55 protein-coding genes, 1 tRNA gene and 3 riboswitches (1 of these 59 running past the window's edge) are annotated in these 56444 nt (G+C 67.5%); of the genes, 38 read left to right on the top strand and 18 right to left on the bottom strand.

Translation table 11 applies throughout. The annotated features are described in order from the left end of the window. The 6 genes from gcvP to QZM67_RS23730 all read right to left on the bottom strand — a co-directional run. On the bottom strand, positions 1–314 hold the beginning of the coding sequence (gene gcvP / locus QZM67_RS23755) for an aminomethyl-transferring glycine dehydrogenase (protein WP_089449684.1). 2614 nt of this gene lie to the left of the window's left edge; the window shows 314 of its 2928 coding nt (coding positions 1–314); it begins with the start codon at positions 312–314; the stop codon falls past the left edge of the window. A gap of 143 nt (positions 315–457) precedes the next feature. Continuing rightward, positions 458–838, bottom strand: a complete 381-nt coding sequence (gcvH, locus tag QZM67_RS23750; protein ID WP_043184996.1) for a glycine cleavage system protein GcvH — start codon at positions 836–838, stop codon at positions 458–460. 117 nt (positions 839–955) lie between these two features. Further along, entirely contained in the window at positions 956–2074 is a 1119-nt protein-coding gene (gene gcvT, locus QZM67_RS23745; protein WP_301807025.1) for a glycine cleavage system aminomethyltransferase GcvT, read from the bottom strand. 84 nt (positions 2075–2158) lie between these two features. Continuing rightward, positions 2159–2292: riboswitch (glycine riboswitch) on the bottom strand. Positions 2293–2325: 33 nt separating this feature from the next. Then, a riboswitch (glycine riboswitch) is annotated at positions 2326–2428 on the bottom strand. Between the two features lie 114 nt (positions 2429–2542). Then, positions 2543–2905 (bottom strand): hypothetical protein, encoded by a 363-nt coding sequence (locus QZM67_RS23740; protein WP_011350564.1) that lies wholly within the window; start codon positions 2903–2905, stop codon positions 2543–2545. A gap of 158 nt (positions 2906–3063) precedes the next feature. Next, positions 3064–4116, bottom strand: coding sequence for an oxidoreductase (locus QZM67_RS23735; RefSeq protein ID WP_301807023.1), 1053 nt, complete (start codon positions 4114–4116; stop codon positions 3064–3066). Positions 4117–4352: 236 nt separating this feature from the next. Then, positions 4353–5060: an SGNH/GDSL hydrolase family protein gene (locus tag QZM67_RS23730; RefSeq protein ID WP_301807021.1), complete on the bottom strand. Its 708-nt coding sequence runs from the start codon at positions 5058–5060 to the stop codon at positions 4353–4355. Between the two features lie 298 nt (positions 5061–5358). Between QZM67_RS23730 and QZM67_RS23725 the strand changes: the two genes are divergently transcribed. Further along, positions 5359–7446 carry a UvrD-helicase domain-containing protein gene (locus tag QZM67_RS23725; protein WP_175023434.1) on the top strand — a complete coding sequence of 696 codons (2088 nt, stop codon included), beginning with the start codon at positions 5359–5361 and terminating at the stop codon, positions 7444–7446. Between the two features lie 111 nt (positions 7447–7557). Here the strand turns inward: QZM67_RS23725 and QZM67_RS23720 are convergent, their stop codons facing one another. Then, positions 7558–8448 (bottom strand): cytochrome c5 family protein, encoded by an 891-nt coding sequence (locus QZM67_RS23720; protein ID WP_301807018.1) that lies wholly within the window; start codon positions 8446–8448, stop codon positions 7558–7560. Positions 8449–8699: 251 nt separating this feature from the next. Here QZM67_RS23720 and QZM67_RS23715 point away from each other — a divergent pair. From QZM67_RS23715 to QZM67_RS23700, 4 genes are all read left to right on the top strand, one after another. Continuing rightward, a tRNA-Arg gene (locus QZM67_RS23715) sits at positions 8700–8775 on the top strand. A 172-nt stretch (positions 8776–8947) separates the two neighbouring features. Beyond that, positions 8948–9415 (top strand): hypothetical protein, encoded by a 468-nt coding sequence (locus QZM67_RS23710; RefSeq protein WP_301807016.1) that lies wholly within the window; start codon positions 8948–8950, stop codon positions 9413–9415. Between the two features lie 30 nt (positions 9416–9445). Next, entirely contained in the window at positions 9446–9775 is a 330-nt protein-coding gene (locus QZM67_RS23705; protein WP_043185016.1) for a helix-turn-helix domain-containing protein, read from the top strand. A 144-nt stretch (positions 9776–9919) separates the two neighbouring features. Next, a complete protein-coding gene (locus QZM67_RS23700) occupies positions 9920–11563 on the top strand; it encodes a TIGR04222 domain-containing membrane protein (protein ID WP_301807014.1) in 1644 nt (547 codons plus the stop codon). Between the two features lie 196 nt (positions 11564–11759). Here the strand turns inward: QZM67_RS23700 and QZM67_RS23695 are convergent, their stop codons facing one another. The 3 genes from QZM67_RS23695 to QZM67_RS23685 all read right to left on the bottom strand — a co-directional run bounded on the left by QZM67_RS23695 (position 11760) and on the right by QZM67_RS23685 (position 15265). Next, positions 11760–12059 (bottom strand): flagellar protein FliT, encoded by a 300-nt coding sequence (locus QZM67_RS23695; protein ID WP_175026529.1) that lies wholly within the window; start codon positions 12057–12059, stop codon positions 11760–11762. Between the two features lie 21 nt (positions 12060–12080). After that, positions 12081–13583 carry a flagellar filament capping protein FliD gene (gene fliD, locus QZM67_RS23690; protein ID WP_301807011.1) on the bottom strand — a complete coding sequence of 501 codons (1503 nt, stop codon included), beginning with the start codon at positions 13581–13583 and terminating at the stop codon, positions 12081–12083. Positions 13584–13750: 167 nt separating this feature from the next. Then, positions 13751–15265: a flagellin gene (locus QZM67_RS23685; protein WP_301807009.1), complete on the bottom strand. Its 1515-nt coding sequence runs from the start codon at positions 15263–15265 to the stop codon at positions 13751–13753. 531 nt (positions 15266–15796) lie between these two features. Between QZM67_RS23685 and rpsU the strand changes: the two genes are divergently transcribed. Then, complete coding sequence (rpsU, locus tag QZM67_RS23680) at positions 15797–16009, top strand: 30S ribosomal protein S21 (RefSeq protein WP_006401410.1); 213 nt, start codon at positions 15797–15799, stop codon at positions 16007–16009. A 121-nt stretch (positions 16010–16130) separates the two neighbouring features. Here the strand turns inward: rpsU and QZM67_RS23675 are convergent, their stop codons facing one another. Continuing rightward, on the bottom strand, positions 16131–16733 hold the full coding sequence (locus QZM67_RS23675) for a DNA-3-methyladenine glycosylase I (protein WP_301807007.1): 603 nt from the start codon (positions 16731–16733) through the stop codon (positions 16131–16133). A 142-nt stretch (positions 16734–16875) separates the two neighbouring features. Here QZM67_RS23675 and QZM67_RS23670 point away from each other — a divergent pair, with 142 nt between their 5' ends. Together QZM67_RS23670 and QZM67_RS23665 are read left to right on the top strand one after the other, a co-directional pair. Continuing rightward, positions 16876–17757: a BadF/BadG/BcrA/BcrD ATPase family protein gene (locus tag QZM67_RS23670; protein WP_175026532.1), complete on the top strand. Its 882-nt coding sequence runs from the start codon at positions 16876–16878 to the stop codon at positions 17755–17757. A 136-nt stretch (positions 17758–17893) separates the two neighbouring features. After that, positions 17894–18718 carry a Cof-type HAD-IIB family hydrolase gene (locus QZM67_RS23665; protein WP_301807004.1) on the top strand — a complete coding sequence of 275 codons (825 nt, stop codon included), beginning with the start codon at positions 17894–17896 and terminating at the stop codon, positions 18716–18718. A 118-nt stretch (positions 18719–18836) separates the two neighbouring features. Here QZM67_RS23665 and aqpZ read toward each other — a convergent pair whose 3' ends face one another. Beyond that, positions 18837–19577 (bottom strand): aquaporin Z, encoded by a 741-nt coding sequence (gene aqpZ / locus QZM67_RS23660; RefSeq protein ID WP_175026534.1) that lies wholly within the window; start codon positions 19575–19577, stop codon positions 18837–18839. A 299-nt stretch (positions 19578–19876) separates the two neighbouring features. On the opposite strand from aqpZ, the gene QZM67_RS23655 reads away from it, so the two are divergent. Beyond that, entirely contained in the window at positions 19877–20173 is a 297-nt protein-coding gene (locus QZM67_RS23655) for an H-NS histone family protein (RefSeq protein WP_021162849.1), read from the top strand. Positions 20174–20279: 106 nt separating this feature from the next. On the opposite strand, the gene QZM67_RS23650 is transcribed toward QZM67_RS23655, so the two are convergent. Beyond that, positions 20280–21344: a glycosyltransferase family 4 protein gene (locus QZM67_RS23650; RefSeq protein ID WP_175026535.1), complete on the bottom strand. Its 1065-nt coding sequence runs from the start codon at positions 21342–21344 to the stop codon at positions 20280–20282. A 663-nt stretch (positions 21345–22007) separates the two neighbouring features. On the opposite strand from QZM67_RS23650, the gene flhD reads away from it, so the two are divergent. The 16 genes from flhD to QZM67_RS23570 all read left to right on the top strand — a co-directional run bounded on the left by flhD (position 22008) and on the right by QZM67_RS23570 (position 36999). Next, positions 22008–22328, top strand: coding sequence for a flagellar transcriptional regulator FlhD (gene flhD / locus QZM67_RS23645; RefSeq protein WP_027788649.1), 321 nt, complete (start codon positions 22008–22010; stop codon positions 22326–22328). A gap of 92 nt (positions 22329–22420) precedes the next feature. Continuing rightward, positions 22421–22975, top strand: coding sequence for a flagellar transcriptional regulator FlhC (gene flhC, locus QZM67_RS23640; RefSeq protein ID WP_043185235.1), 555 nt, complete (start codon positions 22421–22423; stop codon positions 22973–22975). A 168-nt stretch (positions 22976–23143) separates the two neighbouring features. Beyond that, positions 23144–24004, top strand: a complete 861-nt coding sequence (motA, locus tag QZM67_RS23635; protein ID WP_043185037.1) for a flagellar motor stator protein MotA — start codon at positions 23144–23146, stop codon at positions 24002–24004. Between the two features lie 13 nt (positions 24005–24017). Beyond that, positions 24018–25034: a flagellar motor protein MotB gene (motB, locus tag QZM67_RS23630; protein ID WP_043185039.1), complete on the top strand. Its 1017-nt coding sequence runs from the start codon at positions 24018–24020 to the stop codon at positions 25032–25034. 24 nt (positions 25035–25058) lie between these two features. Continuing rightward, a complete protein-coding gene (locus QZM67_RS23625; protein WP_175026536.1) occupies positions 25059–25436 on the top strand; it encodes a response regulator in 378 nt (125 codons plus the stop codon). 33 nt (positions 25437–25469) lie between these two features. Then, positions 25470–27734, top strand: a complete 2265-nt coding sequence (gene cheA, locus QZM67_RS23620; protein ID WP_301806998.1) for a chemotaxis protein CheA — start codon at positions 25470–25472, stop codon at positions 27732–27734. A 51-nt stretch (positions 27735–27785) separates the two neighbouring features. Further along, positions 27786–28301 carry a chemotaxis protein CheW gene (gene cheW, locus QZM67_RS23615; RefSeq protein ID WP_043185043.1) on the top strand — a complete coding sequence of 172 codons (516 nt, stop codon included), beginning with the start codon at positions 27786–27788 and terminating at the stop codon, positions 28299–28301. Positions 28302–28338: 37 nt separating this feature from the next. Then, positions 28339–30312 (top strand): methyl-accepting chemotaxis protein, encoded by a 1974-nt coding sequence (locus tag QZM67_RS23610; protein ID WP_301806996.1) that lies wholly within the window; start codon positions 28339–28341, stop codon positions 30310–30312. A gap of 3 nt (positions 30313–30315) precedes the next feature. Then, a complete protein-coding gene (locus QZM67_RS23605) occupies positions 30316–31299 on the top strand; it encodes a CheR family methyltransferase (RefSeq protein WP_043185047.1) in 984 nt (327 codons plus the stop codon). After that, entirely contained in the window at positions 31296–32021 is a 726-nt protein-coding gene (cheD, locus tag QZM67_RS23600; RefSeq protein WP_301806992.1) for a chemoreceptor glutamine deamidase CheD, read from the top strand. The genes QZM67_RS23605 and cheD overlap by 4 nt, the downstream gene beginning before the upstream one ends. Then, the gene (locus QZM67_RS23595) at positions 32018–33109 is read left to right on the top strand and encodes a chemotaxis response regulator protein-glutamate methylesterase (protein ID WP_089449699.1); all 1092 of its coding nucleotides are present in this window, start codon (positions 32018–32020) and stop codon (positions 33107–33109) included. The genes cheD and QZM67_RS23595 overlap by 4 nt, the downstream gene beginning before the upstream one ends. A 67-nt stretch (positions 33110–33176) precedes the next feature. Further along, entirely contained in the window at positions 33177–33572 is a 396-nt protein-coding gene (gene cheY, locus QZM67_RS23590; RefSeq protein ID WP_006485893.1) for a chemotaxis response regulator CheY, read from the top strand. Between the two features lies 1 nt (position 33573). Further along, positions 33574–34305: a protein phosphatase CheZ gene (cheZ, locus tag QZM67_RS23585; protein ID WP_043185055.1), complete on the top strand. Its 732-nt coding sequence runs from the start codon at positions 33574–33576 to the stop codon at positions 34303–34305. 259 nt (positions 34306–34564) lie between these two features. Next, the gene (locus QZM67_RS23580; protein WP_043185237.1) at positions 34565–35071 is read left to right on the top strand and encodes a DUF2844 domain-containing protein; all 507 of its coding nucleotides are present in this window, start codon (positions 34565–34567) and stop codon (positions 35069–35071) included. Between the two features lie 16 nt (positions 35072–35087). Then, positions 35088–36320: a DUF3443 family protein gene (locus QZM67_RS23575; protein WP_301806990.1), complete on the top strand. Its 1233-nt coding sequence runs from the start codon at positions 35088–35090 to the stop codon at positions 36318–36320. Positions 36321–36486: 166 nt separating this feature from the next. Next, complete coding sequence (locus tag QZM67_RS23570; RefSeq protein ID WP_175024219.1) at positions 36487–36999, top strand: VOC family protein; 513 nt, start codon at positions 36487–36489, stop codon at positions 36997–36999. 16 nt (positions 37000–37015) lie between these two features. Here QZM67_RS23570 and QZM67_RS23565 read toward each other — a convergent pair whose 3' ends face one another. Next, positions 37016–37420, bottom strand: coding sequence for a hypothetical protein (locus QZM67_RS23565; RefSeq protein ID WP_301806988.1), 405 nt, complete (start codon positions 37418–37420; stop codon positions 37016–37018). 70 nt (positions 37421–37490) lie between these two features. After that, complete coding sequence (locus QZM67_RS23560; protein WP_301806987.1) at positions 37491–37739, bottom strand: hypothetical protein; 249 nt, start codon at positions 37737–37739, stop codon at positions 37491–37493. Between the two features lie 56 nt (positions 37740–37795). Here QZM67_RS23560 and QZM67_RS23555 point away from each other — a divergent pair, with 56 nt between their 5' ends. The 9 genes from QZM67_RS23555 (at position 37796) to metF (ending at position 48199) form a co-directional block, all read left to right on the top strand. Beyond that, on the top strand, positions 37796–38176 hold the full coding sequence (locus tag QZM67_RS23555) for a DUF805 domain-containing protein (protein WP_301806985.1): 381 nt from the start codon (positions 37796–37798) through the stop codon (positions 38174–38176). A 338-nt stretch (positions 38177–38514) separates the two neighbouring features. Further along, complete coding sequence (gene flhB / locus QZM67_RS23550) at positions 38515–39711, top strand: flagellar biosynthesis protein FlhB (protein WP_043185065.1); 1197 nt, start codon at positions 38515–38517, stop codon at positions 39709–39711. Next, entirely contained in the window at positions 39708–41807 is a 2100-nt protein-coding gene (gene flhA, locus QZM67_RS23545; protein ID WP_301806980.1) for a flagellar biosynthesis protein FlhA, read from the top strand. Before flhB ends, flhA begins: the two co-directional genes overlap by 4 nt. Continuing rightward, entirely contained in the window at positions 41804–43603 is a 1800-nt protein-coding gene (flhF, locus tag QZM67_RS23540; RefSeq protein ID WP_301806978.1) for a flagellar biosynthesis protein FlhF, read from the top strand. Before flhA ends, flhF begins: the two co-directional genes overlap by 4 nt. After that, on the top strand, positions 43596–44414 hold the full coding sequence (locus QZM67_RS23535; protein WP_043185072.1) for an AAA family ATPase: 819 nt from the start codon (positions 43596–43598) through the stop codon (positions 44412–44414). Before flhF ends, QZM67_RS23535 begins: the two co-directional genes overlap by 8 nt. Before the next feature lie 22 nt (positions 44415–44436). Next, positions 44437–45171: an RNA polymerase sigma factor FliA gene (locus tag QZM67_RS23530; RefSeq protein ID WP_006484033.1), complete on the top strand. Its 735-nt coding sequence runs from the start codon at positions 44437–44439 to the stop codon at positions 45169–45171. 107 nt (positions 45172–45278) lie between these two features. Next, a riboswitch (S-adenosyl-L-homocysteine riboswitch) is annotated at positions 45279–45393 on the top strand. A 32-nt stretch (positions 45394–45425) separates the two neighbouring features. Continuing rightward, positions 45426–46844, top strand: coding sequence for an adenosylhomocysteinase (gene ahcY / locus QZM67_RS23525; RefSeq protein ID WP_175024225.1), 1419 nt, complete (start codon positions 45426–45428; stop codon positions 46842–46844). A gap of 161 nt (positions 46845–47005) precedes the next feature. Continuing rightward, entirely contained in the window at positions 47006–47359 is a 354-nt protein-coding gene (locus tag QZM67_RS23520) for a phage holin family protein (protein WP_006477367.1), read from the top strand. A gap of 12 nt (positions 47360–47371) precedes the next feature. Continuing rightward, positions 47372–48199 carry a methylenetetrahydrofolate reductase [NAD(P)H] gene (gene metF / locus QZM67_RS23515; RefSeq protein ID WP_043185076.1) on the top strand — a complete coding sequence of 276 codons (828 nt, stop codon included), beginning with the start codon at positions 47372–47374 and terminating at the stop codon, positions 48197–48199. A 77-nt stretch (positions 48200–48276) separates the two neighbouring features. Here the strand turns inward: metF and QZM67_RS23510 are convergent, their stop codons facing one another. After that, the gene (locus QZM67_RS23510; protein ID WP_301807213.1) at positions 48277–49755 is read right to left on the bottom strand and encodes an amidase; all 1479 of its coding nucleotides are present in this window, start codon (positions 49753–49755) and stop codon (positions 48277–48279) included. An 81-nt stretch (positions 49756–49836) separates the two neighbouring features. Next, complete coding sequence (locus tag QZM67_RS23505) at positions 49837–50529, bottom strand: dienelactone hydrolase family protein (protein WP_301806976.1); 693 nt, start codon at positions 50527–50529, stop codon at positions 49837–49839. Positions 50530–50753: 224 nt separating this feature from the next. Here QZM67_RS23505 and QZM67_RS23500 point away from each other — a divergent pair, with 224 nt between their 5' ends. Next, positions 50754–51833 (top strand): nitronate monooxygenase family protein, encoded by a 1080-nt coding sequence (locus QZM67_RS23500; protein ID WP_301806975.1) that lies wholly within the window; start codon positions 50754–50756, stop codon positions 51831–51833. Positions 51834–52248: 415 nt separating this feature from the next. Beyond that, positions 52249–53391 carry a branched-chain amino acid ABC transporter substrate-binding protein gene (locus QZM67_RS23495; protein WP_011350617.1) on the top strand — a complete coding sequence of 381 codons (1143 nt, stop codon included), beginning with the start codon at positions 52249–52251 and terminating at the stop codon, positions 53389–53391. Between the two features lie 85 nt (positions 53392–53476). Here QZM67_RS23495 and QZM67_RS23490 read toward each other — a convergent pair whose 3' ends face one another. Continuing rightward, positions 53477–54694, bottom strand: coding sequence for an MFS transporter (locus QZM67_RS23490; protein WP_301806974.1), 1218 nt, complete (start codon positions 54692–54694; stop codon positions 53477–53479). Positions 54695–54941: 247 nt separating this feature from the next. Here QZM67_RS23490 and QZM67_RS23485 point away from each other — a divergent pair, with 247 nt between their 5' ends. Together QZM67_RS23485 and QZM67_RS23480 are read left to right on the top strand one after the other, a co-directional pair. Next, a complete protein-coding gene (locus tag QZM67_RS23485; protein ID WP_175024229.1) occupies positions 54942–55601 on the top strand; it encodes a HugZ family protein in 660 nt (219 codons plus the stop codon). 365 nt (positions 55602–55966) lie between these two features. Beyond that, entirely contained in the window at positions 55967–56260 is a 294-nt protein-coding gene (locus QZM67_RS23480; RefSeq protein ID WP_043185090.1) for an H-NS family nucleoid-associated regulatory protein, read from the top strand. Positions 56261–56444 lie beyond the last annotated feature (184 nt).

Genomic DNA, 56444 nt, shown 5'->3' with positions numbered 1-56444 from the left:
TGGTAACCCTGACCGATATACGAGCGGAACACCTGGTTCTTGTCTGCGAGCGCACGCAGTGCGGCGAGGGCTTCGGCCTCGCTCTTCGGCTGCGCGAACGGGCCGAGCGGCAGCGTTTCGGCGCGGCGGATCGAGGCCGGGATCACGGCGTCGATCAGGGCGGCGCGCGACGCGAAGCCGAGCGTGTCGAGCATGGCCTGCTGGCTGGCGGCGTCGGGGCCGATATGGCGTTCGGCGAACGCATCGTGCGTTTCGAGCGCGGCGAGCGAGAGGGGCGTGCGGTTCATCAGGCGGTCCGGGTGTTCGAGCTTCATGGCGTTCCTTGGTCGGCCCAGGCTAGCGCGTCAGCGCCGACTCGGGCCCCATGCTTTGCGGTCGACCCGAGCGGCGCCTTGACGCCGGCCCGGGTTCCGCGCGGGGCAGGGCGGCTGACCCGTCCCGCGCGATTCAGGGAGGGTTAGTCGATCAGCTTGCTGTAGGCGGCAGCGTCGAGCAGGTTGTCGGTCGATGCGCCGGCTGCGAGCTTGATCTTGAACAGCCATGCGTCATACGCGTCGCCATTCACGTCTTCCGGGGCGTCGGCCACGTCCGTGTTGATCGCGACCACTTCGCCGGTCACGGGCGAGTAGATGTCCGACGCGGCTTTCACCGATTCGACGACGCCGATCGCGTCGCCTGCCTTCACTTGCGAGCCGACTTTCGGCAGCTCGAGGAACACGATGTCGCCAAGCGTGTTCTGCGCGTGATCGGTGATGCCGATCGACAGCGTGCCGTCTGCTTCGGTGCGGATCCACTCGTGTTCGTCGGTGTACTTCAGATCGGCCGGGACGTTGCTCATCGGATGCTCCTGATAAAAGGGTTTGTTCGTTTTGCTGGCGCGCCGCCGGGGCGCGCCGGGTGTGGTGTTGCGCCGGGCGCCATCTCCCGGCTTCCCGGGAGGCGGGCCTCCCGGCCGTTACGCAGCGAGGACCTTGCCGTTGCGCACGAACGGCAGTTTTACCACGCGCGCGGGAAGATTCTTGTCTCGAATTTGCACCTGGACCAGGTCGCCGATCTGGACGGCCGCCGGCACGCGCGCGAACGCGATCGATTCCTGCATCGACGGCGAGAACGTGCCGCTCGTGATCTCGCCTTCGCCGTGCGGCGTGACGACCTTCTGGTGCGCGCGCAGCACGCCGCCCGCCTTGCCGTTTTCCTTCTGCAGGATCAGGCCGACGAACGCGGCGCGGGTGCCGTTGGCTTCCAGTGCGGCGCGGCCGACGAAGTCGCGCGGCGCGGTGAGGTCGACCGTCCACGCGAGGCCCGCGTCGAGCGGCGACACGGTGTCGTCCATGTCCTGGCCGTACAGGTTCATGCCGGCTTCGAGGCGCAGCGTGTCGCGCGCGCCGAGCCCGCACGGACGCACGCCGTTTTGCTGCAGTGCGTTCCACAGCGCTTCGACGTGCACGGCCGGGACGATCACTTCGAAACCGTCTTCACCGGTGTAGCCGGTGCGTGCGACGGTGAGATCGCCGAACGGCGTGCCGGCGACTTGCGCGGCGTTGAACGGCTTCAGCTCGCTGGTGGCGGCGCGCGCGGTGGGCACCGTCGTCCAGGCCTTTTCGCGGGCGTTCGGGCCTTGAACGGCGACGATCGCGAAATCGCGGCGCGGCGCGATCGTGACGCCGAAGCCGCCTTGCTCGTTCAGCTGGTTGAACCACGCGATGTCTTTCTCGGCCGTGCCGGCGTTGACGACGACGCGGAAGAATTCTTCGGTGAAGTAGTAGACGATCAGGTCGTCGATGACGCCGCCCTGCGGATTGAGCAGGCACGAGTAGAGTGCCTTGCCGGGCGTCTTGAGCTTGCCGACGTTGTTCGCGATCGCATGCTCGAAGAACGCGCGCACGCGGCTGCCGGTGAAATCGACGACGCACATGTGCGACACGTCGAACATGCCGGCGTCGGTGCGCACGGCTTCATGTTCTTCGATTTGCGAGCCGTAGTTGACGGGCATGTCCCAGCCGCCGAAGTCGACCATGCGGGCATTGAGCGCGCGGTGCGCGGCGTTGAGCGGGGTGTGATTCAGTGCAGTCATCGAGGCCTCAGGCAAGGCGCTTGCGCGCGGATCAGAACGGCCATGTGCCGACCACCGAGGCCGACGGCCTGCGAGCGATCCGGTACATGCCCCTCTGTCCTCGATACCTGAGAGATTGCGCTGCCGGCCTGGCCTGGCGAACGCGCGCCCCTTCGGTGGGCAGCTTGCCCGCGCAGCCGATGCGCTGCGGGCTACTGCCGCTCTCCAGAGTGCGGGGAGAGTGTCGCCCGCGCAATGCGCGGACGGGATTCCCCGACGCGGTCGGTCCTTTTGCCTGAGAGTTTGCGGGTGTGCCCCTTCGGCGGCGCAACCGGGTTGAAACAGCCCGGTTACACGCTCTCCCGACGCGTGCGGGCGACTGTACGCGAGCGGGTGGACCTTGTCAATTTGAGCAAAAGAATGTCGCTTCGCGACAAGCGGCGGCAGCCGGTGCCGCCGCTTTTTTCCGCACCGGCGGGCGCCGGCGCGTTACTCGCCGATCGCGCGCGCGGCCGTGTCGAGTTCCTGGTTCAGCACGCGCTGCTCGTCGCCGGACAGGCCGCCGCTGTGCTGCGCGGACATGTCGTTCGATTCCTGGCGGATCACGTCGAGACGATGGTGAAGCTGCGCGCCGTACGGCGGCGGGTAGTAGCCGCCGTTCACGCGCGCATCGATACGGCGGTGCAGGTTGTCGATCCGGCCCTGGATCTGCTGCATCCGCTCGTTCGCGACGACCTGCGGATTCGGCCGCGGCGGGGGCGCCGGGCGGACCGGCTGCTGCGGCTGCACGATACAGGCCGCAAGCGAGGAAACCAGGACGCAGCACGCTGCCGCGCGAATCAACCGTTGCATCAACATTCTCCTGACGGATTGGTGTCGGATCGACTTTTTTGAGAAACGCGTCAGACCGGTCGGACGCTGACTTTCGTTCCCCCGGCATTTGTAACCGAATGTTCGGGGTGATCCAAGTGCACGTGCGCCGGCCGGCCGCTGCCGGCCGGTGCGCGGCGTCAGATCGTGCGGCGCACGAACGGCAGCCGGCGGCCGTCGTGCTCGCTCTGCGCGGCGAGCTCGATGATCGTCATCACGTCGACGGCGTCCTGCGGGGTGACGGGGAACGGCGCGCCGTCGCGGATCGACGCGGCGAGCGCACGGTAGAACTCCGCATACTGGCCGTCGAGCGTCGGCACCGGGCGCTCGACCTCGACGTCGCCGTCGAGCACGCGCAGCAGGCCGGGCGGGTTGCCGCCGCCGAATTCGACGTCGTCCGCGGTGAGGCCGGCCTTGAGCTGGTCCTCCTGCGTGTCGAGCCCGAACTTCTGGTAGCTGCCGCGCGTGCCGTGCAGCGTGAAGCGCGCCGGTTCGATCGCCGACAACGCGCTCGCATGCAGCGCGACGTCCTTGTCCGGATAGCCGAGCTGCAGATGCACGAAATCGGGCGCCGTGCCGTTGTCGCGGCGCGTCTTGACGGTCGCGCCGACCGTTTCCGGCAGGCCGAACAGCGCGAGCGCCTGGTCGATCAGGTGCGGGCCGAGATCGAGCAGCAGGCCGCCGCCGCGAGCGGGCTCCTCGCGCCAGCGCGTGCGCGGCGTGGGCCGGAAGCGGTCGAAGTGCGACGCGAAATAGGTGAGCCGGCCGAGCTCGCCCGATTCGACGATGCGGCGCACGGTGAGGAAATCGCCGTCCCAGCGGCGGTTGTGGAACGGCGCGAACAGCCGGCTGCGCGCGTTCGCGAGCCGCGCGAGCGCGAGCGCCTCGTCGGCGGTGAGCGTGACGGGCTTGTCGACGACCACGTGGCGGCCGGCTTCGAGCACCTGGCGCGCGAGCGCGAAGTGCGTGTCGTTCGGCGTGGCGATCACCACGCATTCGATGTCGTCGAGGCCGAGCAGCGTGTCGAGATCGGGGACGACGCGCGCACCCGGATACGCCGCCTGCGCGCGATCGGGTTGCCCCGTCGCGATCGCGGCGACTTCCGTGCGGCCACTCGTGGCGATCACAGGCGCGTGGAACGTCGCGCCGGCGAAACCGAAACCCATCAATCCAATCCTGAGCAATGACGACATGGCAATCCCTGGCTGCGAACGAAACTAAAGGATGGCGCGCCGAGACGGCGCGAAGACGACCGGCTATTTTGGCACGGCGCCGCCGCTTGCACTGGCGCGTTTGGGCGAAACGCGCGGCGCGAGGCGGCGCTTGCGCAAGGAACGCCAGCAATTTGCGCAGGCCCCCGCCTGCCGCACGCGCGGGGTTGCCCGCCGCCTCACGCGGTGAGCGGCCGGCGCCGGGGCGCTGCGCCGCGTCATGCGGCTGCCCGCTGCCGGACGGCGGCGGCGACCTGGGCAGCCCACGCGGCGCAGGCGGTTGCACCGGGGTGGAAGCCGTCGCTGGCCATCAGGTGGCGCTCGAGCGGCAGCGCGACGCGCAGGAACGTGCAGTGCGGCTGCGTGGCGGCCCAGCCGGCGAGCGCCGTGTTGAGCCGCTTCGCGCGCAACCCGAGATACCACGCGAGCGGCTGCGGCAGCGCCGGAAAGCGCTCCATCGGCGGCACCGCCGACAGGATCGCGTGCCCGACCCGGAAGCGCGCGGCGAGCAACCGGACGAGTTCGGCCTGCTGCGCCTGCCAGCGGGCCGGCGGCACGCCGCCCGTCACGTCGTTGACGCCGAGCGACGTGACGGCCACGTCGAACGGCTCGGCCGGCTCGGCGGCGAGCCAGTCGACGAGCTCCTGCGTGGTGAGGCCCGTGCGCGCGAGCAGCTTCCAGCTCACGCGATGGGGGGCCGCGAGCACGTTCGCCAGTTGCCCGGACAGCGCGTCGCGCTGCGTCGCGACGCCGACGCCCGCGGCGGCCGAATCGCCGACCACCAGCACGCGCAGCGGCGGGCCGTCGCCCGCCACGCCGTCGCGCGGGCCAGCCGCCTCGGGCAGCCGCGGCGTGACGCGGCGCACGTAGCGCCCCTGCGCGAACAGCAGCGGGCCGAGAGCGGCGGTGGCGAACGGGTATCCCATGATGTCGATCCGGTGGCGGTTCAGGTGGTTTATTCAGGTGGTTCAAGCGGGCCGGCGCGGGGCGCCGCCGGGTGGACATATTGTGGCCGATCGGTGCGCGAACGGGGCCGGATTGGCCGAACGGACAGGGGGCGGCCGCGGGATCTGCCCGCGCGGCCCCGTCCGGCGGCGCTCCAGAAAAGCACGCCGCCGACGTGTTAACATGCCCGTCCTGCCCGCGTGTCCGCCTGCTTCGCCAGCCTGCCGCGCACGGCATCCTCCCGGCGTTCCGCCGTCAACCGCAACACCATCCGCCATCATGTCCGCAGGCCTCAATCCCGCCCAGAACGAAGCGGTGCGCTACCTCGACGGTCCCTGTCTCGTGCTCGCCGGCGCGGGCAGCGGCAAGACCCGCGTGATCACGCAGAAGATCGCGCACCTGATCGAAGCCAAAGGCTTCGAGCCGCGCCACATCGCCGCCGTCACGTTCACGAACAAGGCGGCCGCCGAAATGCGCGAGCGCGTGTCGAAGCTGCTCGAGGGCAAGACGCTCACCACGCCCGGCAAGGAAGGCCGCAAGGTGCCCGTCAACCAGCTCACCGTCTGCACGTTCCACTCGCTGGGCGTGCAGATCCTGCGCCAGGAGGCCGAGCACGTCGGCCTGAAGCCGCAGTTCTCGATCATGGATTCGGACGACTGCTTCGGGATGATCCAGGAGCAGATCGGCACGACCGACAAGGGTCTGATCCGCAAGATCCAGAGCACCATCTCGCTGTGGAAGAACGGCCTGATCATGCCCGAGGAAGCGATGACGATCGCGGCCACCGAGGACGAGCACCAGGCCGCGCTGGTCTACCGCAACTACGTCGCGACGCTGCATGCGTACCAGGCGGTCGACTTCGACGACCTGATCCGCCTGCCCGCCGAGCTGTTCGCGAAGAACGAGCAGGTGCGCGACCGCTGGCAGAACAAGCTGCGCTACCTGCTGATCGACGAGTACCAGGACACCAACGCGTGCCAGTACGAGCTGCTGAAGCTGCTCGCGGGCCCGCGCGCCGCCTTCACCGCGGTGGGCGACGACGACCAGGCGATCTACGGCTGGCGCGGCGCGACGCTCGAGAACCTCGCGCAGCTCGGCAAGGATTTCCCGAAACTGCACCTGGTCAAGCTCGAGCAGAACTACCGGTCGACGGTGCGCATCCTGACCGCCGCGAACAACGTGATCGCGAACAACCCGAAGCTGTTCGAGAAGAAGCTGTGGTCCGAGCACGGGATGGGCGATTCGATCACCGTCACGCCGTGCAACGACGAGGAGCATGAAGCCGAATCGGTCGTATTCCGGCTGTCCGCGCACAAGTTCGAGCGGCGCGCGCAGTTCCGCGACTACGCGATCCTGTATCGCGGCAACTTCCAGGCGCGGATCTTCGAGCAGGTGCTGCGGCGCGAGCGGATCCCGTACGTGCTGTCCGGCGGCCAGTCGTTCTTCGACAAGGCCGAGATCAAGGATCTGTGCGCGTACCTGCGGCTGATCGCGAACGCTGACGACGATCCCGCATTCATCCGCGCGGTCACCACGCCGCGCCGCGGGATCGGCAACACGACGCTCGAGGCGCTCGGCTCGTTCGCGGGGCAGGCGAAGGTGTCGCTGTTCGAGGCCGTGTACATGGGCGGGATCGAGGCGCGGCTGTCCGCTCGGCAGGTCGAGCCGCTGCGGATGTTCTGCGACTTCATCCAGCGCCTGACCGAGCGCGCGGACAAGGATCCCGCGACCGCCGTGCTCGACGACATGATGGAGGCGATCCACTACGAGGCGTACCTGTACGACGCGTTCGACGAGCGGCAGGCGCAGTCGAAGTGGCAGAACGTGCTCGAATTCCTCGAATGGCTGAAGCGCAAGGGCACCAAGCCCGAGACGGAGGCCGTCGACGGCGAGGCGCAAGGTTTTCACAACGCGGACGGGCTTGCCGATACGGGCAAGAACCTGCTCGGCCTGATCCAGACCGTCGCGCTGATGTCGATGCTCGAGGGCAAGGACGAGGATCCGGACGCCGTGCGGCTGTCGACCGTCCATGCGTCGAAGGGGCTCGAGTATCCGCACGTGTTCCTGGTGGGAGTCGAGGAAGGCATCATGCCGCACCGCGGCGGCTCCGAGGACGACGGCCCGATCGACAACGAGCGGATCGAGGAGGAGCGCCGGCTGATGTACGTCGCGATCACGCGCGCGCAGCGCAGCCTGCATCTGAACTGGTGCAAGAAGCGCAAGCGGGCGCGCGAGACGGTCGTGTGCGAACCGTCTCGCTTCATCCCGGAGATGGGGCTCGACGAGGCGCCGCCGCCCACGCCGGAAGAGGCGCCGATGTCGCCGAAGGACCGGCTCGCGAGCCTGAAGGCATTGCTGCAGAAGTGACGCGCCGCCGCCGGGCGCGCGGTGTTCCGGCGATCCAGTGGTCCGCCGGCAAAACAAAACCCCCGCGATGCGTGTGCGTCGCGGGGGTTTTTTACTGACGGCCGGGTGGGCTTACTTCGCCGCGTTGACCATGTAGTCGACGGCGGCCTTCACGTCGGCGTCCGACGCGCTCGACCCACCCTTCGGCGGCATCGCTCCCTTGCCGTGCAGCGCGTAGTTGTAGACCGTATCCATCGAGTCCTTCAGGCGCGGCGCCCAGTCTTCCTTGCTGCCGAACTTCGGCGCGCCGAGCACGCCCGCCGCGTGGCAGGCCTGGCAGGTCGACGTGTACAGCGCCTTGCCGGCGTCGGCGCCGGCCGGGGCAGCAGCGGCTGCGGGCGCTTCTCCGGCCTTCGGGATCGCGGCGATCGCGGCCTGCGCGGCGGCGATCTGCGCGCTCGCGGCGTCGGTCGCGCCCGATGCGGCTGCGGCGCCGCTGGCGGCCGGTGCCGCGCTGGCGGCCGGCGCGGCCGGTTCGGGGAAGTTCGCGCCGTCGTTGTTCGCCATGTAGACGATCGCACGGGCGATTTCATAATCGCTGACGTCGTCGGGGCTCGTGCCGCCGCGCGGCGGCATCGCGCCCTTGCCGGCCAGGGCCGTCTTCAGCAGCGTGTCGAAGCCTTGCGAGATGCGCGGCGCCCAGTCGTCCTTGTTGCCGAATTTCGGCGCGCCGGCGGCACCCGTGCCGTGACAGGTCACGCAGACGGCCTTGTAGACTTCTTCGCCGGTCTTGTACGTGCGGGGCGCGTTGGCGTCCTTCACGTCGACCTTCGCGAGCGGGGCGATACGCGCGGCGACCTGTTGGTCGGATAGCGCGTCCGTGCCGGCGCCGGAACGGAACGCATGGTTCGCGTAGTTGGCGAACAGGACGATCAGGATGATCGGAATCGCGAACGACGCGATGATGACGGCAATCAGCTGCCCGGGAGTTTTGACGGGAGATTCGTGGGGTGCTTCGCTCATGCTTGCCTCGTCTCCGTGATTAGGAATTGTGAGCGCGGTGCAACGGCAAATGGCAGTCCAATGAAGCCCGGTCGATTATAGACGGAACGTTTACATCACGGCGAGCGGTGCGATGGCGCGTGTTTACCCGCACGCGGCCCGGCCCGGCGGGGATTCGTCGGGCAAGGTGGACGCGCCATGGGAAACCGGGTATCCTTGCCGTCTTGCCAATCGTGGGCGGCCTGTATATTGGGGTCGCTTCATTGTCACAGGCGCCCGTAGCTCAATGGATAGAGTACTGCCCTCCGAAGGCAGGGGTTGCTGGTTCGATCCCAGCCGGGCGCGCCAAAACATGCCTGTTCAGGCACTCGTCGGTTTCGCCGTCTCGTCGTTTTCCCGTTTGCAGTAATATCCCGGCCAGTCGGCGGTTGTCCGCGTGGCGGTTTTCGATCGCGTGCGCCGGGCGACGACCGAATCTCCGGGACTCCGGTACCCCGAACCGACGAATACGCAGAACCGCATGCAACCGCTACCGATGCCGGTCAACAGCCACGACCTCGTGGCCGTTTCCGTGATCGACTCGCCGAGTCCCCACGTGTTGCGCGCAACGGTGCAGCACATCTATTCCTGCCGTCATGGCATCACGCCGGACCATCTCGGCACGGTGTTGCAGTTCTACAGCGGGCCGATGACCTGGGGCAACCTCGCGCTCGAGGTCGGTGAATGTGGACTGCTGTTTGTCCACAAGGTGTCGGGAATCTTCAATGAATACCCGTGGCGCGGGCACATGGTGCTGGAAGAGGTGGATGGCGAACGCTACGCCCGCCTGCAATATCCAGACGTGTGGCTGAGGCCCAATCTGCCCGAAGCGGTCAGGGCGGCGTCGTATGCGCATCCGACCCGGCGCAACCATTCGCTGGTCCGGTTCGACGTGCTCGAAGCCCATCTGAAGGTGCTGATTGAAAATGTCGATCGAAACGAGAAATAGCCGCGTCGCCTCGCGGGCGGCGATCACTGCATGAGCCAATCACTCCCCGTTCAATTCATCAACGGGCCGGACGGTACGCCGGCCTTCGTCGTGATTCCGTACGCCGACTATGTCGCGCAGCAACGGGTCACGCGCGACCCGGTTCCGCATGAAGTCGTGACGCGCGCCGTGTTCGACGGCAGCTCGCCCGCGCGCGCATGGCGCGAATATCTCGGGCTGACGCGGGCCGAGGTCGCGCAGCGGATCGGCATCAGTCGGTCGGACTACGCGAAACGCGAGAAGCGCGAGAAGCTGCGCAAGTCGGTGCGCAGGAAGATCGCGGCCGCGCTCGGCATCACGCTCGCGCAGCTCGATTTCTGACGCGCGGCGCGGCAAACGCGCCTGATGCCCCGGGCGCGGCCGGCGTGCCGGTGTCGTGTTGCCTCGTCGTTGTGCGAGAATCGTCCGCAACGACAACTCCAAGCGTCGATCGCGGCGGCCGTCCGCGCATCGCGCCGACTCCCGATGGCTGCCCTCCCGTCTACCTTGACCGCAGTCGATGTCCGTGCGCTGACCGATGCGCAGCAGGCGCTGCTCGCGCGTCTCGACACCTATTCCCCCGACGACCCGAACGCGCCGCTACCGTACAGCCGGCGGCTGGCCGAAGCCGAAGGCTGGTCGCAGGCGCACGCGCTGTCTGTGATCGACGAATACAAGCGCTTCGCGTTTCTCGCGCAGGCCGCCGGACACCCGGTCACGCCGTCGGTCGCGGTTGACGCCGCGTGGCATTTCCACCTGCAATACACGCTCGAATACTGGGACGTGTTCTGCGCCGGCGTGCTGCGCGCGCGGTTGCATCACATGCCCGGCACGGGCGCGCCGGACGAGGCCGCCGTGTACGCGCAGCGTTACCGCGACACGCTGGACAGCTATCGCCGGCTGTTCGGTTGCGAGCCGCCCGAGTCGATCTGGCCGCCGCCGCCCGGTCTGCGCGACGCGTCCGGAGCGCCGCAGCCGGAACCGCCAGCCGTGAGCGGGGCGCAGGAGGCGGATTCGCCGACCGCCCCGCCGGCAGGCAGGACCTGGCGCGACCGGTTGCCGAAGCTCGCGTGGCCGGCGGCCGCTGCGAGCGTCGCCGCGACCTGCGCATCGGCGCAGGACCTCAACGTGCTGAACTACGCGGGCCCGCAGTTTCTTGCGTTCTACGTGCCGGCGTGCGTCGTCGCGTTGTTGTTGATCATGGTGCTGCAGGCGATCGAGTTCCGGCGCCGCCGGTGGGGCGGGCGCGCGCGCAAGGCGTCGGCCGACCTGAGCACCGACGAAGTCGCCTATCTCACCGGCGGCGAAGCACGGGTCGCCCAAGTCGTGACGATGTCGCTCGCGCATGCGGGCGCGGTCGACCTGTGGACGGTCCCCGGACAGGGCGGCTACGTGCAGATCGCCGACCTGGACCGCGCGGGCCGGCATGACGACCACTGCGCGTGGCTCAAGGAGCGGCCGTCCGGCACCGTGCGCTACGACCTGTTTCGCGAGCGGCTCGCCGGGTACGCGCAGGAGGTCGTCGACGGGATGCGCGCGCAGGGTTGGCTCTGGGCGCCCGGCGAGATGCGCGCGTCGCGCATGGCCGCGCGTGCGATCGTGCTGATCGTGCTGGGCATCGGCGCCGCGAAACTCGCGATCGGCCTGAGCCGCGGGCGGCCCGTGCTGCTGCTTGCCGTCTGCATGGTGGTGTTCGCGGTCGCATACCGGCTCGTCGCGCGGCGGCTGACCGGCTTCGGGCGTGGCGGGGCGACGGCTGCGGGGCGAGCCGCGCTGCTCGCGCGCCGGATCGCGCACGATCCACGGGCCGCACGCAACCCGCGACCCACGCCCGATACGCAGGCCGCGCAACCGGCGCAGGATCGCGAACGCGGCGATCCGGACCCGCTGCTGTGGACTGCTGCTCTGTTCGGCACGGCCGCGTTGGCCGGCACCGCCTGGTCGGTGTATTCGCAAACCGTGCAGACGGCGTCGCGGATGTCGTCGCTGGTTGCCGCGAAAGCGGGCAGCGGCAGTTCGTTCGATGCGTCGGACAGCAGTTGCTCGTCGTCGAGCTGCAGTTCGTCGAGTTCGTGCAGTTCCAGCTCGTGCAGTTCGAGCAGCTGCGGCGGGTGTTCGTCGAGTAACTGAGCGCGGGTGGTGCGGCGGCGCGTGTCGTATTCGGCAAGGCGTACGTCGGCTGGCCGGGAGTACCGCACGCCCGATCGACCAGACAAAAAAATGCCCGCACAAGGCGGGCACGAGTCGAACGAGCACGCCCTCACTTCGGCGTGTAGTGCTTGTTGTTCGTGGGTGCGTATCGCCGCAGGCGATGCGCTGCGCGTTCTTACAGGCGTGCCATGTCGTGATACTCGCCGACGGCCTGCACGCGGCCCATCGCGACGTGATACTCGTCGGTGAGCTCGCGCTGGGCGCGATGCGCGTTGGCGACGACGCTTTCGTTGCTGGCCTGAATGCGGCGAATGGCGGCGATGCCTTCCGGCGGCTGGTTAGGGGTCAGCGCCATGACGAGCGGCGAGCGGACTTCCGCAAGGCGTGCGACTTCCGTCCAGTCGGCCATTGCGGTCGCGTGCTCGATGTCGTCGGTCAGCGCATTCAAACGCTCGATCAGTTCGTGCTGTTCCATGGTCGATTCCATTCGCGTCGGTTACTTGTTGTTCGACATCGCGCCGGCACTGTTCTGGCCGCCGAACAGCTGCGTCAGGTACTGCGAATTGTTGTTCATCGTCGCCATCAGCGTGTTGAGCGCGGTGAATTGTGCCTGGTACTGGTTCGTCAGCTGCGTCGCGTAGTTCGACAGCGTCGTCTGCTGTTGCGCGATGCTCTTCAGGTCGGCATTGAGCGCGGACGTCCGCAGGTCGATCAGGCCGCCCGTCTTCGTAAAGTTGTTGATTGCCGTCGACATCCGCGCGCCGACGCCGTTCGTCGAATTGAAGAGCGCGGCGACGCTGGCCGGGTTGCTCTGCAGCGCGGTATTGAGCTTGGTGCTGTCGGTCTGCAGCGTGCCGTCGGCTTGCAGCGTGATGCCGATCGACGACAGCGTGATCGTCGAGCTGCCGCTCTTCACGCCTTGCGTCACGAGCGATGCGAGCGTGTTCTTGACCGTGCTCAGCGTCGAGTCGCCGAGCAGCGGGCCTTGCGTCGCTGCCCCCGCCGTGAACTGGGTGAGCGTGCCCATCGTCGTGACGAGCGTGTTGTAGAGGTTCACGAAGTTGTTGATCGCCGTTGCCTGCGACTTCGTGTCGGATGCGATCGTCAGCGTCTGGGCCTGCGCGGCGCCGACCGCGGCAGACGTCAGGTTCAGCGTGACGCCGGCGATCGCGGTGGTGACCGTGTTGGTCGAGCTCGTTGCGCTGATCCCGTTGATCGAGAAGGCGGCATCCTGGGCCGGGGTGCTCTGCGTCCACGCGGCGCTGCTGTTGGCCGACGTGAAGGTCGACGGGCCGCCGTTCTGTCCGGGAACCGACTTGACGCCGAGATTCGACAGCCCGGCGTCGCCGCTCAGGTTGCTGACCGCAACGCTGATCGTGTTGGACGCGCCGGTGGCCGCCGAGCTCAACACGAGGTGGGCGCCGTCGGTGCCGGTGACGACCGTCGCCGTGATGCCCGGGTTGCCGGATGCGCCGTTGATCGCGGCCGCGATGCCCGCCACCGTGTTGTTCGAGCTGTCGATGTTGACGGAGAACGACTGATTGCCCAGCGACAGGGCCAGCGTGCCGTTGCCGAGGCCCTTGGTCGGATCGGCGAAGCCGGTGGACGACAACGCCTGCGCCGCGGCGATCTGGGTGACGTTCACGTTGTAGGTGCCGGCGACCGCGCCCTGGCCGGCCGTCGCGGTGAGGCCGTTGCCGCTGGGCGTCGCGGTGAAGGTGCTCTGCAGCGAGCCGTTGGAGAGCGTCGTCAGGCTCGCCTGCAGCGCGCTCAGCGCGGAAGACAGCGTGCCGAACGCGGAAATCTGGGTGTTGTCGGTGGTTTGCTTGGCGGTCAGCGCGGAGGTCTGGCCGGCCGTTTTCGCATTCACGAGCGCCGTCACGAGCGAGTTGACGTCCATCGTCGAGTTGCCGGTCGAGCCGCTGATGATCGACTGCGCAGCTTGCTGAAGCGCGCTGTTCGCATTGGCGCTGGACGTATTGGTGTTGACGGTGGACATGTGACGACTCCGTGCCTGGGATGAGCGATGCGTATCTGGTGATCGAATGCGTATTGCGCGAAGGCTTTGGGTTGTCGCGATTCAGGCAGCCGAATCGCGCAAGCCAAAGCGCCCGGGGCGCCGCGCGATGCGTTGCGCGGGGCCCCGGGCGAGACGCCGTGAAGCGATTACTGCAGGAGCTTCAGGACCTGCTGCGGCAGCGAGTTCGCTTGTGCGAGCACCGAGATGCCTGCTTGTTGCAGCACCTGTGCCTTGCTCAGGTTCGCGGTTTCCTGCGCGAAGTTCGCGTCCTGGATTTGCGACTGGGCTTGCGACAGGTTGGTCGCTTGCGCTTGCTGCGTCGTGCTGATCGCGGTGAAGCGGTTTTGCGCGGCGCCCAGCGTTGCCTGGATGTTGTTCACCGTGGCCAGCGCGTTGTCGATCGATTCCATTGCCTGGTTGGCGCCGGCCGTCGTGCTGATGTTGATGTCGGCGACGCGCGGCGGCACGTTGGCGAGGTTGGTCGAGTTGATTGCGCTCTGCGAAGCCAGGCCTTGGGTCGTCGCGTTGGTCGTCGCGGTGCCGATGGTGGCATTCAGCGTAAGCGAAGCGCCGGCCCCCGCCGTCGCAGCGGTGATGGAGAACACCTTGCTGGTGACGCCGGCCGCCAGTGCGTTGCCGTTCTGATCCTGGAACGTGAAGCCGCCTGCGCCGTCCGACAGCACGGAGATCGACGTGATGGTTGCGCCCGATTCGTTCGGGGCAATAAAGCCGCCGTTCGAATCCAGGCTGAGGCCGGTGATCGTGCCAATCGCGGCGCCAGCGGCCGGGCGGCCGGCTACGCCGGAGCCGTTCGGAGCGTTGGTGGCGTTGATCGCGGTAACCGAGCTGGTCGTCGCGGCGGTTGCTGCTGCCGGAACGCTGGTGATCGAACCCAGTGCGCCGGTTGCCAACGGGGTCAGCGAAAGTGCCGTACCCGCGCCGGCCGTATTGGCGCCGAACAGGCTCGTGACCGCGCCGCTTGCCAGAGCCTGGTTGTTCTGGTCGGTAAACTTGAAGCCGCCCTGGCCGTCGGACAGGATGTTGATCGTCGTGATCGACGGCGTTTGCGTGCCGGTCGTCGCTGCGCCGGCGCTCGTCAGGCTCAGGCCCGTGAGCTGGCCGAGCGTCGCGCCGTTCGTCGGCAGGCCCGTGCCCATGCTTGCTGCCGAGACGCTTTGCGTCAGGTTCAGCGTGATGGTTTGACCGACGTTCGCGCCGACCTGGAAGCTGACGTTACCGGCCGACCCGTCGAGCAGGTTCTTGCCGTTGTAGTTCGTCTGCGAAGCGATACGGTTCACTTCGGAGATCTGCTGCGAAACTTCCTGTTGCAGCGCTTGCTGGTCGCTGGTCGACAGCGAGCCGCTCGATGCCTGAACGGCCAGCTGGCGGATACGCTGCAGGCTCGACGTGATCTGCGACAGGCCGCTCGACGCGGTCTGGATCATCGACACGCCGTCGTTCGAGTTCGACACGCCCTGGTTCAGGCCGTTGATCTGCGTCTGCATCCGGGTTGCGATCGCGAGACCGGCTGCATCGTCTGCTGCGCTGTTGATGCGCTTGCCCGACGACAGGCGGGTGATTGCCTGCGACAGGGCGTTCTGCGAGCCGTTGAGGTTCTGCTGTGCAACCAGCGAGTTGATGTTGCTGTTAATTCCGAGCATGGAAATTCTCCTGTTTAAGCCGAAAGCCCTGGAAAGCCGTTTTGGCGTCGGCGGAAGCACTCGTTCATTGCTGGCCGCCTCAGAGCAGGATTTCGGCGCACCAAAACAAAACTTGAGGGGCACGTTGAGATTCGGCCCGATTTTTTATCCTTCTTTGTCATTTCGGACGGGCCCGGCGCGATGCCGAATGAAACGGGGGCAAAAACAGGATGGCGGCCGGCTCCGGCACGCAGTCGCAACGCTGTGCACACGCAAGCGACAAAAGGGTGGTTTTGTCTGTGATTCCCTGCTATGATGGCGGGCTGAATTGAGATTTCTGTCACGCCTCTGCCGTTTTCGGCATGTCTGCTGGCAGTCAAACGCGGCGCTGCACGCGGCTTGTGAAGCGTACTCGCGGTGCTTTCCGCCTCTCTTTTCCGGCCTCCGAGGCCGTATTTCCGCTCGTTTCGCCTGTTTGTGGGGACGCTCGGATGGCCGGTGCGTGGCGCTTGGCCGCTACGTTTTTGACCGTTTAAGCAATTTAGGAACGACATGACGACGATTCTTCTGAAAGAAAACGAGCCGTTCGAAGTGGCGATTCGCCGCTTTCGCCGTGCTATCGAAAAAAATGGCCTGATCGCTGAACTGCGCGAGCGCCAGTCCTACGAAAAGCCGACCGCAGTCCGCAAGCGTAAGAAGGCAGCAGCCGTCAAGCGCCTGCACAAGCGCCTGCGCAGCCAGATGCTGCCGAAGAAGCTCCACTAAGAGCGTCTGACGGTTCGCCGCGAAACGGCGGAGCGTGCTTCGAAAGAAGCCGCTCCGCCGTTTTGCTTTTGGGAGCCGGGAAAATCCCGAGGCCGTGACGGCTCCGGTGCGCCCGGCGCCGTCAGCCCGCGTTGCGCCGGCGTGCCGGCTGCTTGCCGCCGAGCGCCGCGCATTGCGCGTGGCACGGGCAGCCGATCTCGTGATCGTTGACCATGCCGGTGGCCTGCATCAGTGCATAGCAGATCGTCGAGCCGACGAACTTGCAGCCGTACGCCTTCAGCGCCTTGCTGAGCGCGTCGGACTGTTCGGTCGACGCGGGGGCGTCGCGGTACGACTGCCACGCGTTCTGGATCGGCGTATCCCCGACGAACGACCACAGGAACGCGGCGAGCGACCCGTGCTCTTCGCGAATGCGCTGCACCGCGCGCGCATTGGTGACCGCCGACTCGACCTTCGCGCGGTTGCGCACGATACCGGGATTCTCCAGCAACTTCTCGATGCGCTTCGACGTGAAGCGCGCGACGGCATCGACGTCGAAATCCGCAAAGGCCTCGCGATAACCCGCGCGCTTGTTCAGGATCGTCGACCACGACAGCCCGGCCTGCGCCCCTTCCAGGATCAGCATTTCGAAGAGGTGGCGATCGTCGTGCGACGGCACGCCCCACTCGGTATCGTGATAGTGAGCGTCCGCTTCCGTCTTCACCCAGTTGCACCGCTGCGACATCGTCTGCCTCGTTTTCAGTATCGACTCGAACGCGTCAGCATAGCGTAAGCCCTTTTCGCGGGACAATCGGCCGAACGGCAGATGGGCGCGCGGCGCCGATCCGGTTAAGCTTGGCGCCTGTTCGAATCAGCGGGATGAAGGCATGGCGGCATTACTTTTTGCGATCGGCATCGACGGCGGCGGCACGGGTACGCGCGCAGTGCTGGCCGACCGGCACGGGCGCGAACTCGCACAGGGGCGCGGCGGCCCGTCGGGGCTCGGGCTCGGCATCGAGCGCGCGTGGGCATCGATCGGTGCGGCCTGCGCGGACGCGTTCACCCAGGCCGGTCTCGCATTCAGCTGGTCGCAGTGCGCGCTCGGTTGCGGGCTCGCGGGCGTCAACAACGCGGCATGGCTGGCCGCGTTCCGCGCGCAGGCGCCGCTCGGCGCGCTGGCGGTCGAGAGCGATGCGTATACGACCGTCGTCGGCGCACACGGCGGCGCGCCGGGGCTGATCGTCGCGCTCGGCACCGGCAGTATCGCGGCGGCGCTCGACGCGGCCGGCGCGTGCCGGATCGCGGGCGGCTTCGGCTTTCCGTCCGGCGACGAGGCGAGCGGCGCATGGCTCGGCGTGCGTGCGCTCGCGTACGCGCAGCAGGCGCTCGACGGCCGCGTGCCGCGCGATGCGTTCGCCAGCGCGCTGCTCGCGGAAACGGGCGCGCAGGATCGCGACACGCTCGTCCAGTGGTCATGCGATGCGAACCAGACGATCTACGCACGGCTTGCGCCGATCGTGTTCGCGCACCGTTCGCATCCGGTCGCGGGCGCACTGATCGCGCAGGCGGGCGACGAGATCGGCAAGATGATCGACGCGCTCGATCCGCAGCAGGCGCTGCCGGTCGCGCTGTGCGGCGGATTGGCGGACGCACTGGCACCAGCCGTGCCGGCGCGTCATGCAGCCCGGCTGCGCGCGCCGCTCGACGATTCGGCGCACGGCGCGCTACGGCTCGCGCTGCAAGCGCTGCGGGAAGCGGAAGGCGGTTGAAGGCGTTCGAGGCGTGCTTGAAGGCGCCACGAGGCGGGGCCGCTGGCGGAGATCGACCGGGAACCGTCCGGCGGGCAACCGGGCACGACGTTAGAATGACCGTTCCGCAGAGCCCTGAGCGCCATTCTTCCGTCCCATGTACAAAGTCATCGCCACCGATCTCGACGGTACCCTGCTGAACAGCGACCACCAGCTCGATCCGTACACGATCGACACCGTCCGCCGGCTCGACCGTGACGGCCTGCAGTTCGTGATCGCCACCGGGCGCCATTACGCGGACGTCGCCGGCATTCGCGACGTGCTCGGCATCCGGCCGTACCTGATCACGTCGAACGGCGCGCGCGTGCATGCGCCGGACGACACGACGATCCACGCGCAGGACATCGATCCGGCGATCGTTCGCGGCCTCGTGCAGCCGGACGTCGCCGGCGCGCACGGCCGCGTGATCGTCAACCTGTTCACCGACCAGGGCTGGCTGATCGACCGCGATGCGCCGCACCTGCTCGAATTCCACCAGGATTCGGGCTTCCGCTACGACGTGATCGACATGGCCGCGCACGACGGCGCGGATATCGCGAAGGTGCTGTACATCGGCGATCCGGCCGATCTGGCGGTCGTCGCCGAGCAGATGCGCGTGCGCTTCGGCGATGCGCTGTACGTCACGTACTCGCTGCCCGACTGCCTCGAAGTGATGACCGCGAACGTGTCGAAGGGCCGTGCGCTGCGCTCGGTGCTCGCGCGGCTCGGCGTCGACACCGGCCACTGCATCGCGTTCGGCGACAACATGAACGATATCGACCTGCTCGAAACCGCCGGCCACGCGTTCATGATGAACAACGCGAACCCCGACCTGGTCGCGCGGCTGCCGCACATCCCGCGGATCGGCAACAACTTCGACGCGGGCGTCGCCCGCCACCTGCGCACGCTGTTCTCGCTCGAAGGCAACACCGCCGCATCCTGAGCGTCCTGCTCCGGCGGAAATGAAAAACGGGCGCCAGTGGCGCCCGTCGAAATTACCTGCCTCGATCTTCTTGGACAGCGTGAGGCTCGCTGCGCTGCTCGCTTGACCCCGTAGTGTTTTATTCGCTTGTGCGAGCCGATGCCGGCAGCCGGTCGACGGCGTTGTCACGCCCGGCGACCAGCGGGTAAATGATCCCGGCGAGTACCGCGCCGATGATCGGCGCCACCCAGAACAGCCAGAGCTGGCCGATCGCTTCGCCGCCCACGAACAGTGCCGGGCCGGTCGAACGGGCCGGGTTCACCGACGTGTTGGTGACCGGGATCGAGATCAGGTGAATCAGCGTCAGGCAAAGGCCAATCGCGATCGGCGCAAAGCCGGCCGGTGCGCGCTTGTCGGTGGCGCCCAGGATCACGAACAGGAAGAAGCCCGTCATCACGACTTCGCAAATGAACGCCGCACCGAGTGCGTAGTGGCCGGGCGAGCGCTCGCCGAAGCCATTCGTCGCAAAGCCGCTGCCGACGACGTCGAAGCCCGGCTTGCCGGTCGCGATCAGGTACAGCACGAATGCGCCGATCGTCGCGCCGACAACCTGCGCGACGATGTACGGCACGAGATCGCGTGCGGGGAAGCGGCCGGCGACCGTCAGGCCGACGCTCACTGCGGGATTCAGGTGGCAACCCGAAATATGGCCAATGGCGAATGCCATCGTCAGCACGGTCAGGCCGAAGGCTAGTGCGACGCCGGCAAAGCCGATGCCGAGGCCCGGAAAGGCGGCGGCCAGCACGGCGCTTCCGCACCCGCCGAGCACCAGCCAGAACGTGCCGAATACCTCTGCAGCGAGACGCTGAGAAAGATTCATGTAAGGACCTCGTTCAAGTGGATTGAAGACAACCGGATGACACGACGGAATTAAACCGTCACCGGAATTGGTCTGGATTATAGGAAATGAATCGGGTCGGGGAGGGTCAACGATTGTTAAATTTGAATGGCTGACGAATGCCTTTTATTAGAATAAGTCCGCATTCTCGATATAGCCAAATCGGTTAAAGATGACAGCATTAATATCGAAGGGCAGGGCAGCAGTGCAGATGGCGTAACGGATGTGAGTATCCTGGCCGGATTCGCCGGGGCCGCATCATCGAAAAGGGGAGTCAAAAAATGTCTCAATACGCGAAACTCAAGGCGCAGATCGCCGATCTGCAGGCCCAGGCGGACGACGTGCGCCGCCAGGAAGTGGCGGCGGTGATTGCCGAAGTCCAGCAAAAGATTGCCGAATACGGGTTGACGGCCCAGGATCTGGGCTTCGCGGAGCGAGCGAAGCGCGGGCGTCCGCCGAAGAAGGCGCCGCTGCCGCCGAAATACCGCGATCCGAAGTCGGGCGCGACATGGAGCGGGCGCGGCAAGCCGCCGAATTGGATCGTCGGTAAAAATCGCGATCGTTTCCTGATCGAATGACCGAAAACCCAACGCAAAAGAGCCGCATCGAGATGCGGCTCTTTTGTTTTGCGCGCCGATTTCGGCGCGGATTCGATTACGGAATATTTCCTCGCGGATTTCCGTGTCAGGCGCCGGCGACCCGGCGCAATGCCGGTTGGCGGGTTCGCGTGCAAAGCGATTCGTAAGTTTCGACATAACGCTGCGCCATTGCCTTCGAGCTGAAACGCGTGTCGAAACGTTCGCGGATGGCGGTGCGCGACAGGCTGTCGAGCCGGTGCAGCGCGCCGACCGCGCCTTGGACGTCCTCGACGATGAAGCCCGTTACGCCATCCTCGATCACTTCGGGCACCGAGCCGCGGTTGAACGCGACGACCGGCGTGCCGCAGGCCATCGCCTCGATCATCACGAGGCCGAACGGCTCCGGCCAGTCGATCGGGAACAGCAGTGCCTTCGCGCCGGACAGGAACGCGGGCTTCTGCGCCTCGTTGATCTCGCCGATGAACTCGACGTGCGCCTCGCCGAGCAGCGGCTCGATCACGTCCTTGAAATAGTCGGCGTCGGCCTTGTCGACCTTCGCGGCGATCTTCAGCGGCAGCCCGCTTTGCGCGGCGATCCGGATCGCGGTGTCGACGCGCTTTTCCGGGCAGATCCGGCCGAGGAACGCGAGGTATTCGGGCTTCACGCCCGGCTGCGGCGTGAGCAGCGTGTCGGGCAGCCCGTGATACACGGTGCCGGCCCACGCGGCCTGCGGCAGCGGCTTGCGCTGGTTGTTCGAGATCGACACGACCGGCGCGTCCGGGAACGCGTCGAACACCGGCTGCAGTTCCGGCAGGTCGAGGCGGCCGTGCAGCGTCGTCACGTACGGCGTGTCGAGGCGCGACATCAGCGGGAACGGCAGGTAGTCGAGGTGGAAGTGCAGCACGTCGAATTCGTGCGCGACCCGGGCGACCTGTTCGAGAAGCCGCATATGGGGCGCCATCGAATCGCGGATCGACGGGTCGAGCCGCAGGGCGCGCGGCCAGGCCGCCTCGAGACGGGCCGACGTGACGGAGTCGCCGCTGGCGAACAGCGTCACGTCATGGCCGAGTTCGACGAGCGCCTCGGTGAGGTAGGACACGACACGCTCGGTGCCGCCATAGAGTTTCGGCGGAACGGCTTCGTAAAGCGGCGCGATCTGGGCAATTCGCATGGGGTTCTCCTGTTTCGATCCGAGGGCGCGGTAGCGCCGATGCGGATCCCGTGCAAGGTTGCGGAACTCGCCGACGTACGCGGTTGGCGGTACGTGGCCGTGCCCTGGGCGGGGTGCGCGGGGCGCCGGACGGCAAGCTGCGGGGCGGGCCGGCACGGCTCGCGCCGCCGCCCATTGGATTCCATTATCGATATCGCCTTGAGGGGTTCGAGTGTTTTTTCAAACACTTAAGGCTTGTTACACGATGAAATACGCGAAAACCCCGAGAAAAAGGGCGCGGAATCAGAAATGGAGATAGACGCAACTATTGTTGCGTCATCGTGAAAAACCACTATAATTTTTACCGATCCGGTTGTCGGCAGCCTTGCCGGCAAGCCTTTCGCTACCGCGCGGAGGCCATCGGATCCATCGCAGCCGAATTCGCGCTGTCACCTGCTTCCCCGATTTCAGCTTTCAATTCGCCTTGTCGGAAAAATTCCTACACGGTTTACAGACAAATCCTGCATGGCATACGCCACTTCGCTGATACCGGCGTAAATGCCGTTTGGCCAAAATTCGCCCTGTAAGACTATAAACGAGCCGACTGAGCGCCAAGAGCGCCCCGATCGAGCAAACGTTTTCATAACACGAATGGCCAAAGCAAAGCTCTTTAACGGGGGAATCATGAGCGCTACCAGCGAAATGCTCAGTGAGATCAAAGAGGTCAACCTGTCGTACCTCCTCCTCGCGCAACGCCTGCTGCGGGAAGACAAGGCGATGGGCATGTTCCGCATGGGAATTTCCCAGGAACTGGCCGACGTGCTCGGGAACCTCACGCTCGCACAGACCGTGAAGCTCGCCGCGTCGAACCAGATGCTGTGCCGCTTTCGCTTCGACGATCACGCGTTGCTGTCGTCGCTCGCCGACAAGGGCCGCAGCGATGTCGTCGCGCACGCCCACTCGGCCATCCTGATGGCCGGGCAGCAGGTCGAAGGCGTCCGCTGATCCATCCCGCCTTGCGACTGTCCCGGCGTGCCGCGCCGGTGGGCAGCGTATTGGCCATCCATCCGAACAACGTCAAGCGGACGGTTTTCACCATGGCAAGCAAAAGCGTCGTGATCGAGGTGAAGGAAATCACCCTCGCCATCGAACTGATCGAACTGGGCGCCCGGCTGCAGTTGCTGGAAGCGGAGACGAGCCTGTCGCGGGACCGTCTGATCAAGCTGTACAAGGAACTGAAGGGCGTGTCGCCGCCGAAGGGGATGCTGCCGTTCTCGACCGACTGGTTCATGACGTGGCAGCCGAACATCCACTCGTCGCTGTTCTACAACATCTACCGGTTCATGCAGGACCACGGCCGTTGCGACCCGATCCAGTCGATCGTGAAGGCGTACCGGCTCTATCTGGAGCACGTGAACCTGTCCGGCGACGAGGCCGCGCTGAGCCTCACGCGCGCGTGGACGCTCGTGCGCTTCTTCGATTCGGGGATGCTGCAGATGACCCCGTGCACGCGCTGCGGCGGCCACTTCGTCGCGCATGCGCATGATCCGCATCAAGGTTTCGTCTGCGGCCTCTGCCAGCCGCCGTCGCGCGCGGGCAAGACCCGCAAGGCCGCCGCCGCGCGCGCCGAACTGGCCGCCGCCGCGGCCTGAGCACTGCCGGGCGGGGCGCGGGCGGCCGCGCCGGGCGGCGCGAAGCGTCTGCGAATTGCTGGTAAACACCTCCGCGCCGCCGCCGGGCGGCCGCGAAAGTTTTCCTGCCGACTGCCGTAAACCTGTTTAACGGCGGTCTCCCCGCCGGTCTTTCGTGAGGGACAGGCAGTGCTGATTATCGTGGGAACACTCGTGACGCTGTTGTCCGTCTTCGGCGGTTATGCGCTGGCAGGCGGGCATCTGGGCGCATTGATCCAGCCCGTCGAGATCCTGATGATCGTGGGCGCCGGCGTCGGCGCGTTCATCCTCGGCAACGGCGGCAAGACCATCAAAGCCACGCTGCGCGTGCTGCCGACGCTCTTCAAGGGCTCGAAATACACGAAGGATGTCTATATGGAGCTGATGGCGCTTCTTTACGTGCTGCTCGCGAAAGCACGCAAGGAAGGCACGCTGACGCTCGAGGCCGACATCGACGATCCGGAAAAGAGCCCGATCTTCACGCAATACCCGAAGATCCTCGCCGATCACCACATTGTCGAATTCCTGACCGACTACCTGCGCCTGATGGTGGGCGGCAACATGAACGCGTTCGAGATCGAGAGCCTGATGGACGAGGAGATCGAGACGCACCACACGGAAGGCGAGGGGCCCGCGCACGCGCTGATGCGCGTCGGCGACGCGATGCCGGCGTTCGGTATCGTCGCGGCCGTGATGGGTGTCGTGCACACGATGGCGTCCGCCGACAAGCCGCCCGCGGTGCTCGGCGCGATGATCGCGCAGGCGCTGGTCGGCACGTTCCTCGGGATCCTGCTGTCGTACGGGCTGATCGGGCCGCTCGCGAGCCTCGCGGAGCAGCGCGTCGCCGAGTCGACCAAGATGTTCCAGTGCATCAAGGTGACGATTCTCGCGACGCTGAACGGCTATGCGCCGGCGATTGCGGTCGAGTTCGGCCGCAAGGTGCTGTTCTCGACCGAGCGCCCGTCGTTTTCCGAGCTCGAAGAGCATGTGCGCCGCGTGAAGGCGAAGTGACGCGGAGCGCCCGATGAGCAAAAGCAAGGATCGCGCGATCGTCGTCAAGCGGGTGGCCCCGGCGAAGAAGGGCCACCATGGCGGCGCATGGAAGCTCGCGTACGCGGACTTCATGACCGCGATGATGGCGTTCTTCCTGCTGATGTGGCTGCTGAGCTCGGTCACGTCGGTGCAGTTGAAGGGGATCGCCGAATACTTCAATACGCCGCTGAAGGCCGCGCTGTTCGGCAGCGGCGACCGCAGTTCGCAGGATTCCAGCATCATCAACGGCGGCGGCCGCGACCTGTCGAGCGTCGACGCCGGCACGCTGCACCGCACCGACGGCACGACGCAGCTCGCCGAGCGCTTTGCGAAAGCGGGCGACGAGCATTCCCGGTCGCAGGCGCAGGGCGCGCAGGACCGGCTCGAGCAGACGCGCCTGCACGACCTGCAGATCAAGCTGATGGCCGCGATCGAGGCCAACCCGACGCTGCGCCAGTTCAAGCAGCAGATCCGCATCGATTCCACGCTGATGGGGCTGCGCATCGAGATCGTCGATACGCAGAAGCGGCCGATGTTCGCGATGTCGAGCGACAACGTCGAGCCGTACATGCGCGACATCCTGCGCGAGATCGGCAAGACGCTGAACGACGTGCCGAACCGGATCATCGTCCAGGGCCACACCGACGCCGTGCCGTACGCGGGCGGCGAGGGCGGCTACAGCAACTGGGAGCTGTCGGCCGACCGCGCGAACGCGTCGCGCCGCGAGCTGATCTCCGGCGGCATGGACGAGGCGAAAGTGCTGCGCGTGCTCGGCCTCGCGTCGACGCAGAACCTGAACAAGGCCGACCCGCTCGATCCGGAAAACCGCCGGATCAGCGTGATCGTGCTGAACCGCAAATCCGAAGAGGCGCTGATGCGCGACGATGCGACGACCACGACGCTGTCGGCCGATGCGGCCGGCTCGCAGCAGCTCGCGCAGCAGCTGGCCCCGGCGCCGGCCGTGCGCCCGGCGCTCGCGGCGTCCGCCGTCGCCGTGCCGAAACCCTGACGTTTACAAGATTCCGAGACAGACATGATCCGAACCATTCTCGCCATCGACGACTCCGCGACCATGCGTGCGCTGCTGCAGGCGACGCTGGCGCAGGCCGGCTACGACGTGACGGTGGCGCCGGACGGCGAAGCCGGCTTCGACCTGGCGGTCGCCCGGCAGTACGACCTGGTGCTGACCGACCAGAACATGCCGCGCAAGAGCGGGCTCGAGGTGATCGCGTCGCTGCGCCTGCTGGGCGCGTATGCGAACACGCCGATCCTCGTGCTGACGACGGAAGGCAGCGACGCGTTCAAGGACGCCGCGCGCGACGCAGGCGCGACCGGCTGGATCGAGAAGCCGATCGACCCCGCCGTGCTGGTCGACCTGGTCGCGACGCTGTCCGAGCCGGCCGCTTCCTGACATTCACGCGACGCATTCAACCCGGGACCGGGCATGACTCTCGACATCACTCAGTTCTACCAGACATTTTTCGACGAAGCGGACGAGCTGCTCGCGCAGATGGAGCAGCTGCTGCTGAACCTCGACGTCGGTTCGCCCGACCCCGAGGATCTGGCCGCGATCTTCCGCGCCGCGCATTCGATCAAGGGCGGCGCGGCGACGTTCGGCTTTTCCGCGCTGACCGATACGACGCACATCCTCGAATCGCTGCTCGACCGCGCGCGCAACCATGAGCTGACGCTGACCAAGGAAATGGTCGACGCGTTCCTCGAGACCAAGGACGTGCTGTCCGACCAGCTCGTCGACTACCGCGCCAGCGCCGAACCGGACGCGGCCGCCGCCGCGACGATCTGCGCGAAGCTCGAACGGCTGAAGGCCGAGAGCAGCGCGAGTGCGCCGGCTGCCGCCGCGCCTGTGCCGGCGGCGCCGGTCGCTGCCGCCGTTGCACCGGCTGCTCCGGCCGCGGAACCGGCCGCCAGCGATGATCGCGCGCCCGACCACGTGATCGAGCAGGCCGTCGCGGCCGCGCATCCGGCGGGCGACGCGGGCGAAGGCGGCCCGCACCTGAAGATCACGCTCGTGGGCGTCGACGCGAAGGATCGCGAACTGCTCACCGAAGAACTCGGCAACCTCGGCCGGATCGTGGGCCGCGAGGAAGCGGGCGCCGACTTGACGCTGTGGGTCGAATCGGACGTGCCGTCCGACGACATCGTCGCCGTGTGCTGCTTCGTGATCGACGAAAGCCAGATCCGCGTCGGGCACGGCACGGCGCCGGCCGCGCCGGCTGCCGCGCAGGACGCCGCGGCGCCGGCGGCAGAACCGGCCGCCGCCGCGCAACCGGCGCGCGTCGAGGTATTCGCGCCGCAGGCCGCGGCACCGCAACCGGCCGCATCGGCACCGGCGGCACCGGCGGCAGCGCCCGCCGAGCCGGCCGCCGCTGCCGCCGCGCAAGCGCAGCAGCCGTCCCAGCACGCGCACGCCGACCATGCACCGCAGGCTGCCGCGCATCACGACGACAAGCGCGCACGCCCGGCCGCAGCGGCCGCAGCGGGCGCCGAAGGCAGCTCGATCCGCGTCGGCGTCGAGAAGGTCGACCAGCTGATCAACCTGGTCGGCGAGCTCGTGATCACGCAGGCGATGCTCGCGGAAACCGCGAGCGCGTTCGATCCGGCGCTGCACGACCGCCTGTTCAACGGAATGGCGCAGCTCGAGCGCAACGCGCGCGATCTGCAGGAAGCCGTGATGTCGATCCGCATGATGCCGATGGACTACGTGTTCAGCCGCTTCCCGCGGCTGGTGCGCGACCTCGCCGGCAAGCTCGGCAAGCAGGTCGAACTGGTGACGTTCGGCCAGGCGACCGAGCTCGACAAGAGCCTGATCGAACGGATCATCGATCCGCTGACCCACCTCGTGCGCAACAGCCTCGACCACGGGATCGAGACCGTCGACAAGCGGGTCGCCGCCGGCAAGGACGCGGTCGGCCAGCTGGTGCTGTCGGCCGCGCATCACGGCGGCAACATCGTGATCGAGGTGAGCGACGACGGGGCGGGCCTGAACCGCGAGCGGATCCTCGCGAAAGCCGCGAAACAGGGCATGCAGGTGTCCGACACCATCAGCGACGACGAAGTCTGGCAGCTGATCTTCGCGCCGGGCTTCTCGACCGCCGAGACCGTGACCGACGTGTCGGGCCGCGGCGTCGGGATGGACGTCGTGAAGCGCAACATCCAGTCGATGGGCGGTCACGTCGAGATCTCGTCGCTGGCCGGCCGCGGCACGACCACGCGGATCGTGCTGCCGCTCACGCTGGCGATCCTCGACGGGATGTCGGTGAAGGTCGGCAACGAGATCTTCATCCTGCCGCTGAACTTCGTGATGGAGTCGCTGCAGCCGTCGAACGACGACATCTACACGGTCGGCAACGGTGAGCGCGTGGTGCGCGTGCGCGGCGAATACCTGCCGCTCGTCGCGCTGCACGAAGTGTTCTCGGTCGAGGACGCGCGCACCGACCCGACGCAAGGGATCGTCACGATCATGGAAACCGAGGGGCGCCGCTTCGCGATGCTGATCGACGAACTGGTCGGCCAGCAGCAGGTGGTCGTGAAGAACCTCGAAACCAACTACCGCAAGGTGCACGGCATCTCGGCGGCGACCATCCTCGGCGACGGCAGCGTCGCGCTGATCGTCGACGTCGCGGCGCTGAACCGCGAAACCCGTGCGACGCACGGCGCCCGTGCCGGCGCCGAGCTCGCGATGTTCTGATGTCTCTCGCCATTCAACCGATTGGGGGCAAACGTGGCTGCTGAAGTCCAAATGATCAATCCGGCCGCGGCGAACGCGGCAACGAGCCGCCGCGACGCGGAGCAAGGCGACGCGACGGGCCAGGAATTCCTCGTGTTCACGCTCGGCGACGAGGAATACGGGATCGACATCCTGAAAGTGCAGGAAATCCGCGGCTACGACAGCGTCACGCGCATCGCGAACGCGCCGGAATTCATCAAGGGCGTGATCAACCTGCGCGGGATCATCGTGCCGATCGTCGACATGCGGATCAAGTTCCATCTCGGCCGCGTCGAGTACGACCACCAGACCGTCGTGATCATCCTGAACGTCGCGCATCGCGTGGTCGGGATGGTGGTCGACGGCGTGTCGGACGTGCTGACGCTGCAGACCGACCAGATCATGCCGGCGCCGGAGTTCGGTGCGACGCTGACGACCGAGTACCTGACGGGCCTCGGCACGGTCGACGGCCGGATGCTGATCCTGATGGACATCGAGAAGCTGATGTCGAGCCGTGAAATGGCGCTGATCGAGACGCTCGGCGGGTAAGCGCGTCGCGCGCGCAGGAATTTCGGGAGAATCTGCAATGTTGCATAACTGGTCGATCCGCACGACGCTTACGGCGGTCGGACTCATCCTCGCGGTGCTGGCCGCAGCCGTTGGCGGGCTCGGCCTGGTCGCGTTGAATCACGCGAGCCGCTCGCTCGACGAGATCGCGCACGTCGACCTGCCGGCACTCCATACGCTCGACGACACGTCGTCGTACCTGCTGCGCGCGCGCGTGTCGCTCGACCGCTTCCGTTCGCTGACGGAAGGCGGCAACACGGCCGAAGCGGCCAAGGTGCTCGACCGCGCGCAGGAGCTGTATGCGAAGTCGAACCAGAACTGGCAGGCGTTCCAGTCGACGCCGAAGCTCGGCATCGAGCAGGCGCTCGTCGACGACCTGACCACCCGCTACACGACGATCGTGAAGGAAGGCGTCGAGCCCGAGTTCGCGGCCGCGCGCGCGGGCGACATGGCCGCGTACCACGCGGTCGCCGATACCAAGATCAGCCCGATGTTCGTCGCGTACGACCAGGCTGCGTCGGCCGTGATCGCGTCGCTGCAGAAGCGCGCGGAAGATCGCCAGGCCACGACGCAATCGCAGATCTCGCTGATGATCGGGCTGATCGCGGCCGGCATCGCGATCGCGTTCGTCGTCGTGGTCGCGATTCGTTTCGCGCTGCGCGGGCTGATCGTGAAGCCGCTCGAGGACGCGATCGCGCACTTCGAGCGCATCGCCGGCGGCGACCTCACGCAGCCGGTGAACGTGTTCAGCACGAACGAGATCGGCCGCCTGTTCGGCGGCATCAAGCGGATGCAGGACGCCGTCACGACGATGGTGCAGGCCGTGCATCGCGGCACCGAATCGATCGACGTCGGCGCGCGCGAGATCGCGACCGGCAACATCGACCTGTCGCAGCGTACCGAGGAGCAGGCCGCGTCGCTGCAGGAAACCGCGTCGAGCATGGAGCAGCTGACGGGCACCGTGCGCCAGAACGCGGAGAACGCGCGGCAGGCCAGCCAGCTCGCGGTCAACGCATCGGACATCGCGACGCAGGGCGGCGACGTGGTCGGCCAGGTCGTGGCGACGATGCAGGACATCGCGGGGAGCTCGGGCAAGGTCGTCGACATCATCGGCACGATCGAAGGCATCGCGTTCCAGACCAACATCCTCGCGCTGAACGCGGCGGTCGAAGCCGCCCGTGCGGGCGAACAGGGCCGCGGCTTCGCGGTGGTCGCGGGCGAGGTGCGTTCGCTCGCGCAGCGCAGCGCGAGCGCCGCGAAGGAAATCAAGCAGCTGATCGGCGATTCGGTCGAGAAGGTCGAAAGCGGGTCGGCGCTCGTGTCGCGCGCCGGCTCGACGATGGACGAGATTGTGCAGGCCGTGCGCCGCGTGACCGACATCATGGGCGAGATCAGCGCCGCGTCGGATGAGCAGTCGACCGGCATCGAGCAGGTCAACCGCGCGGTCGGCCAGATGGATTCGGTCACGCAGCAGAACGCGGCGCTCGTCGAGCAGGCGGCAGCCGCGGCCGCGTCGCTCGAGGAGCAGACGCGCCAGATGAAGGCGATCGTGTCGGGCTGGCGCGTGGCGGGCGGCATCGTGCTCGCGCCGTCGCGCGATGTGGCGCGGCCGGTCGCGCATGCGCCGGCGGCCGTGCCGGCACTGCCGTCGGAGCCGCGTTTCGACGCCGCGCCGGTCGCCGCGCTGCCGGCCCCGCAGGCCGCCGCACAACCGGCACGGCGCGCCGCGCCGGCGCCGCGTGCCGCCGCTGCGGCCGGGGCGGGCGCGAGCCGCGAACCGAAGCGCGCGGCCGATGCCGGCGCGCACGTGCAGAAGGACGCACCGGCTTCCCGCGGCACGGCTGCGGGCGGCTACGGGCCGCGCCTCGCGAAAAGCGCCGGACCGGCCGACAAGCCGGCCGCGAAGCCCGCGCTCGTGCGCCCGGCGCTGAACGGCGAGAAGCCGGCGGCGGCCACGGCCGGCACGTCCGACGACGACTGGGAGACCTTCTAAACCATGCCGCACGCGCGCGCGCCGTTTCGACCCGATGCACCGGATGCCTCGCCTCGCGCGGGCGAGCCGGGGCGCGACTTCGCGTTCACGGGCGCGGATTTCGCCCGCATTCGCGCGCTGATCCATCAACGCGCGGGGATCTCGCTGTCCGAGCACAAGCGCGACATGGCGTACAGCCGCCTCGCGCGCCGCTTGCGGGCGCGCGGCCTCGACACGTTTCGCGACTACCTCGACCTGCTCGAGCAGGAAGACGATCCGCTCGAGTGGGAAGCGTTCACCAATGCGCTGACGACGAACCTGACCGCGTTCTTCCGCGAGTCGCACCACTTCCCGATCCTGTCGGATTTCGTGAAGGGGCGGCCGGCGCCGGTATCGGTCTGGTGTTCGGCGGCGTCGACCGGCGAGGAGCCTTACTCGATCGCGATCACGCTGATCGAGGCGCTTGGCGAATCGGCCGCGCGCGGCGCGTCGATCCTCGCGACCGACCTCGACACGCAGGTGCTCGCGAAGGCGGAAGCCGGCATCTACACGTACGACCAGGTCAAGCACCTGGCACCGGAACGGCTGAAGCGCTTCTTCCTGAAGGGCACGGGCCCGCAGGCCGGCCGCGTGAAGGTGCGCCCCGAGCTGCGCGCGATGATCCGCTTCGAGCAGCTGAACCTGACCGATGCGGATTACGGGATCGCGAAGCCGTTCGACGCGATCTTCTGCCGCAACGTGATGATCTATTTCGACAAGCCGACGCAGGGGCAGGTGCTGTCGCGCTTCGAGCCGCTCGTGAAGCCGGGCGGGCTGCTGTTCGCCGGCCATTCGGAAAACTTCACGTATGTCACGCAGGCGTTCCGGCTGCGCGGGCAGACGGTGTACGAACTGACCCGCGACGCCGCACAGGGCGCACGGCCGCGTGGCGCGCAGGCGCCTGCGATCGCGTCGCCGGTGCGCGCGCGGGCTGCGGGCGCCGTCGCCGCCTTGGGAGAGCGTGGATGAGCGCGCTGCCGATCGCCACCAATCGCTACTTCGACAACCACTTCGGCCGTCCCGGCGTGAAGCTGCTGCCGAACGAGTTCTTCACGACGTCCGAGGACATGGTGCTGATGACCGTGCTCGGCTCGTGCGTCGCCGCGTGCCTGCACGACCCGTATGCGGGCATCGGCGGAATGAACCACTTCATGCTGCCGGACGACGGTGCCGATCCGGGCGCGGCCGCGTCGGAATCGATGCGCTACGGCGCGTATGCGATGGAAGTGCTGATCAACGAGCTGATCAAGGCCGGCGGGCGCCGCGAACGCTTCGAGGCGAAGGTGTTCGGCGGCGCGGCCGTGCTGGCCGGGATGACGACCATCAATATCGGCGACCGCAACGCGGATTTCGTGCGCCGCTACCTGGCGCTCGAACGCATCCGCATCACGGCGGAAGACCTGCAGGGCGTGCATCCGCGCAAGGTCGCGTTCATGCCGAACAGCGGGCGCGCGATGGTGAAGAAGCTGCGGCTGCAGGTGCCGGGCGTCACCGAGCGCGAAGCCGCACTCGCCCGCGAGGCCGATCGCGCCCGCGCCGCACGGCCGCGTCCGCAGGTCGAGCTGTTCGCGGCGAAGCGTCCGGCCCCGCCGCAGCCGGTGCGGCCGCGCATCGAGCTGTTCGGCGCGCGCGGCGCGGCGCCGGCCGGCGGTGTGCGGGCGGCGAACCTATCAAGAAAGCAGGAGGCATGACCGCAGTGCAGAAGATCAAAGTATTGTGCGTCGACGATTCGGCGCTGATCCGCAGCCTGATGACGGAGATCATCAACAGCCAGCCCGACATGACGGTGTGCGCGACCGCGCCCGATCCGCTCGTCGCGCGCGAGCTCATCAAGCAGCACAACCCCGACGTGCTGACGCTCGACGTCGAAATGCCGCGCATGGACGGGCTCGACTTCCTCGAGAAGCTGATGCGCCTGCGGCCGATGCCGGTCGTGATGGTGTCGTCGCTGACCGAGCGCGGCTCGGAGATCACGCTGCGCGCGCTTGAACTCGGCGCGGTCGATTTCGTCACGAAGCCGCGCGTCGGGATTCGCGACGGGATGCTCGACTACGCGGAAAAGCTTGCCGACAAGATCCGCGCGGCGTCGCGCGCGCGCGTGCGCCAGGCGCCGCAGCCGCAGGCCGTCGCACGCGCGGCGGCGGGCCAGCCGGCCGCGCCGATGATCAACAACCCGCTCGTCAGTACCGAGAAGCTGATCATCATCGGCGCATCGACGGGCGGCACCGAGGCGATCCGCGAGGTGCTGACGCCGCTGCCGCCGGATGCACCGGCCGTGCTGATCGCGCAGCACATGCCGCCGGGCTTCACGAAATCGTTCGCGCAGCGGCTGAACGGCCTGTGCCGGATCGCGGTGAAGGAGGCCGAGCACGGCGAGCGCGTGCTGCCGGGCCATGCGTATATCGCACCGGGCCATGCGCACCTGTTGCTCGCGAGAAGCGGGGCGAACTATATTGCGCAACTGTCGGAAGAGCCGCCGGTGAACCGGCACCGCCCGTCGGTCGACGTGCTGTTCCGCTCGGCGGCGACCCACGCGGGCAAGAACGCGATCGGGGTGATCCTGACCGGGATGGGCCGCGACGGCGCGGCCGGCCTGCTGGAAATGAAACGCGCGGGCGCTCACACGTTCGCGCAGGATGAAGCAAGCTGCATCGTGTTCGGGATGCCGCGCGAGGCGATCGCGCTCGGCGGCGCGGACGAGATCGTGCCGCTCGCCGAGATGAGCCGTCGCGTGATGGCGCGCCTGGCGACGATGGGCGACCGCGTGCAGCGCGTTTGAATGGAATGTCACGGGGCGCGTGCCACGATACGCGTCCCGACGGAAACGAATCTGGAAAGGAACGACGATGGACAAGAGCATGAAAATCCTGGTGGTGGACGATTTCCCGACGATGCGCCGGATCGTCCGCAACCTGCTCAAGGAACTGGGCTACTCGAACGTCGACGAGGCCGAAGACGGCCTCGCCGGCCTGGCGCGGCTGCGCGGCGGCGGCTACGACTTCGTGATCTCGGACTGGAACATGCCGAACCTCGACGGCCTCGCGATGCTGAAGGAAATCCGCGCGGACGCGACGCTCACGCACCTGCCGGTGCTGATGGTCACGGCTGAGTCGAAGAAGGAAAACATCATCGCGGCGGCGCAGGCCGGCGCGAGCGGCTACGTCGTGAAACCGTTCACGGCCGCGACGCTCGACGAAAAGCTGAACAAGATCATCGACAAGATGGCGAAGGCCGGGAGCTGACGTGAACGAGCCGATCCATGCCGCACTGACCGGCGCCGGGTTCAGCGCCGACGGCCAGGCCGAAGGCGCCGATTTCGCGAGCGACCGCATCCTCGCGCGCATCGGCCACGTCACGCGCACGCTGCGCGACTCGATGCGCGAGCTCGGGCTCGACAAGCATGTCGAGCGTGCGGCGGAAGCCGTGCCCGATGCCCGCGACCGGCTGCGCTACGTCGCGACGATGACCGAGCAGGCTGCCGTGCGTGTGCTGAATGCGATCGAGGTCGCGAAGCCGATGCAGGAGCGCATCCAGAACGAGGCCGAGGCACTCGACGCGCGCTGGGCGCAGTGGTACGCGGCGCCGATCGAGCACGCGGAAGTGCGCGAGCTGATGGACGATACGCGCACGTTCCTGCGCACGCTGCCGGAATCGACGTCGGCGACCAGCGCGCAACTGCTCGAGATCATGCTCGCGCAGGATTTCCAGGACCTGACCGGGCAGGTGATCAAGAAGATCATGGACATGGTCTACCTGATCGAGCAGCAGCTCCTCACCGTGCTCGTCGAGAACATCGCGCCCGAGCGGCGCGAGCAGTTCGCGGCCACCGCGGCCGCGCTCGCGGCCGAACAGATGAGCCCGACCGGCAGCCCCGAGTCGCTGCTGAACGGCCCGCAGATCGCGCCGGAAGGCAAATCCGACGTGGTCCAGGACCAGGAACAGGTCGACGACCTGCTCGCCAGCCTGGGCTTCTGACCCTGCCGCATGCATCGGCGCGCCATGTTTCGCGCGGGCGCCCGATGCACGCGTCACCGCGCCACCTTATCGTTTCCCCCCATCCGCCGCACGCGTGCGGCCCGGCGGTCCTGTGTCAAATTGACACTTCGACACACTCAGCAGGCATACTACGCGTCAGCAGCAACGTAGCGTCATCCGTACGATTTCATATGTTGGGGGGCGGCGCGGGCCCGATGGCCGCACCGCCGGCAACGAAGCCAGTCCCTTGGGGGGGAACGTGAAGCTGAAACGCTTGGGCTGGGCCGTCGCGCACGCGGCGGCTGCAATGGGTGTGTTGTGGAGCGTCCACGCACACGCGGAACTGGGCGGCGCGCCGATGTCGCCGCCGGCGGACGATCAGGCCGCAACCGTGCGCGCGTTGCAGCGCGCGATGCGTCCGGCAGACGGCGTGCAGACGACGAGCACGGCCGCCTATACCGTCCGCGAGATCACGCTCGGATCGGGCACCGTCATCCACGAATACACGTCGGCCGCCGGCAGCGTGTTCGGCCTCGCGTGGCGCGGGCCGACGATGCCGGATCTCGCGTCGCTGCTCGGCAGCTATTTCCCGCAGTACACCGCTGGCGTCCAGGCGGCGCACCAGGCGCGCGGCTGGCGCGCGCCCGTGTCCGTCGACACGAGCGGCCTCGTGATCCGGACGGGCGGCCACATGGGCGCCTTCTCGGGCCAGGCGTGGCTGCCGGCGGCGCTGCCTGCCGGCCTGGCCGGCACCGATATCCAGTGACAGCGGGAGAGCGATCTTGAGCATTCCTCGTACATTCAAGCGCTGGCTCGGCGTGCTGGGCCTCGCGGCGGCAACGGCCGTACTCGTGACGGCATGCGGCGGCGGCGACGGTGGCGGCGGCAACTCGGGCAACAACGGCAACAACGGTTCGGGCGGTTCGGACGGCAATTCCGGGAGCAAGGCGGTCATCACCGTCAACTCGGGCGTCGCGAACGTGATCAATATCCCGACCATCAGCGTGAAGGTCTGCGCGCCGGGCACGTCGAACTGCCAGGTGGTCAACAACGTGCTGGTCGATACCGCGTCCTACGGGCTGCGGCTCGTCGGCAGCGCGGTGTCGGGCGTGCTCGGCAGCTTCCCGCAAGTGACGAGCGGCGGCGCGCCGGTTGCCGAGTGCGGCAAGTTCGTGTCGAGCTATACGTGGGGTTCGGTGCGCACGGTCGACCTGTCGATCGGTTCCGAGCAGGCGAGCTCGCTGCCCGTGCAGATCATCGGCGACCTCGGCACGACGAACGTGCCGAACTCGTGCACGAACGGCGGCGCGTCGGCCAATACGGCGAGCGCACTCGGCGCGAACGGGATCCTCGGCATCGGGCCGGCGCCGGTCGACTGCGGCACGACCTGCGCGACGTCGACGTCGACGAGCAACAACTACTACGCGTGCCCGAACGGCGACAACGCGAACTGCACGGTCGCGCTCGTGCCGGTGGCGCAGCAGGTGGCCAACCCGGTGCATCGTTTCGCCGACAGCAGCGGGGTGAGCGTGACGATGCCGAGCATTTCGGATAGCGGGCAGGCCAGCGCAACCGGGACGCTGACGTTCGGCCTGCCCGACCTGACCGGGAAGACCGTGATGACGTCGACCACGACGGGCGACGTCAGCGCGACGTTCCTCGGGCGCAACGTGACCGCGTTCTTCGACACGGGTTCGAACGCGTATTTCTTCAACGATGCGGGGCAGACGGCCTGCTCGAAGAATACGCAGTTCTACTGCCCGGCATCGCCGCCGGCCAGCTACTCGGCGACGCTGAGCGGCCAGAACGGCGTGGGCGCCACCGTGGCGATGTCCGTCGCGAACGCGGATTCGCTGTTCTCGAACCCGTCGACGTTCGCGTTCAACGACATCGCGGGCCCGTTCGGTTCGTCCAGCTGGCTCGACATCGGCATGCCGTACTTCTACAACCGGACGATCTACTTCGGGATGGACAAGACGGCGAGCGGCGGTGCACAGCCTTTCGTCGCGTTCTGACGCGGCACGGCCGGACACGGAACAAGGGGGCGAGCGATCGCCCCCTTTTTTTATCCGGCGGCCGGGCGCGGCACGACGGGTCGGACCGGATCGCCGCCGCGCGCGGGTCCAGCGCCTACGATGTAATACCGGCACTCGTCCGGCACGATATCGAGGAGGCAGCGCCATGAACCCGCGCATACAACGCATCACGCCGTTCCTGTGGTTCGACCGCGACGCCGAGGCGGCCGCCGGTTTCTACGTGTCGGTGTTCGACAACGCGCGCATCGTGCACGTCGCGCGCTACGGCAAGGCCGGCGCACACGTATCCGGCAGCGCGGAGGGCGCGGTGATGACCGTCGTGTTCGAGCTCGACGGGCTGGCGTTCGTCGCGCTGAACGGCGGCCCGGTGTTCCAGATCACGCCGGCCGTCTCGTTCGTCGTCAACTGCCGGGACCAGGCCGAAATCGACCGCTACTGGGCACGCCTGTCCGAAGGCGGCGACGAGCGCGCGCAGCAGTGCGGCTGGCTGCGCGACCGGTTCGGCGTGTCGTGGCAGGTCGTGCCGGTGCAGATGGCCGAACTGATGACGGGCGATCCGGCGCGCGCGGAGCGCGTGATGGCGCAGGTGATGACGATGAAGAAGCTCGATCTCGGCGCGCTGCAGCGCGCCGCGGCGGGCCAGGGCGCGGGCCCGTGACCGGCGCGAACGGGCGCTAGACCGGTGGGCGGCCGTTGCGTATCACGTGCGTATGGTCGAGGAAGCGGTGGCCGGGCCCGTACGCGGTGCTGTCGATCCGGACGGCATCGGCCGGCGCGGCCGGGTGCCCGGCGCCATCAACCGACACCGATTCGATCTCGACGACCGGCACGCACCAGGCCGCGCGGGCGCGTTCCGCCGGTTCGCCGCGCGCGTCGGCGCAGCGGAACACGAAGCTGGCGGGGAAATCCTGCGCGCGCAGGGTTTGCGTCGACCCGTTCCACGCATGGTGCAGGGCGATCGTGCCGGGGTGCGGCGCGTCAGGCGCCTGCGCACCGGGCGGCAGGGCCGGCGTATGCGTGCAGCCGGCTGCCAGCGCGCAGGCGAGCGACAGTGACGAGGCGAGCGGATGACGGAGCATGGCGCGGTTCGACCGGAATCGGGAATGGCGAAGGGTAGCGCGCTTTGCACGCGTGCGTCATGCCGGCCGGTTAATCGAATGCGGCGCCTTCGCGCCGATTATCGATCACGCTTGATTTCATTCGGGTGTAATCAAGTGCTGGATTATCCGGGGCTGCAGTTTCTATCAGGTTTTCAAGATTATTAAAATGACGTGGCATGCAAGCCTGCGACACGGCGTTACGCCATTGCAACCGTTCTCGCGTTGTATCGGCAGGCCGGACGGGCAGGCGAGCGCTTTGGTCAGCATGCGAAAAGAGATGGAACACGTCGAAATTCAAACATATAATGCCGGCGTTGTTTCCGAGGTGCCAATATAAAACATGAGGGTAATAAAATGAATTTTTCTGAAGCCGTTCGTTCCGTACTCAATAAATACGCGACATTCGAAGGCCGTGCGCGTCGTGCCGAATACTGGTATTTCGTGTTGCTGAGCTTCATTCTTTCGATGGTCGCCCAGATCATCGACGTGGCGGGCCGTAACGCGGGCCTGATCACGCTGCTGCTGCTCGGCGTGCTGTTCCTGGTTTCGCTGGCGCTGATCATTCCGGGCATCGCGGTCAGCGTCCGCCGCCTGCACGATACGGGCCGCTCGGGCTGGTTCCTGCTGATCGCGCTGATTCCGATCGTCGGCGGCATCCTGCTGCTCGTGTGGACGTGCTCGCGCGGCACCGAAGGCCCGAACCGCTTCGGCGCGGATCCGGTTCCGGCTGTCTGACCGACGCCTGCCCCGACGCGACGCCGTCGCGTCGGGGCCTGATTTCGCGTCGCACGTGCGGTGTCGTTTCACCGCTTCACCCTTTCCGCGCCTTTTCCTCGCATCGCGCGGTCGCCGCTCCGTCCGGAGCCGCGCCCCGTCTTCGCACCGGCCAGCACGTTTCTCGGCCGCGCCGCACACCGTTCCGTCCCCCTGTCCAGCCCGGTTCGTACCGGCTCGCCCGATTCTTCGAAATACCCCCCTTTCCCGGCTTTGCTCGACCGATCGGCGTTTGACGCCTCCATGAATAATCGGTGTCACTGGAAAGCGGCATTCCGCCGTACCCGACTGGAGGCCCCGTGGCAGACGAGAGCGATCTCGACAAGACCGAAGCCGCCACTCCCAGGCGCCGCGAGAAGGCGCGCGAGGAGGGGCAGGTCGCGCGTTCGCGCGAGCTGGCTTCGTTCGCGCTGCTCGCGGCCGGGTTCTACGGCGCGTGGCTGCTCGCGGGCCCGTCGGGCGGGCATCTGCAGGCGATGCTGCGCGGCGCGTTCACGTTCGATCGTGCGACCGCGTTCGACACGAACCGGATGCTGTCGGCGGCCGGCAGCGCGAGCCTCGAAGGCTTCGCCGCGCTGCTGCCGCTCCTCGCGCTCACCGGCCTAGCCGCGCTGCTCGCGCCGATGGCGCTCGGCGGCTGGCTGATTTCGCAGAAGACGTTCGAGCTGAAATTCGACCGGCTGAACCCGATTTCGGGCCTCGGCCGGATCTTCTCGATCCAGGGGCCGATCCAGCTCGGGATGTCGCTCGCGAAGACGCTGGTCGTCGGCGGGATCGGCGGCATCGCGATCTGGCGCAGCAAGGACGAGCTGCTCGCCCTCGCGACCCAGCCGCTGGGCGTGGCGCTGCCCGATGCGCTGCACCTGGTCGCCGTGTGCTGCGGCACGACGGTCGCCGGGATGCTGGTGGTCGCCGCGCTCGATGTGCCTTACCAACTCTGGCAGTACAACAAGAAGTTGCGCATGACGAAGGAAGAAGTGAAGCGCGAGCATCGCGAGAACGAAGGCGATCCGCACGTGAAGGGGCGGATCCGCCAGCAGCAGCGCGCGATCGCGCGCCGCCGGATGATGGCGGCCGTGCCGAAGGCCGACGTGGTCGTCACGAACCCGACGCACTTCGCCGTCGCGCTGCAATACACGGACGGCGAGATGCGCGCGCCGAAGGTCGTCGCGAAGGGCGTGAACCTCGTCGCCGCGCGCATCCGCGAACTCGCGGCCGAACACAACGTGCCGCTGCTCGAAGCGCCGCCGCTCGCGCGTGCGCTGTATCACAACGTCGAACTCGAGCGCGAGATTCCCGGCTCGCTGTACTCGGCCGTTGCCGAAGTGCTCGCGTGGGTCTACCAGCTCAAGCGCTTCCGTTCGGAAGGCGGTGCGTTCCCGGCGGTGCCGGTCGATCTGGATGTGCCGGCCGACCTCGACAAGGGTACGTCGGTGTCCGCCGACGACGAGCGCGACGAGCAGGAAGACAGCCTCGGTAAGGCAGGTACGGCATGAGCACCCCGACCAGCCTGTTCGCGAAGCGCCCGAACCTGCTCGCGGGGACCAACCTGCGCGCGCTCGCGGGCCCGATCCTCATCTGCATGATCTTGGGGATGATGATCCTGCCGCTGCCGCCGATGCTGCTGGATCTGCTGTTCACGTTCAACATCGCGCTGTCCGTGATGGTGCTGCTCGTCAGCATGTACACGATGAAGCCGCTCGACTTCGCGGCGTTCCCGAGCGTGCTGCTGTTCTCGACGCTGCTGCGCCTGTCGCTGAACGTCGCGTCGACGCGCGTCGTGCTGCTCGAAGGCCACACGGGGCCCGATGCGGCCGGCCAGGTGATCGAGGCGTTCGGCCACTTCCTCGTCGGCGGCAACTTCGCGGTCGGTATCGTCGTGTTCGTGATCCTGATGATCATCAACTTCATGGTGATCACGAAGGGCGCGGGGCGAATCGCCGAAGTGTCCGCGCGCTTCACGCTCGACGCGATGCCCGGCAAGCAGATGGCGATCGACGCCGACCTGAACGCGGGCCTCATCAACGAAGAGCAGGCACGCAAGCGCCGCCAGGCCGTGTCGCAGGAAGCCGAGTTCTACGGGTCGATGGACGGCGCGTCGAAGTTCGTGCGCGGCGACGCGATCGCCGGCCTGATCATCATGGCGATCAACGTGATCGGCGGGCTGATCGTCGGCATGGTGCAGCACGACATGAGCTTCGCCGCGGCCGGCACGAACTACACGCTGCTGACGATCGGCGACGGCCTCGTCGCGCAGATCCCGTCGCTCGTGATCTCGACCGCGGCCGGCGTGATCGTGTCGCGCGTCGCGACCGACGAGGACATCGGCACGCAGATCACCGGCCAACTGTTCACGAACCCGCGCGTGCTGAACATCACCGGCGCGATCATCGTGCTGATGGGGCTGATCCCGGGGATGCCGCACTTCGCGTTCCTCGCGCTCGGCGGCGGCGCGATCTGGCTGGCCCGCACGCAGACCAAGCGCGCGGCGGCCCGCAAGGCGGCCGGCGACGTGACCGACATCGCGCCGCCCGCCGTGCTGCCGTCGGACAGCCACGAGGCGACCTGGGACGACGTGCAGCTGATCGATCCGCTCGGGCTGGAAGTCGGCTACCGGCTGATTCCGCTCGTCGACAAGAACAGCGACGGCGAGCTGCTCAAGCGCATCAAGAGCATCCGCAAGAAATTCGCGCAGGAAATCGGCTTCCTGCCGCCGGTGATCCATATCCGCGACAACCTCGAACTGCGGCCGAACGCATACCGGATCGCGCTGAAGGGCGTCGAGATCGGCGTCGGCGAAGTGTTCCCGGGCCAGTGGCTCGCGATCAACCCCGGCCAGGTGACGGCCGCGCTGCCCGGCGCCGTCACGCAGGATCCCGCGTTCGGGCTGCCGGCCGTGTGGATCGACGTCGCGATGCGCGAACAGGCGCAGGTGTACGGCTACACGGTGGTCGACGCGAGCACGGTCGTCGCGACGCACCTGAACCATCTGGTCGTCCAGCATGCGGCCGAGCTGCTCGGCCGCCAGGAAGTGCAGGCGCTCGTCGAGCGCACCGGCAAGGACGCGCCGTCGCTCGTCGAGGACCTCGTACCGAAGACGATCTCGCTGACGACGCTGCAGAAGGTACTGCAGAACCTGCTCGAGGAAGGCGTACCGATCCGCGACATGCGCACGATCCTCGAGGCCGTGTCCGAACACGCGGGCCGCGGCGACGCGTTCGAGATCACGGCCGCGGTGCGGCTCGCGCTCGGCCGCGCGATCACGCAGCAGTGGTATCCGGGCGCGGGCGAGATGCAGGTGATGGGCCTCGATTCGAATCTCGAGCGCGTGCTGTCGCAGGCGCTCGCCACCGGCGCGAACCCGGGCCTCGAGCCCGGCCTCGCGCACAACCTTCTGACCGGCACGCAACAGGCGATGCTGCGTCAACAGAATCTCGGGCTGCCGCCCGTGCTGCTCGTGCAGCACGCGCTGCGCGCGATGCTCGCGCGTTTCCTGCGCCGCAGCCTGCCGCAATTGAAAGTGCTGTCGTATGCCGAAGTGCCGGACACACGCACGATCAAAGTCGTTAACGTCATCGGGGGTTCCGCTTGAACATTCGCAAATTCACCGGCGCAACGAGCCGCGACGCCCTTCGTCTCGTGCGCGAGGCACTCGGCGCCGACGCGGTCGTGCTGTCGAACCGCACGCTCGATGACGGCAGCGTCGAAATCGTTGCACTCGCCGATTCGGACCTGGCCGCCGTGACGCCGCCGGCCGCGGCGCGGCCGCGCCTCGCCACCTCGCGCGCGCCGGAATCCGTGCCGGCCGCCGCGGTGCCGGGCATCGTGTCGCGCCCGGGAGCGGCGCTGGCCCGCCCGGCCGTCAATCCGTATGCAGCGGGCGAAGGCGGGCTGCCGGACGTGTTCTCGTCGGTGTTCGGCGCCAGCGCCGACGCGGACGAGGCGGCAGCCGCACACGCTTCGGCGATCGATGTGGACGTGCTGGGCGGCACGCCGTCGGGTGGCGACCCGCTGGCCGGCATGCCGGCGGCGGCCGCACCGTCTTCCGCCACCCCCGTTTCCAGCGCGCCGGCCGCGGCTTCCGAACCCGCGCCGTGGCTGGTCGAGCACGCGAAGCGCCTGACGCAGCAGCGCGACGCGCTGATGGCGCGTGCGCAGGCGACGCCCGCCGCGCCGCAAGCGAGCGCGCCTGCTCCGCAGGCCGCCGCGAGCGCGACGCCGCCTGAATGGGCACGCGACATCGTGCGCGACGCCGAACGCCGGATGCCGGCCGCCGCCCCCCGCGCGCCCGATACGAACACGAGCGCGGCGCATGCCGCGAAGGCGGCCGAGCGCACGCGCCTGTCCGCCGACGCGGCCGCCGTGGTGGCCGATGCGGTGAAATCGCGCATCGAGCGGATCGTCAACGATACGGTGATGCACGAACTCGGCGAACTGCGCGGGATGATGGAAGAGCAGTTCGACAGCCTGATGTGGCACGACCGCCAGCGTCGCAGCGCCGTGCATGGCGCGCTGACGAAGCACCTGTTCGCGGCCGGTTTCTCCGCGCAGCTCGTGCGGATGCTGGTCGACAACCTGCCGGCCGGCGACGACGCGCAGACCGTCGAACAGGCCGCCGAATGGGCGCAGTCGGTGCTCGCGTCGAACCTGCCGGTGCTCGACAGCGAGGACGCGCTGATGGAGCGCGGCGGCGTGTTCGCGCTGATGGGGCCGACGGGCGTCGGCAAGACCACCACCACCGCGAAGCTGGCCGCGCGCTGCGTGATGCGCTTCGGCGCGAGCAAGGTCGCGCTGCTGACCACCGACAGCTACCGGATCGGCGGCCACGAGCAACTGCGCATCTTCGGCAAGATCCTCGGCGTGCCGGTGCACGCGGTGAAGGATGCCGGCGACCTCGCACTCGCGCTGTCCGAGCTGCGCAACAAGCACATCGTGCTGATCGACACGATCGGCATGAGCCAGCGCGACCGCGCGGTATCCGACCAGATCGCGATGCTGCACGGCGCGAACGCCCCGGTGCAGCGCCTGCTGCTGCTCAACGCGACGAGCCATGGCGACACGCTCAACGAAGTCGTGCAGGCGTACCGCAGCGCGGGCGAGCATCCGGACCTGGCCGGCTGCATCCTGACGAAGCTCGACGAGGCGACCCACCTCGGCGGCGTGCTCGACACCGTGATCCGCTACAAGCTGCCGGTCCACTACGTGTCGACCGGCCAGAAGGTGCCGGAGAACCTGTACGTCGCATCGACCCGTTTCCTGCTGAAGAGCGCGTTCTGCGTACCGCGCGACGGCTCGCCCTTCGTGCCGCAAGACGAGGACATGCCGACGCTGCTTTCCGCATTGACCGCACGTTCCACCGCCGAGCTGCACGAGGTGCGATTTGGATAAACGAATCATCGATCAGGCCGAAGGGCTGCGGCGCCTGCTGGCCGGGCGCGCGTCGCGCATCGTCGCGGTGACGGGCGGGCCGGCGGGGGTCGGCTGCACGTCCACCGTCGTGAACCTGGCGGCGGCGCTCGCGTCGCTCGGCAAGGACGTGCTCGTCGTCGACGAGCGTGCCGACGTGCAATCGGCCAGCGCGACACTGGCGGGCGCGTGGCTGCGCGACGGCGAGCGCACGCGGGTGGCGGCCGGCTTCGGCCTGTGCGCCGCCGCGCGGCTCGCGCGCACCGGCTACACCGACGCGCAGCTCAGCGATTTCATCGACGGCCCGGCCGACATCGTCCTCGTCGACGCGCAGCTCGGCGCCGACGGCGCGTTCTCGGCGCTCGCGCGCGAAGCGCACGACGTGCTGGTCGTCACGCGGGTCGCCGCGCAGGCGATCACCGAGGCGTACGCGTGCATGAAGCGGTTGCATTTCGCGCATGCGTTCGCGCAGTTCCGCGTGCTGACCAATCACGTCGGCAGCCATGCGGACGCGAAGGTCGCGTTCGACAACCTCGCGGGCGTCGCGAGCCGCTACCTGACCGTGTCGATTGCCGACGCGGGCTGCGTGAGCGCCGATCCGCTCGTCGAGCATGCGCGCGAACTGACGCGGGCCGCGGTCGATGCGTTCCCGTCGTCGGCCGCCGCGCGCGACTACCGGCAGATTGCCGCCGACCTGCTGTACTGGCCGATGCGCCCGCGTTCGGGTGCGGGCCGCGCCGTGCACGCGGGCGGCAAGCCGTCGTATGAGGCGGGCGCGGCACACGCCGCGTGAGCGCCACCGGAAGGAGAGAGCCATGATGTACAACGCTCAAGGAAAGATGTCCCAGGCCGACGTGCTCGCGCAATATGCGCCGCTCGTGCGACGCCTCGGGCTGCAGCTCGTCGCGAAGATGCCGGCGAGCGTCGACCTCGACGACCTGATCCAGGCCGGCATGATCGGCCTGATGGACGCGGCCGGCCGCTACAAGGAAGACCAGGGCGCGCAGTTCGAGACCTACGCGACCCAGCGCATTCGCGGCGCGATGCTCGACGAGCTGCGCAGCAACGACTGGCTGCCGCGCAGCCTGCGCAAGACGTCGCGCGAGGTCGAGCACGCGGTGCACCAGGTCGAGCAGCATCTCGGCCGCTCGGCGAGCGAGACCGAGATCGCGCAGCACCTGAACATGCCGCTCGACGAATACCAGGGGATGCTGCAGGACCTGCACGGCAGCCAGCTGATCTACTACGAGGATTTCGACCGCGCGGCCGACGACGAGCCGTTCCTCGACCGCTACCGCGTCGATCACGCCGATCCGCTGTCGGCGCTGCTCGACGAGCATCTGCGCGAAGCGCTCGTCGAGGCGATCGAGCGGCTGCCGGAGCGCGAGAAGCTGCTGATGTCGCTGTACTACGAACGGGGTCTGAATCTGCGCGAGATCGGCGCGGTGCTCGAAGTGAGCGAATCGCGCGTGTGCCAGCTGCACAGCCAGGCCGTCGCGCGCCTGCGCGCGCGGCTGCGCGAACAGGCGTGGGTCGGCGCGGAGTCCTGACCCTTTCCTGACGGCCGCGCGCGCCGACGCCGCGCGCTTGTGCCGGGTGAGTGCCGTGTGTGCGGTGCTTGCGCATTCCGCGCGCCGATTTGCTACAATCCCCTCCGTTTTCCGAGGAGCGTTGCGACGGGCCATTCCGGCTCGCCAGGCTCGGAAGGCTTCACCAAGCAGCCGTGCGGCGCATGCGCGCCGGCTCCGCTTCCTGAACGGCGCTCACGTCACCAATCTAGAAACTTTTTAGAAAGGAGGGCGTGATGAACGCCATTATCGATTCCAAAGCTTCCAACGATTACGTCGTCGCCGACATGGCGCTGGCCGGCTGGGGCCGCAAGGAACTGAACATTGCCGAGACCGAAATGCCGGGCCTCGTGCAGATCCGCGACGAATACAAGGCGCAGCAGCCGCTGAAGGGCGCGCGCATTGCCGGTTCGCTGCACATGACGATCCAGACGGGTGTGCTGATCGAGACGCTGAAGGCGCTCGGCGCGGACGTCCGCTGGGCCTCGTGCAACATCTTCTCGACGCAGGACCACGCAGCTGCCGCGATCGTCGAATCCGGCACGCCGGTGTTCGCATTCAAGGGCGAATCGCTCGACGAATACTGGGAGTTCTCGCACCGCATCTTCGAATGGCCGAACGGCGAATTCGCGAACATGATCCTGGACGACGGCGGCGACGCAACGCTGCTGCTGATCCTCGGCGCGAAGGCCGAGAAGGACCGTTCGGTGATCGCGAAGCCGACCAACGAAGAAGAAGTCGCGCTGTACAAGTCGATCGCGCAGCACCTCGACGCGGACCCGACCTGGTACTCGACGCGCCTCGCGCACATCAAGGGCGTGACCGAAGAAACCACGACCGGCGTGCACCGCCTGTACCAGATGGAAAAGGACGGCCGCCTGCCGTTCCCGGCGTTCAACGTGAACGATTCGGTCACGAAGTCGAAGTTCGACAACCTGTACGGCTGCCGTGAATCGCTGGTCGACGGCATCAAGCGCGCGACCGACGTGATGATCGCGGGCAAGGTCGCGGTCGTCGCGGGCTACGGCGACGTGGGCAAGGGCTGCGCGCAATCGCTGCGCGGCCTCGGCGCGACCGTGTGGGTCACCGAAATCGACCCGATCTGCGCGCTGCAGGCGGCGATGGAAGGCTACCGCGTCGTGACGATGGAATACGCGGCCGACAAGGCCGACATCTTCGTGACGGCGACCGGCAACTTCCACGTGATCGGCCACGATCACATGAAGGCGATGCGCCACAACGCGATCGTCTGCAACATCGGTCACTTCGACTCGGAAATCGACGTCGCGTCGACCCGCCAGTACCAGTGGGAAAACATCAAGCCGCAGGTCGACCACATCATTTTCCCGGACGGCAAGCGCGTGATCCTGCTGGCGGAAGGCCGCCTCGTGAACCTCGGCTGCGCGACCGGCCACCCGTCGTTCGTGATGTCGAACTCGTTCGCGAACCAGACGCTCGCGCAGATCGAGCTGTTCGTGCGCGGCGCCGAGTACGAGAACAAGGTGTACGTGCTGCCGAAGCACCTCGATGAAAAGGTCGCGCGCCTGCACCTCGCGCGCATCGGCGCGAACCTGTCCGTGCTGTCGGACGAACAGGCTTCGTACATCGGCGTCGCGAAGGAAGGCCCGTTCAAGCCGAACCACTACCGCTACTGATCCGATGCGCCGCTGCCGCGGTGCCGAGCGCGCGTCGCCGACGCGCCCACGGTACGGCGGCACGGCGCGGATCGCCGGCTGCCGCGGCGCGCCTTCGGGCACCCGCGGCGGCCGGCGGCGGCCACTGATCGTACCGATCGACAACCGAACCGGAGCACTCCATGAGCGTCATCCTCACCTGGGTCATCAACGCGCTCGCGCTGCTGATCATCACGTACCTCGTGCCGTCGATCCACATCAAGAGCTTCGGCACGGCGCTGATCATCGCGGTCGTGCTCGGCCTGATCAACACGGTGATCCGCCCGGTGCTGATCCTGCTGACGCTGCCCGTCACGATCGTCACGCTCGGGGTGTTCATCCTCGTCGTGAACGCGCTGTGTTTCTGGTTCGCGTCGTCGCTGCTGAAGGGCTTCGAGGTGTCGGGCTTCTGGTCCGCGTTCTTCGGTTCGATCTTGTACAGCATCGTGTCGTGGCTGCTGTCCGCGCTGATCTTCGGGCAGCGCGACATCGGCTGATCTTTTCGAATCATGAAACCGATCGAACTCTCGTTTGAATTCTTCCCGCCGAAGACGGCGGAAGGCGTCGAGAAGCTGCGCGCCACGCGTGCGCAGCTGCTGCCGCTGAAGCCGAAATTCGTGTCCTGCACGTTCGGCGCCGGCGGTTCGACGCAGCAGGGCACGCTCGATACGGTGCTCGACATGCAGAAGGACGGCCTCGAGGCCGCGCCGCACCTGTCGTGCATCGGCTCGTCGCGCGACAGCCTGCGCGCGATCCTCGACCAGTACCGCTCGTACGGCATCCGCCACATCGTCGCGCTGCGTGGCGACCTGCCGTCGGGGATGGGCGAGGTCGGCGAGCTGCGCTACGCGTCGGAGCTCGTCAGCTTCATCCGTGCCGAGCATGGCGACTGGTTCCACATCGAAGTCGCCGCGTATCCGGAATACCACCCGCAGTCGCGTTCGCCGAAGGCCGATCTCGAGAACTTCGCACGCAAGGTGAAAGCCGGCGCGAATTCCGCGATCACGCAGTATTTCTTCAACGCGGACGCGTATTTCCGCTTCGTCGACGACGTGCGCAAGCTCGGCGTGGACGTGCCGATCGTACCGGGCATCATGCCGATCACGAACTTCTCGCAGCTGATGCGCTTCTCGGAAATGTGCGGCGCGGAAGTGCCGCGCTGGGTCGCGCGCCGGCTCGAGAGCTTCGGCGACGATCGTGAGTCGATCCGCGCGTTCGGCGCGGACGTCGTCACGGGCCTGTGCCAGCGTCTCGTCGACGCGGGCGTGCCCGGGCTGCATTTCTACACGCTGAATGCGGCCGCGGCGACGAAGACGGTCTGCGAACGGCTCGTATAAGCACGGCGCCAGCCTGCAGCACCAACGAAAGCCCCGCCGGTTCCGCCGGCGGGGCTTTTTTCATCGGGCGCCGCGCGTCAGCGCTGCGCCTGCATCAGCGGCGGGCGGCGGTCGAACCACGGCCGCGCCTGTTCGAGTTGCCGTGCGAGCTTGAGCAGCAGCGCGTCGTCGGCGTGACGCGCGACGAACTGCACGCCGATCGGCAGCCCGCGCGCGTTCCAGTAGAGCGGCACCGACATCGCCGGCTGGCCGGTCAGGTTGAACAGTTCGGTGCAGCCGGCCCACGTGAACGCCTTTTCCGACGACTTCGCGAGCATTTCCTTCAGCAGCGGCTTCACCGGCAGCGCGGCGAGCACCTTCATCTGGGCCGATTCGAACGGCGTCGGCTGCAATTCGCCGATCTTCACCGGCGGGCCCGCGAGCGACGCGCACAGGATCGCGTCGTAGCGCGACACGAGGCCGGCGACCTGCACGGTGAGCTGGCGCTGCCATTCGAGCACGTCCGGCAGGCGCGTGCGCGCGAGGCGCCGGCCGACCACGGCCATCGCCCACGTCGCGGCTTCGAATTCGCCGCGTTTCGGCGTGCGGCCGGTCATCGCGCGTGCGCCGAGCACCATCTCCTCGGCGATCGTCGCCCATAGCGTCAGGAAGGTTTCGGCCGCGCGCGCGTAGTTGACGTGCAGCGTTGCCGGCTCGACATGGTGGCCGAGCGATTCGAGCAGCGCGGCCGCGTCGTCGAGCGCCGCACGCGTGTCGTCGGCGAGTGCCGGCGCGAGCATCGGGTCGAGCACGAGGCCGATCCGCAGCGGGCCGGGCGGCGTGTCGAGTTCGCCGAGGAACGTGCCGGGTGCGCCGGTCGGCAAGGTCTGGCCGGTCGTCACGTCGAGCAGCAGCGCGCTGTCGCGCACACTGCGCGTGACTGCATGCTGGACCACCAGCTCGCCGCTCGACGGCAGGTCGACGAGCACCGGGTTGCGGCTCGGCTTCAGGCCGAACAGCCCGCAGCACGACGCCGGAATGCGGATCGAGCCGCCGCCGTCGGACGCATGCGCGACCGGCACGATGCCGGCCGCGACGGCCGCCGCCGCGCCGCCGCTCGAGCCGCCGGGCGTGTGGTCGAGATTCCACGGGTTGCGGCACGCGCCGAACAGTTCGGGTTCCGTGTACGGCATCTGGCCGATTTCCGACGTGTTGGTCTTGCCGAACACGTTGAGACCGGCCGCGCGGCTTCGCGCGATCACCGGCGAATCGTCGGTGGGCACGAAATACCGGTAGTGCCGGCTGCCCATCGACAGCGGCAGGCCGGCAACCGCCGCACCGAGATCCTTCACGAGATAGGGAACACCGGCGAACGGCGCGTCGGCGCCGCCAGCGGGTGTGGCGGCCGCACGCTGACGTGCGGCTTCGTAGTCCTGCAGCACGATCGCGTTGATCGCGCTGTTGACCGCTTCGGCCTGGCCGATCGCGGCGTCGAGCAGTTCGCGCGGGCTCGCCTTGCGTTCGCGTACCAGTGTGGCGAGGCCGATCGCGTCATGCGCGAGATAGTCCGAGTGCATCGCAGTCACCCCCGTTGTGACTCGTGGCGATGACAGCAGCATAACGCGGGCCCGCTGCGCGGGGCCCGCGGCCGGCCGATTTTAGAGGTGCTCGGCGAGGAAGGTCAGCGTGCGGCCGTGCGCGAGCGCCGACGCGCGCTGGTTGTACGACGCGCGATCCGTGCAGTTGAAGCCGTGCTCGGCGCCCGGGTACACGTGGAACGACGCATCGCCGTGGCTGGCGAATGCGGCCTTCACCTGGTCGACCGCCGTGAGCGGGATCCCGTGGTCGTTTTCCGCGTAGTGGAACAGGATCGGCTGCGTGACCTTGCCGGCGAGGTCGAGCGCGTTCTGGATGCCGCCGCCGTAGTAGGCCACGGCCGCGTCGATCTTGCCGGTCGCGGCCGCACGGTACGCGAGCTGGCCGCCGAAGCAGTAGCCGATCGCGGCGACCTTGCCGGCCACTTCGGGGCGCGCGCGCAACGCATCGGCTGCCGCGCCGATGTCCGCGACCGCGAGACCCACGTCGGTCTTTTTCATCAGCTCGATGCCCTTGTCGCGATCCGCGCCTTCGTAGGTCAGCTCGACGCGCGGCTGCGTGCGCCAGAACACGTCCGGCGCGAGCGCGACGAAGCCGTCGGACGCGTACTGGTCGGCGACCGCGCGGATGTGCGAGTTCACGCCGAAGATCTCCTGGATGATGATGACGGCAGGGCCGGTGCCGCGCTTGGGCAGCGCGAGATAGCCGCCGAAGCTGTCGTTATCGGTCGGGATGTCGATCCATTGGGCTGTCACGTTCTGAACTCCTGGCGAACGGGGTGCGCGATGCGCGCCCCGAGGGTGAAAGAGGGCGGCCTAGTGTGCCACCGATCCTGTGACGGTGCAGGGCACGCGCCCGCTTCTCGCGCAGCGATCGTTTCGATCTCGATTATTCATTTTTCGGCATTGGGCCGCTTCGATAGAGTCGATGTGTCCGCCTTTACAAAGCGCTTTCGCACATCGTCATCGAAGGATTCGCCATGTCTGCCCGTCTGTTTGCCACACCTTTTTCCGAACGCTTCGGCCTGCGCCTGCCGCTCGTGCAGGCGCCGATGGTCGGCGCGACCACGACCGCGATGGTCGCCGCCGCCTCGAATGCCGGCGCGCTCGGCAGTCTCGGCGCCGCCGCGTTCGCGCCCGAGCGCCTCGCGACCGAAGTCGAGGCCATCCGCGCGGCGACCGATCGCCCGTTTGCGGTCAACCTGTTCGTGCTGCCGGATGCCGCGCCCGATGCGGCGACCGTGGCCCGCGCGCTGGCCGCGATCGACCCGCTGAATGCGACGCTCGGGTTGCCGCCGGGCATCGCCCCCGCGCGCTACGCGCCCGACTTTCGTGCGCAGCTCGATGCGCTGGTGGCGTTGCGCGTGCCCGTTGCGAGCTTCACGTTCGGCGTGCTCGATGCGGCCGACGTCGCGCGCCTGAAGGCCGCCGGCACCTACGTGATCGGCACCGCGACACACGTGGCCGAGGGGCTCGCATGGCAGGCGGCCGGCGCCGACGCGCTGTCCGCGCAGGGCGCCGAGGCAGGTGGCCATCGCGGCACGTTCATCGGTTCCGCCGCCGATGCGCTGATCGGCACGCTCGCGCTCGTGCCGCAACTGGTCGACGCGACGGGCCTGCCCGTGCTGGCCGCGGGGGGCATCATGGACGGCCGCGGGATCGCGGCCGCGCTTGCCCTCGGCGCGCAGGGCGCGCAGCTCGGCACCGCGTTCCTCACCTGCACGGAAAGCGCGATCGCGGCGGACTGGAAGGCACGCCTGCTCGCGAGTGCCGATACGTCGACACAGGTCACGCGCGCGATCACCGGCCGCCACGCGCGCGGGCTGCGCAACACGCTGATGGCCCGGCTCGGCGAACGCGTGGCCGATGCCGCGCCGTACCCGGTGCAGAACGCGCTGACGCAGCCGCTGCGCCAGGCCGCCGCACGCGCGAACGACGGCGACTACCTGTCGCTGTGGGCCGGGCAGGGCGCGCCGCTCGCGCGGCGGCGCGGCGATGCGCTGACGACGTCGCAGCTGGTTGCCGCACTCGATGCCGAATGGCGTGCGGCGGCTGCCTGAATCGTTCATATCGGACGACGAAACGCGCGTTGTCACGCGCGTTTCATTCAATGATCGTGGGCACAAAATACCGAATCGAAATGCCCCGGGAATGTTTTAAAACGACCTTTCAGCCAGTCGTCAGGAATTAGCGGAAACCCTTATCCGGCGGGGCTCGCAGCGATATTCGAGTAGTCATTCCAAAGTGCGCATATCGGTAGTGATACCACTACCCCAAAAAAGTCCCACAAATTAATTTGATCACCTACACTTGCGCGCAAGTACGGGCGGGCAGCTGCTAAAAGCGGCCGTTTTCACGTGCTGAGGCCAAGTGCATGAACGATGCAACCGGCGAATCGTCCAGTGATTGCAAACACAGGGATGGCAGCGGGGCACCGGGCGATGGCGTTTATTGGGACCGAAACTGGAGACTTACATGAATATCAAGATGCAAAAGCTGTTGCCGATCACCGCCGCGGCGATGCTGTGCGTTGCAGCTGCAAGCAACGCGGCCGCCGATCAAGTCGTCAAGATCGGCCACGTCGCGCCCTTGACGGGCGGCATTGCACACCTGGGCAAGGACAACGAAAACGGTGCGCGTCTCGCAGTCGAGGAGATCAACGCCAAGGGTCTCACGATCGGCGGCCAGAAAATCACGCTGCAACTCGACCCGCAGGATGACGCGGCCGACCCGCGGCAGGCCACGCAGGTTGCGCAGAAGCTCGTCGACGACAAGGTCGTCGCGGTGGTCGGCCACCTGAACTCGGGCACGTCGATCCCGGCCTCGAAGATCTACAGCGATGCGGGCATCGTGCAGATCTCGCCGTCGGCGACCAACCCGGCCTACACGCAGCAGGGCTTCAAGACCACGTACCGCGTGGTGGCCACCGATGCGCAGCAGGGCCCGGCACTCGCGAACTACGCGCACTCGAAGGGCATCAAGAGCGTGGCCGTGGTCGACGATTCGACCGCGTACGGCCAGGGTCTCGCGAACGAGTTCGAGAAGAAGGCCAAGGCGCTCGGCCTGAAGGTGATGTCGCATGACGCGACCAACGACAAGGCGGTCGACTTCCGCGCGATTCTGACCAAGATCAAGGGCGAGAATCCGGACGCGATCATGTACGGCGGCATGGACGCGACGGGCGGCCCGTTCGCGAAGCAGGCGAAGCAGCTCGGCCTGCGCGCGAAGATCTTCGCGGGTGACGGCGTGTGCACGGAAAAGCTGGCCGACCTGGCCGGCGACGCGACCGACAACGTAGTGTGCTCGGAAGCCGGTGCTTCGCTCGAGAAGATGTCGGGCGGCGCGGCGTTCAAGGCGAAGTACGAGAAGCGCTTCGGCCAGCCGATCCAGATCTACGCACCGTTCACGTATGACGCCGTGTACATCATCGTCGATGCGATGAAGCGCGCGAACTCGACGGATCCGGCGAAGATCCTCGCAGCCATGCCGACGACGAACTACTCGGGCGTGATCGGCACGACGACGTTCGACTCGAAGGGCGACCTGCAGCACGGCGTGATTTCGCTGTACAACTACAAGAACGGCAAGAAGTCGCTGCTCGACGAAGTGAAGATGTAACGCAACAAGCGGTCAACAGAAGGGGTGAAAGCGCGCATGCGGCAACGCATGCGCGTTTTCTTTTTGGGCCGGCGCGGGCCGCACGTCAGATCTTCAGCCGCGCGAGCACCTTCGGCGCGATGGCTGCGACGAGCGCCGCGCACAGCGCGACGACGGACAGGCCGATCGTCAGGTTCGCGGCCTGCGCGACCGCACCGATCACGACCGGACCGAACAGCATGCCGAAATACGCGAGCCCGGCCACGTGCGCGAGCCCTTCGGCCGCGTGGATGCCTTTCACGCGCGCGGCGGCCGCGAACAGCACCGGCATCATGTTCGCGAGGCCGAGGCCCATCAGCGTGAAGCCGGTCAGCACCGCGGCCGAATAAGGCAGCAGCAGTGCGCCGATCATCCCCGCGCAGGCGAGCGACGCGCTCGCGAACACGAGCTGCGGCGCGCCGAAGCGGGCGCGCACGGCGTCGCCCGCGAAGCGCGCGACGGCCATCCCGCCCGAGAACGCGGCATAGGCGGCGCTCGCGAGCGCGGGGCTCGCCGCGACGACGTCGCGCATGTAGACCGTCGCCCAGTCGTACATCGCGCCTTCGGCGATCAGCGCGATGAGCGCGATGCCACCGAGCATCCACAGGGCGGGCGAGCGCCAGCGGTTGCCGCCGCCGTGAGCGTGTTCGTGGTGCGGCACATGCGGCAGCACGGCCGGGCTGGCGACCGCGAGCACCGTCGCGCTCGTCGCTGCCGCGAGCGCGAGATGCACGGCCGGCGCCATGCCGGCCGACAGCAGCGCGCCGCCGGCGGCCGCGCCTGCCATCCCGCCGATGCTGAACATGCCGTGCAGCGACGACATGATCGGCCTGCCGATCGCGATTTCGACCGCGCTGGCCTCGGCGTTCATCGCGACGTCGAGCGTCGCCATCGAGAAGCCGAACAGCGCGAGCACGGCGAGCAGCAGCGGGTAGTCGGGCACGACGAGGATCAGCGCCGCGCAGGCCGACATCACGAGCCCGCCCGCGAGGCAGGCGGTGCGCGAGCCGACACGCGCGATCCAGCGCGCGATGGTCAGCATCGCGGCGATCGAGCCGACGGCGACCGCGAACAGCGCGATCGACAGCAGCCCGGGGCTCAGCGCGAACTTGTCGCGCACGGTCGGCACGTGCACGCCCCACGACGCGAACATCATGCCGGCGACGAAGAACAGCGCCATCGACGCTGCGCGCGCGCGCTGGCGGGCCGGCAGCGACAGCTTGCGATGCGCGTCGGGCGGCGCGGCGAACGGGGACGACGATTCGGGGGAGGATGCTTCGGACACGGCAAGGCTCGTCAAAAAAAGCGCGGACGCACGCGGCGCCCGTCGGACCCGTCCGATTCTATCGAATCGCTTACGATCCTGCCGGGCGATGGCCGATCGGACGACGGTCCGGCGATTACCCGGCGACTCGCGTTCGGCCGCGTCGACCGGATAGGCCGTTCGGCCGATGCGCGGCGTACCGCGCCCGCGGGTAACATCGAAGCGCATGGCGTGCCCGGCGCGCCGCCCTTCGACCGCAGGAGTCCTCTTGAACATCGATCCCGCTCTCGCGCTGCATCTGCTGCACCGTTGCGCACTCGGCACGCTCGCCACCCATGCGCGCGATCCGCAGGGCTTTCCGTATCCGACGGTCGTCCCGTTTGCACCTGATGCGAGCCATCGTCCGCTGATCCTCGTGAGCGGCCTCGCGGAGCACACGCGCAATCTGGCTGCCGATCCGCGCGCGGGCTTCCTCGTCGTCGACGCGCCCGGCGGCGACGTGCTGAACGCCGAGCGCGCGACGCTGCTCGGCCGGTTCGTACCGCTCGGCGACGATCCGCACGTCACCGCGCGCTATTGTCGGTACGAGCCGGACGCCGCGCGCTATCTCGCGCTCGGCGATTTCACGTTCTGGGCGCTCGACGTCGAGCGGCTACGCTATATCGGCGGCTTCGGGCGCATGGGCTGGGTCGACGGCACGCAGCTCGATGCGTTGCCGCCGCTCGCCTTCGACGAAGAACAGGCGTTATGGGACGCGTACGATGCCGGCGCTGCGCGTCGCGACGGGCTCGCATTGCTCGGCGTCGATCGCCACGGCGCCGACTGGCGATATGACGGCCGTCGCGTGCGCACGCCGTTCGATTCGCCATTGGCCGATGCGGGCGCATTGCGCGAGCGGCTGATTGCGTGCGCGCGGGATGTGACCTGACGTCGCGGTTGCCGGTCTGTCCGCAGTTTGCCCGTTTAGCGCACCGCGCCATCCCATAATCGTCAAGCTGTCGTCCGATGAGAGCTTTGATTTTTCCGAATGCAGGGTAATTGCGTATGTTGATAGGCCCAATAGACAATGGCTAATGTCCTAATCTCTGTGTAGGAACGTAAAAATTTGAGAAAAGGCCGCGACCGGTCAAAATGACACGCGTGATTTTCAATTGATCTCGGGATTTTCATGAATCTCGCTTCTATCAAATCTTTTTTGTGCTAATCTCTGCCTTCAAAAATCCGAGGCACATATATTTCATGAATGGTGAGCTGGCTCAGACCGGCGCCATTGGTCAGATAGAAAGGGAAACTATGTCTTCTTACAAGGACCTGCTGGCCCAGCGGGAGAAGCTGGAGAAGCAAATCGAAGAAGCGAAGTCGCGTGAATACGCTGAAGTGCTGAATGACGTGAAGCAGAAAATTGCCGACTACGGCTTTTCGCTCGCCGAACTCGGTCTCAGCCGCGCGAAGGCAGGTAAGGTTGGCCGTCCGCGCGCAGGCGTGGCCGCGAAATACCGCGATCCGGAAACGGGCGCGACGTGGTCGGGCCGCGGCAAGCCGCCGCGCTGGATTGCGGGCAAGGACCGCGAACAGTTCGCGATTTAAACATCTGTTTAAGTTGCCTGTTCTTCAAAAGAGCCGCGTGCCGTTAAGGAGCGCGGCTTTTTTGTTTCACGATGACTCCAGCCCGGTAGTTCGCTGGACTGCGCCGTAGCTAGATACAGCAGGTTTATCAATAACTTACGCGCGTCCATCATATGCCGGTGCTTTCTGAAACTTGACCCGGTTT

Source organism: Burkholderia sp. AU45251 (genome assembly GCF_030482905.1).
Taxonomy (GTDB): domain Bacteria; phylum Pseudomonadota; class Gammaproteobacteria; order Burkholderiales; family Burkholderiaceae; genus Burkholderia; species Burkholderia aenigmatica.
This window is presented reverse-complemented; position numbering and strand designations above follow the sequence as displayed.

Bases quoted from the DNA above. Each gene is read 5' to 3' on its own strand.
- gcvH (WP_043184996.1), bottom strand. From the start codon at position 838: ATGAGCAACGTCCCGGCCGATCTGAAGTACACCGACGAACACGAGTGG.
- gcvT (WP_301807025.1), bottom strand. From the start codon at position 2,074: ATGACTGCACTGAATCACACCCCGCTCAACGCCGCGCACCGCGCGCTC.
- QZM67_RS23740 (WP_011350564.1), bottom strand. From the start codon at position 2,905: ATGCAACGGTTGATTCGCGCGGCAGCGTGCTGCGTCCTGGTTTCCTCG.
- QZM67_RS23735 (WP_301807023.1), bottom strand. From the start codon at position 4,116: ATGTCGTCATTGCTCAGGATTGGATTGATGGGTTTCGGTTTCGCCGGC.
- QZM67_RS23730 (WP_301807021.1), bottom strand. From the start codon at position 5,060: ATGGGATACCCGTTCGCCACCGCCGCTCTCGGCCCGCTGCTGTTCGCG.
- QZM67_RS23725 (WP_175023434.1), top strand. From the start codon at position 5,359: ATGTCCGCAGGCCTCAATCCCGCCCAGAACGAAGCGGTGCGCTACCTC.
- QZM67_RS23720 (WP_301807018.1), bottom strand. From the start codon at position 8,448: ATGAGCGAAGCACCCCACGAATCTCCCGTCAAAACTCCCGGGCAGCTG.
- QZM67_RS23710 (WP_301807016.1), top strand. From the start codon at position 8,948: ATGCAACCGCTACCGATGCCGGTCAACAGCCACGACCTCGTGGCCGTT.
- QZM67_RS23705 (WP_043185016.1), top strand. From the start codon at position 9,446: ATGAGCCAATCACTCCCCGTTCAATTCATCAACGGGCCGGACGGTACG.
- QZM67_RS23700 (WP_301807014.1), top strand. From the start codon at position 9,920: ATGGCTGCCCTCCCGTCTACCTTGACCGCAGTCGATGTCCGTGCGCTG.
- QZM67_RS23695 (WP_175026529.1), bottom strand. From the start codon at position 12,059: ATGGAACAGCACGAACTGATCGAGCGTTTGAATGCGCTGACCGACGAC.
- fliD (WP_301807011.1), bottom strand. From the start codon at position 13,583: ATGTCCACCGTCAACACCAATACGTCCAGCGCCAATGCGAACAGCGCG.
- QZM67_RS23685 (WP_301807009.1), bottom strand. From the start codon at position 15,265: ATGCTCGGAATTAACAGCAACATCAACTCGCTGGTTGCACAGCAGAAC.
- rpsU (WP_006401410.1), top strand. From the start codon at position 15,797: ATGACGACGATTCTTCTGAAAGAAAACGAGCCGTTCGAAGTGGCGATT.
- QZM67_RS23675 (WP_301807007.1), bottom strand. From the start codon at position 16,733: ATGTCGCAGCGGTGCAACTGGGTGAAGACGGAAGCGGACGCTCACTAT.
- QZM67_RS23670 (WP_175026532.1), top strand. From the start codon at position 16,876: ATGGCGGCATTACTTTTTGCGATCGGCATCGACGGCGGCGGCACGGGT.
- QZM67_RS23665 (WP_301807004.1), top strand. From the start codon at position 17,894: ATGTACAAAGTCATCGCCACCGATCTCGACGGTACCCTGCTGAACAGC.
- aqpZ (WP_175026534.1), bottom strand. From the start codon at position 19,577: ATGAATCTTTCTCAGCGTCTCGCTGCAGAGGTATTCGGCACGTTCTGG.
- QZM67_RS23655 (WP_021162849.1), top strand. From the start codon at position 19,877: ATGTCTCAATACGCGAAACTCAAGGCGCAGATCGCCGATCTGCAGGCC.
- QZM67_RS23650 (WP_175026535.1), bottom strand. From the start codon at position 21,344: ATGCGAATTGCCCAGATCGCGCCGCTTTACGAAGCCGTTCCGCCGAAA.
- flhD (WP_027788649.1), top strand. From the start codon at position 22,008: ATGAGCGCTACCAGCGAAATGCTCAGTGAGATCAAAGAGGTCAACCTG.
- flhC (WP_043185235.1), top strand. From the start codon at position 22,421: ATGGCAAGCAAAAGCGTCGTGATCGAGGTGAAGGAAATCACCCTCGCC.
- motB (WP_043185039.1), top strand. From the start codon at position 24,018: ATGAGCAAAAGCAAGGATCGCGCGATCGTCGTCAAGCGGGTGGCCCCG.
- QZM67_RS23625 (WP_175026536.1), top strand. From the start codon at position 25,059: ATGATCCGAACCATTCTCGCCATCGACGACTCCGCGACCATGCGTGCG.
- cheA (WP_301806998.1), top strand. From the start codon at position 25,470: ATGACTCTCGACATCACTCAGTTCTACCAGACATTTTTCGACGAAGCG.
- cheW (WP_043185043.1), top strand. From the start codon at position 27,786: ATGATCAATCCGGCCGCGGCGAACGCGGCAACGAGCCGCCGCGACGCG.
- QZM67_RS23610 (WP_301806996.1), top strand. From the start codon at position 28,339: ATGTTGCATAACTGGTCGATCCGCACGACGCTTACGGCGGTCGGACTC.
- QZM67_RS23605 (WP_043185047.1), top strand. From the start codon at position 30,316: ATGCCGCACGCGCGCGCGCCGTTTCGACCCGATGCACCGGATGCCTCG.
- cheD (WP_301806992.1), top strand. From the start codon at position 31,296: ATGAGCGCGCTGCCGATCGCCACCAATCGCTACTTCGACAACCACTTC.
- QZM67_RS23595 (WP_089449699.1), top strand. From the start codon at position 32,018: ATGACCGCAGTGCAGAAGATCAAAGTATTGTGCGTCGACGATTCGGCG.
- cheY (WP_006485893.1), top strand. From the start codon at position 33,177: ATGGACAAGAGCATGAAAATCCTGGTGGTGGACGATTTCCCGACGATG.
- QZM67_RS23570 (WP_175024219.1), top strand. From the start codon at position 36,487: ATGAACCCGCGCATACAACGCATCACGCCGTTCCTGTGGTTCGACCGC.
- QZM67_RS23565 (WP_301806988.1), bottom strand. From the start codon at position 37,420: ATGCTCCGTCATCCGCTCGCCTCGTCACTGTCGCTCGCCTGCGCGCTG.
- QZM67_RS23555 (WP_301806985.1), top strand. From the start codon at position 37,796: ATGAATTTTTCTGAAGCCGTTCGTTCCGTACTCAATAAATACGCGACA.
- flhA (WP_301806980.1), top strand. From the start codon at position 39,708: ATGAGCACCCCGACCAGCCTGTTCGCGAAGCGCCCGAACCTGCTCGCG.
- QZM67_RS23530 (WP_006484033.1), top strand. From the start codon at position 44,437: ATGATGTACAACGCTCAAGGAAAGATGTCCCAGGCCGACGTGCTCGCG.
- ahcY (WP_175024225.1), top strand. From the start codon at position 45,426: ATGAACGCCATTATCGATTCCAAAGCTTCCAACGATTACGTCGTCGCC.
- QZM67_RS23520 (WP_006477367.1), top strand. From the start codon at position 47,006: ATGAGCGTCATCCTCACCTGGGTCATCAACGCGCTCGCGCTGCTGATC.
- metF (WP_043185076.1), top strand. From the start codon at position 47,372: ATGAAACCGATCGAACTCTCGTTTGAATTCTTCCCGCCGAAGACGGCG.
- QZM67_RS23510 (WP_301807213.1), bottom strand. From the start codon at position 49,755: ATGCACTCGGACTATCTCGCGCATGACGCGATCGGCCTCGCCACACTG.
- QZM67_RS23500 (WP_301806975.1), top strand. From the start codon at position 50,754: ATGTCTGCCCGTCTGTTTGCCACACCTTTTTCCGAACGCTTCGGCCTG.
- QZM67_RS23495 (WP_011350617.1), top strand. From the start codon at position 52,249: ATGAATATCAAGATGCAAAAGCTGTTGCCGATCACCGCCGCGGCGATG.
- QZM67_RS23480 (WP_043185090.1), top strand. From the start codon at position 55,967: ATGTCTTCTTACAAGGACCTGCTGGCCCAGCGGGAGAAGCTGGAGAAG.